Source organism: Pseudomonas sp. B329, assembly GCF_023127835.1.
GTDB lineage: Bacteria > Pseudomonadota > Gammaproteobacteria > Pseudomonadales > Pseudomonadaceae > Aquipseudomonas > Aquipseudomonas synxantha_A.
This window is the reverse complement of sequence record NZ_SPKP01000011.1, coordinates 57,672-114,327: the sequence shown is the minus strand read 5'-3', so window position 1 is coordinate 114,327 and position 56,656 is coordinate 57,672. Positions and strand designations below refer to the sequence as shown.

The following is a 56,656-nucleotide window of genomic DNA, read 5'->3' as shown; positions in this document are numbered from 1 at the left end:
CAGCGCAGCCAATTGCACCGTCAGCCCCTTGCCGGAGCGTGAGACCCGCTCGAAACTGCTGCGCACCGGCAGCCAGCCAAGACTGACCATGACCTTGATAAATTCGTCGTACCACGCCTCGGTGCCCCGATGTACTTTCAATACATCGCTCACGTAACTGCTGGCCAGCAGGTAACTCTTGCGAATGTATTCGCGGTTCAGCCCAGACAGCCCCTCGGCGAAGGAAATCACCCCGTTGTTGACCACCGCCGCATTGCAGTCGTCGTCAGTGTCCAGGGGTAACGCCGCGTGCGCTCCTGGCGCCCCCGGCAACTTGTAGGCGGCAATCAGCTTGCGCCGTTTGATAGTGTTGATCCTTCTGTGACGTCGCTCCATTTTTCAGTTCTCCACAAGCACCCGACATGGGGCTTTCCTTCACACTAGTCCAGCGGGCGGAGGGCTTTCCATGCGACAAACATGCCTTGGTGGCACCGGTCAAAACCCAGTGCCCAGCAATCACAAGGCACAGCCGGCAGGCTTGCGGTTTTCACCGTAAAAAAAAGAAAAAGCCCCGAACAACCTCAGGAGAATCCCAGGGTCATTCGGAGCTTTCCGGCGGCCAGCGGGCCGTTTTCAGGAGGCGGGTTTGTCGCCGTACCAACGCGGCGTGTACACCCACGCCCCGCCACCGGCACGCGGGAACACGCAGGTGGTGGACGAGCCGATCAGCACCATGGTGCGCATGTCCACCTGCTCGGGCGTCAATTGGCCCAGGGTGGTGACGCGTAGCGTCTGGCCCGGGCGGCCGATGTCGCGGCCCAGCACCACCGGCGTATCGGGCGTGCGGTGCAGGCCGACGATCTCCAGGGCACGCCCCAGTTGCCAGGGCCGCGAACGCGAGATCGGGTTGTAGAACGCCAGGGCCAGATCGGCCTGGGAAGCCAGGTCCAGGCGCTTTTCAATGATCGACCAGGGCTTGAGGTTATCCGACAGCGACATGACGCAGAAGTCATGCCCCAAGGGTGCACCGGCCTGGGCAGCGGTGGCCAGGGAGGCAGAAACCCCCGGCAGGATTTCCAGGTCGACCTGATGCCAGGCCGGGTCCGTGGAGTCGTGCAGCGCCTCGATCACCGCGGCGGCCATGGCGAATACACCCGGGTCGCCGGACGATACCACCACCACCGAACGCCCCTGCGCAGCCAGCTCGAAAGCATGGCGAGCGCGCTGCATTTCTTCGCGGTTGTCGGTGCAGTGTTGCACTTGATCGTCACGGAACGGCCCGGCCATGCGCACATAGGTTTCATACCCCAGCACATCGGTGCAACGCGCCAGTTCCGCCTTGACCGCCGGCACCATCAACTCGGCCGCGCCGGGACCCAGGCCGATCACTGCGAGACGGCCACGGGGGCGTCCCACCTGCGACACGTCCAAGGGCTGTTCGGCCACGGTAATGCTGATGTCCGCAACGGGCGTCACCGGGGCAAAACGCAGCGGCACACCCAACGCCAGCGCAGCTTCATGCAATGAGGCGTCGGCCATCTGCAGGTCGCTGGCCAACAGGCAGGCCACGGCTTGCACCGCGATCCCCGCCTCATGCAGCGCAGTGCGCACGCGCTCAGCCAACCGCGCACCAGGCTTGCAGGTAATGCAGACGTTTTGCGGATAAATCAGCAGCTCGTTCGCTGCCGGTGGGCGCTCGGCACTGCCCACATGAATCGCCAGGCGCGCCTGTGGGTCCTGGGCCAGATTGGCTTGATCCAGCCACGGCGCCACGCCTTCGACGCGTACCGACTCACCGGCCAAAAGGTCCGAGACAAAGCGCTTGCCCAGTTCAATGTCCGCCAGTTGATAACCCGTCGGCGGGTTGAGCAGGCAGGTGCCAAAACGCAGTTCGCCACTGGTGGTGATTGCCGCGGATACGCCCAATGCCGCGGCGATGTCCCGCGCCATCACATTCACCCCGCCCAGGCCACCCAGCAGCGGCACCACGGCGCTGCCGTCTTCTGCCACGGCCAGCACGGCGGGTTCCTCGCCCTTTTCCAGCAGCAGCGGCGCCAAGGTGCGAATCACAATGCCGGCCGCGCACAGGGCAATCAGCGGCGTGCCTTGCTGGTAGAGCTGGCGCAGCGTCGCGCCGAACTCGCTGTAGCTCTGGTCCGCCCCTTCAACCCGAGCGGCCAGGCCGTGGATCAACGCGCCAGGGTAAACCTGCTGGATCTTGCGCGCCGTGGCCAAACTGCCTTGGCCCAGAATCACAATCGCCGGAGTCATCAACCTTGCCACCTTTCACCGGGCACGATGATCAGCGAGAAATACGGCGACGACATCGGCTCCACCTGGTCCAGCGGCACGATCTTCTGGTTGGCCATGGTGGCGCGCTCCACGTACAACGCACGTTCGGCCAGGCCCAGCTCTTCCAACACCTGGCGCACCTTCGGGAAGTTGCGCCCCAGCTTCATGATCACTGCGGCATCGGCATCCGCCAGGCGGCGCTTGAGGTCATCATGGGGCAACACGCCCGAGAGCACCGACAAGCTCTGGTTGCGATACACCAACGGCGCGCCGAGCACCGAAGCGCCACCGAGCATCGAACACACGCCCGGAATTACCTGGGCTTCGTAGCGCTCGGCAAGGCGGTCATGCAGGTACATGTAGGAGCCGTAGAAGAACGGATCACCTTCGCAGATCACCGCCACATCGCGGCCCGCGTCCAGGTGCGCGGCCACGTCGAGGCTGGCGTTGTCGTAGAAGTCGCTGATCACTTGTTCATAGGACAGCGGCGCCGGCAGCGCTTCAGTGGTGACCGGGTACACCAGCGGCATCAGGGTCTGCTGTGGCACCAGGTGGCCTTCGATGATGCCGAAAGCGTTGCCCTTCTTGCCCTTGGCCACGAAATACGCCACCACCGGCGATTCACGCAGCAGGCGCAGGGCCTTGAGGGTGATCAGTTCCGGGTCACCGGGGCCTACGCCCAGCCCGATCAAACGTCCGCGCACCTGCATTATTCGACCTCCGTGGCCAGGGCGTTGACGGCGGCGGCAGCCATTGCGCTACCGCCCAGGCGGCCTTGCATGATCACGAAGGGTACGCCACGGCTGTCGGCGGCAAGCATGGCCTTGGATTCGGCGGCGCCGACGAAACCGACCGGGAACCCCAGGATCAGCGCCGGTTTCGGCGCGCCGGCGTCGAGCATTTCCAGCAGGTAGAACAAGGCGGTCGGCGCGTTGCCGATCACCACCACGCTGCCTTCCAGGTACGGGCGCCACAGCTCCAGGGCGGCAGCGGAACGGGTGTTGCCCAGCTCCCGCGCCAGCTGCGGCACGCTGTCGTCGCGCAGGGTGCAGATCACTTCGTTATTGGCCGGCAGGCGCGCACGGGTCACGCCCTCGGAGACCATCCGCGCATCACACAGGATCGGCGCGCCAGCAGCCAGCGCATCGCGCCCGGCCTTGCCGGCCCCTTCGGAAAATTGCAGACCGTCGATGGCCTCGACCATGCCGCACGCATGAATCACCCGCACCGCGAGTTTTTCCAGATCGGCCGGGATGCGGTCCAGGTTGGCTTCCGCGCGAATAATGGCAAAGGAGTTGCGATAGATCTCCTGACCGTCGCGGATGTAATCAATCATCGGTGTTGCTCCGTGGGCAAGCGCGTAACAGGGCGCCCGCCGCTTCAATGGAAAGAGTGCGCGCGTGCAGCCGACCGAAACCCGAGTGGGCTGCATCGCGAAAATAGAGGTCGTAATGGCCAGGGCTCACCGCCAGCAACGTGACCGGCGCGGTGTGCGCGGCGGCGCATGAGCGCGGGCAGCCGGACAGGTGCGCTTCGACGCCGGGTTGCAGGGCGGCCAGTTGCACCGCGTCGGCCTTGGTATCGGCCAGGCCCTTGCCGCAACCGCTGGAACCGGTGCAGGCAATCATGCGCGCCAGGGGTTGGTCGATTGAACACACAAAGCCCAGTTGCGCCAGGCGTTCGGTCACGGCGCCAACGCGTTCAATGTTGGGCAGTAGCACGCCCTGCCAGGGCGTGAAGCGCAACGTGCCATCGCCGTACTCGCTGGCCAGTTGCGCGGCGCCCTGGAGCATCAGCGAATCCAGGCGGCCCAATGGCGCGACTGCCGCGACGTAAAACTGATTCTTTTGGCCCTGTGGATAACTGCCGATGTGCAACAACGCACCACTGGCCGGGCGCTTGAAGCCCTGCGCCGACAACAGCGGCAGCCTCAGGCGGCCCAACAAGTTATCCACAAGCAGATGACGCATACGTGTTTGCTCGGGCGTCGCCAGGTCGAGAAAGGCCTCCAGCACCGCCACCACCAGCGCATGACCCTGGTCCAGCGGCACTGCCGCCACGGGCGCATCCAGCCCCGGACAACCGGCCAGGCCGAACGCCAACAGCGTCTGACCATCGCGCACAAACGCCGACAGCCACAGGTCATGGTGATGCTCCAGCATCGCCAGGGCTTCACCGCCATCGAGTTGTATCGCGAACTTGGCCGACAGCTGGTGGAACCGCGCATGGTTTTGCAAGGTGGCAAGAATCTGCGTGGCCAGCGGGCGGGTGTCGAACAGCATCTGCGGGTCGATACCAGCAGCGGGGCTGAGCATCAGGTTGCGCACGTCGTCACCGGCAGCGTTATTGGGGCCCAGGCCGGCGGCAAGCAACCTGCCGATCAAGGCGTCCTGCTCGGCGCCAATGCCGCGGATCTGCAAGTTGGCGCGGTTGGTCGCCTCGATTATCCCGCCCGCGTACGTACTGGCCGCGTCGGCCACGGCGCTGGCCTGGGCCGCGGTGATCGAACCACCGGCGAGTTTGATCCGGCAAATGCCGCCGTCCAACGCCTGGACAATACGCAGCAACCCCGGACAAGCCGAGGGGCGCGTGGTATTCACAGCGGGCGTTGGGTTCACGGGGCTACCGGTTGACGGGTAAAGGCGCGGTATTATGCCTGCTTTGTCCGGCGGCATGAAAAGCCTGCCCGTCGGATGTCGCTCAAGGAATTGATATGTCGCCCTGGCTGACGGTTGTAGGCATCGGTGAAGACGGCTTCAAGGGCCTGGGCAGGAATGCCCGGCACGCCCTGTTGCGCGCCACGCGGATTATAGGCGGCCAACGCCAGTTGGACCTTTTGCCGGTGTGTATTCGTGGCGAACGCCAGGTGTGGCCGAGCCCGTTTTCCCTGGAGCCGGTGTTGTCGCGGCGCGGGGAGCCTGTGTGCGTCTTGGCCAGTGGCGACCCGATGTTCTATGGCGTCGGCGCCAGCCTGGCCCGGCAAGTGGCAGCTGAAGAGTTGTTGATTTTGCCGGCGCCATCGTCGGTGTCCCTGGCGGCAGCGCGCCTGGGCTGGCCGTTGCAGGAGGTGGTGACGCTATCGGTGGTCGCTCGTCCGTTGGCGGCACTTAATGCGCATCTGGCCGCTGGCGTGCGCTTGTTGGTCTTGAGCAATGACGGCAGCAGCCCCGCTTTGATGGCTGCGTTGTTGGCCGAACGCGGTTTCGGCCCCAGCCGGATTACTGTGTTTGAACACCTGGGCGGCCCGGCTGAGGGGCGCATCGACGGGCACGCGCAATCGTGGGAACACGCCGAGGTTGCCGCTTTGAACCTGGTCGCCATCGACTGCCTGGCGGATGCGAACGCACCACGTCTGTCACGCCTTGCAGGTTTGCCCGACGCGGCCTTCAAGCACGATGGCCAACTGACCAAACGCGACGTGCGCGCCATGACCCTCGCCCGCCTCGCCCCCATGCCCGGCGAACTGCTGTGGGACGTGGGCGCGGGCAGCGGCTCCATCGGCATTGAATGGATGCGCACGCATCCAAGCTGCCGCGCCGTGGCAATCGAGGCCGACGCAGGCCGCCAAAGCCTGATCGAACACAACCGCGACGCCCTCGGCGTGCCCGGCCTGCAACTGATTCGCGGCAAGGCGCCGGATGCGTTAAGCGGTCTGGAAGCACCGAACGCCATCTTCATCGGCGGCGGCGTCACCCGCGAAGGCGTGCTCGACACCTGCTGGCAACACCTGCGCCCCGGCGGGCGGTTGGTGGCCAATGCCGTGACCCTGCAAAGTGAAATGACCTTGATGAACTGGCGCGCCGAGCACGGCGGCGAACTGACCCGCATCCACGTGGCCCAGGCGCAGCCATTGGGCGAGTTCGATACCTGGCGCCAGGCATTGCCGATCACGCTATTGGAAGTGATCAAGCCCCTATGAAAAGGATTCTGTTGCTGGGCGGCGTGGCGGAGGCGCTGGCCGTTGCCCGCACCCTGGGGCCGGAGCATATCTACAGCCTGGCGGGCGTAGGCCGTGTGCCGACCGACCTGAGCTGCCAGGTTCGAGTCGGGGGCTATGGAGGCGCTGAAGGGCTCGCGCAGTTTGTTCGTGACGAGCGTATCAGCCTGATTCTCGATGCCACGCATCCGTATGCGGCGCAGATCAGCCACAACGCGGCCCAGGCGGCGCGATTGAGCGATGTGCCTTGCTGGGCGTTGCGACGTCCAGCGTGGCAGCCGCAGGTGGGGGATGACTGGCGGGAAGTGCCTGACTGGGCCGCCCTGATAGCCGCGTTGAAGCCCTTCAAGCGCCCATTGTTCACCTTGGGTCGCGAACCCTTGCAGCATCTGGAGGAAATCCCCGCCGACCAGTTCTGGACGCTGCGCGCACTGGACGTTTATCCGGGGAATGCGCGGTGTGAAGTGATCGGCGCGCGCGGACCGTTTCTGATCGAGGATGAGCGGGTTTTATTCGAACGGCGCAGGATCGATGTACTGATCAGCAAGAACAGCGGCAGCACCGCCACCGAACCGAAGCTGGAAGTGGCGCGTGAGCGTGGCGTGCCGGTATTGGTGCTGAAGCGGCCGGTGCTGGCTACCGTAGATCGAGAATTCACAACCGTAGCTGCGGTGCTGCAGGCAATACACCCCTTCTGAGCAACACCGACCTAATGTGGGAGGGGGCTTGCTCCCGGTGGCGGCGGATCAGCCACAAATCAGTAACTGACACACCGCGATCGGGAGCAAGCCCCCTCCCACATTTGACCTGCGCAGCCCTGAAGATCCTCATCCACTCAATTCCCGTCTACGCTCAAATCCAGCACTGCGACACCAAACCACACCGCCCCTTTTTACTTATCCCCCCCGATCAGGCTAAATACCCTCTGATCGTTTAACCCTACGGATTATCCGCCATGGCCCGTCAACGCTTTGCAATTGCCTGGATCGCCTGCCTTGCAGTGCTGTTCAATGCGTTTGCCATGCCGTTGGCCAGTGCGATGCAGCAGACTGATGATCCGGTCAAGCGTCTGATGTGGGGTGGGTTCTGTTCGTCCAATGGTGCCAGCCTGAAGGCGATTGCCCTGGGCAAGCTGGAAATCCCGGCAGCGCCGGACGATCACTCTGCCATGCAGCATTGCTGGTGTTGCTCGGGCTCGGCGCCGTTGGTGGCGTTGCCGGGGCATGTGCCGCAGCTGTATGTGACGCGCTTCGAGGCGGTGCAGAGCCTGCCGCCACGCTTATTGCGCAATCCCACCCCGCGCCAGCAATGGCCAAGCCTTAACCCTCGCGCCTCCCCAACGGTCTGATCTTCTTCGCAAGTGAACTGCGTTTAGAACCGTTCTGGAGAACTGCCATGCTTAAATCTTCCCTGCTTCTGGCTGCGTTGCTGTTGCCGGTGTTCAGTGCTGCCAATGCCGATGACTACAAGGCCGGCGACCTGTTGGTGAGCGATCCCTGGTCCCAGGAGCTGCCACCGAATGCGCCGACCGTGGCGGCCTACTTTGTGATTCATAACACCGGGGCTGCTCCGGATCGCCTGCTCAGCGTTGAAACCAGCGTCGCGGAGAAAGCCGAGCTGCACGAGCATGTGATGCAAGGCGACTTGATGAAGATGCAGCAAGTGCCCAGCGTTGCCGTACCGGCCAAGGGTGAGCTGACCTTCGCGCCGATGGCTTATCACGTGATGCTGCTGGGCCTCAAAGACCGCAGCCTGTTGGCCGATGGCAAGCAATTCCCACTGACCCTGACCTTCGAGAAAGCAGGCAAGGTTCAGGTGCAAGTGTCGGTGCAGAAGGTCCCGCCGATGGCCACGCACGAGCATAAGCACACTCACTAGACCTACCCGATGGGCGCCCCCCGCGCCAGGTTGTCTCCGCACCGCCGTGTGATGCGCGGCAGTTGGATCAGCCTGTTCGCCATGCTGATGATCTTTATCGGTCCGCTGATTTCACAAGCGATGCCGATGGATCATCACGCCGGTATGTCCATGGACATGCCCGCGTGCCACGGCGAGCCCAAGCCGACCAAACCCCCCGACGAACATCATGTCCTCTGGGAGAAATGCGGCTATTGCAGCCTGCTGTTCAGTTGCCCGGCCCTGCCCGGCAGCGTCTCCTACGTAACGCTCGGCACCCCACCGCCAGCCAACGCACTCATCCCCGCCCCCCGCCTGGGCCATGCCCGACAGAGCATCTTCCCTGGCGCCCGCAGTCGTGCGCCGCCCATCGTGTCGTAAGCCCTTCACCGCGTTACTTCACCCCGGCCGACTTCAATTAGACAGCCGCAGGCTGCTGGCCGTGTTGTTTACGATTGATTGATGGAATTTGTCATGTCCAGGTTTTCTGCTGACACCCGTTTGGGCGCTGCCCCTGTTTTCGCCGCTCTGTGCGGCGCACTGCTTGCCCCCTACGCCCATGCGCACGAACACGAGCTGAGCCCCACGGTGATCACCGCGATCGCCCCCAGCTCGCCCCTCACCGTTGTCACCAACCCCAAGGATCCACGCCAGCCGGTGCCCGCGAGCGATGGCGGCGACTACCTCAAGACCATCCCCGGCTTCGCCCTGGTGCGCAACGGCGGCACCAACGGCGACCCGGTGCTGCGCGGCATGTTCGGCTCGCGCCTGAACATACTTACCAACGGCGGCATGATGCTCGGCGCCTGCCCAGGCCGCATGGATGCGCCGACTTCGTATATTTCGCCGGAAACCTACGACAAGCTCACCGTAATCAAAGGCCCGCAAACCGTACTCTGGGGCCCGGGCGCGTCGGCCGGTACGATCCTGTTCGAGCGTGAGCCCGAGCAGTTCGGCGAACTGGGCACGCGGGTCAATGCCAGTGTGCTGGCCGGTTCCAACGGGCGCTTCGACAAGGTCATCGATGCTGCTGCAGGAGGCCCGTTGGGCTATGTGCGGGTGATCGGCAACCAGGCCCATGCCGACGATTACAAGGACGGCAACAACGACACTGTCGCCTCGCGCTATGACAAGTGGAATGGCGATGTGGCGGTGGGTTTCACCCCCGACGCCGACACGCTGCTGGAACTCACCGCCGGCCGTGGCGACGGTGAAGCGCGCTACGCCGGACGCGGTATGGACGGCTCGCAATTCCTGCGCGAAAGCCTCGGGCTGCGCTTCGAAAAATCCAACCTCGGCGAGGTGCTGGACAAGGTCGAGGCCCAGGTCTACTACAACTACGCCGACCACGTCATGGACAACTACAGCCTGCGCGTCCCTTCGGGCAGCGGCATGATGGCCGGGCCCATGGCCTCCAACGTCGACCGTCGCACCCTGGGCGGTCGCATCAAGGCAACCTGGCGCTGGGCCGATGTGCAACTGATCGGCGGCCTGGACGCGCAGACCAACGAACACCGCGCGCGCAGCAGCATGGGCATCGACACCTACAAGGACCTGCCGCGCAACAAGGACGCCAACTTCCACAACTACGGGGTATTCGGCGAGCTGACCTGGTACGCCGCCGACAACGACCGCCTGATCACCGGCGCCCGCCTGGACCGTGCCTCAGCCAAGGATTTCCGGCAACGCACCGGCTCGGCAATGATGAGCCGCCCCAACCCCACCGCCGACGACACCCGCGCAGACACCTTGCCATCGGGCTTTGTGCGCTACGAGCACGACCTGGCGGACACGCCCACGACCGTCTATGCGGGTCTGGGTCACGCTGAACGCTTTCCGGATTACTGGGAATTGTTCTCCCCCAACACCGGCGCGGTCGGCTCGGTGAATGCCTTTGACGGCGTGAAGCCCGAGAAGACCACGCAGCTGGATTTCGGCGCGCAATACAAAACCGCCGACCTCGAAGCCTGGGCCTCGGGTTACGTCGGCCAGGTGCGCGACTTCATCCTGTTCGACTACCGGCCCGGCATGATGGGCACCACTTCCCAGGCGCGCAATGTCGACGCGCGCATCATGGGCGGCGAGTTGGGTGCGGCCTACAAGCTGAGCCGCAACTGGAAAGCCGACGCCAGCCTCGCCTACGCCTGGGGCAAGAACAGCAGCGATGGCAAAGCCCTGCCGCAGATGCCGCCGCTGGATGCACGCCTGGGCCTGACCTACAGCGAAGACGACTGGAGTGCCGGCGCCTTGTGGCGCGTGGTCGCGGCGCAAAACCGCATCGACCAGAACAAGGGCAACGTGGTCGGCAAGGACTACGACAAGAGCGGCGGTTTTGGCGTGTTCTCGCTCAACGCTGCGTACCGCATCAATAAGAACTTCAAGGTCAGTACCGGAGTCGACAATCTGTTCGGCAAGGCTTATGCCGAGCATTTGAACCTGGCGGGTAACGCAGGCTTCGGTTACCCGGCGAATGACCCGCAAGCCATCAAGGAGCCGGGGCGTACGCTCTGGACCAAGGTGGACATGAGCTTCTAACAGCATCGGGAGCAAGCCCCCTCCCACACTTGAAACGCATTTCAAATGTGGGAGGGGGCTTGCCCCCGATGGCGGTGTAACCGACACAAAAAAATCAAAAGCCTTGCGGAGCCCCTGATGAGCACACCGAAGATCTCCTTCTACAACCTGGCCTGGCGCTGGCACTTCTACGCCGGTCTCTTTGTCGCCCCTTTCATGGTGCTGCTGGCCCTGACCGGCATCATCTACCTGTTCAAACCCCAGCTCGACCCGCTGATGTACGGCCACCTGCTCACCGTACCCACAGCCGAGCACGCTCTGAGCGCGGACGAACTGCTGCAACGCGCCAAAGACGCCTACCCCCAGGCCGCGATCAGCAAATACCTGCCGCCTGCCGACGCCACCAACAGCGCGCAGTTCGTGATGCACAACCAGGGCCGCGAGATCGGCGTATTCGTCGACCCGTATCGCGGCACAGTCCTGGGTGAGCAGGACGCCAAATACAACCTGCAGGCCATTGCCCGCGCCCTGCACGGCGAGCTGATGATCGGCACCACCGGCGACCGCCTGATAGAACTCGCCGCCGGCTGGGGCGTCATGCTGGTGGTGTCCGGCCTTTACCTGTGGTGGCCGCGTGGCAAGTCATCGGCTGGCGTATTGTGGCCGCGCCTCAACAGCCGTGGCCGCTTGTTCTGGCGTGACCTGCACGCTGTCGCCGGCTTCTGGGGCGCGGCATTTCTGCTGGTCATGCTGCTCAGCGGCATGACCTGGACCGGTTTCTGGGGCAAGCAATACGCCGAGCTGTGGAACACCTTCCCGACGGCGATGTGGAACAACGTGCCGCAGTCCGACCAGCAGGCGCGCGTGCTCAACACGGCCACCCAACAGACCGTGCCCTGGGCCATGGAAAACACGCCGATGCCGATGTCCGGCGACCACGCCGAACACATGAACCACGGCGCCATGCATTCAGGTCCTGCCGCACCAAGCGTGCGCCTGCAACAAGTGGTCGACCTGGCCAATGCGCGCGGCGTGGAGCCCGGCTACAGCATCGCCTTCCCCCCCACCGCCACGGGGGTATTCACCGTCGCGGTGTTCGCCAACGACCCGCGCAATGACGCCACCCTGCATGTGGACCAGTACACCGGCAAGGTCCTGGCCGATGTGCGTTGGGAACATTACAACCTGGTCGCCCGCGCCACCGAGACCGGCGTGATGCTGCATGAAGGCAAGATGTTCGGCTGGGTCAACCAACTGATCGTGCTGGTGATCTGCCTGATGATCCTGCTCAGTGCGGTCAGCGGCGTGGTGATCTGGTGGAAGCGTCGCCCTGCCGGTGGCGTGGGTGTTCCGCCGTTGCGTCATGACCTGCCAAAGTGGAAAACCGCGATGGTGATCATGCTGGGCCTGGCACTTGTTTTCCCGCTGGTGGGGGCGTCGCTGATCGTGGTGTGGGTACTGGATCGTCTGGTGCTGTCGCGCTTTTTTGGCCAAGGTGAATCCGCTTCAGGTTCCGCATGAAACAGGCGAGATGCCCAATCCAGGGGGCTTGTGTAGCCTTGCGCAGACTTTTGCCCCGCAGCCGATAAGTGTTAACTTATAACACTTTCTGCGCTATCGTTGCTCGCCGCGCCCTGCGGCGAGTACCTCTCAAGAAGCGACTGATCGACCGATGAACAACTACCTTGCGAGCGGCCTGTGCCTGCTCGCCCTGCATGCCAACGCCCAGGCCCTGACCCTGCCCGCCAGCCCCATTACCGCACCGGCAGTGGATAGTGAGCGCGTTGACCTCAACACCCCGACCACCGCCGGTTCGCGCCTGAATCTCACAGCGCTGCAAACCCCCGGCAGCGTTGAAAGCCAGACCGGCGCCCAGATCCGCGAACGTGGCGACGCCAGCGTGCAGGACGCCATCTCCCGCGCCACCGGCATCAGCCGCACCGGCACGCCGGGCGACGGCGGCACCTCGTTGCAGGCCCGCGGCTTTACCGGCCAAAGCTCGGTTATGCAGCTGTACGACGGCAACCGCATGTACACCGGCATGGGCACCTCGACCTTCCCGGTGGACAGCTGGGCTGTGGAACGGGTGGACGTGCTGCGCGGCCCGGCCTCGGTGCTGTACGGCGAAGGCGCCACCGGCGCGGTGATCAACACGATCTCGAAAAAACCCTTTGCGGGCGAGATCGAAAACCATATCCGCCTTGGCTACGGCTCCTACGACCGCCAGCAGCAAGCCCTCGACAGCGGCGGCTCGCTGACCGACACCTTGAGCTACCGCTTGAACCTCAACCGCCTGCGCAGCAACGGCTTCATCGACCGTGGCGATTCCAGCAGCGATTTCGTCAGCGGCGCCCTGCGCTGGCAACCAGCCGACAACCTGAGTTTCACCCTGGCCAGCGACTACGGTGATCAGCGCCCACAAAACTACTTCGGCACGCCCCTGGTCAACGGCCAGTTGCACAAAGGCCTGCGCGACAAGAACTATAACGTCAGCAACGACACCCAGCACTACAACGACCAGTGGACGCGCCTGACCAGCGAGTGGCAACTCAACGACAACGTCAGCGCCACCAACGAGCTGTACTACCTGAAAAACCAGCGTCGCTGGCAGAACGCCGAGAACTACAATTTCACCAACGGCCAACTGACCCGCAGCGGCAACTTCGGTATCAAGCACGATCAGGAACAGTTGGGCGACCGCCAGACCTTCACCTTCAAGCACACCCTGTTCGGCCTCGATAGCCAGACCGTAGCGGGCGTGGAATACAACCGCATCCGTTTCCGCCTGGCGAGCAACACGCCATTTAATGATGTGTCGGGAACCGGCCAACCCATCGACCTGTATCACCCGGCGCCCGCGCCGTTTGCCAGTAAAGACCCGTTCAAACCGGTGTTTTCCACTACGACCAAAACCTTCGCAGGTTTTGCTGAAAACCGCTTGCAGTTGACCGACCAACTCACGCTGATCACCGGTATCCGCCGCGACTACGCGCACATCGACCGCGACGACCTGCGCACTGGCGGCCAATCCGACAAAACCCTCACCGGCAATAACTGGAAAGCCGGTCTGGTCTACGCGATCACCCCGGACACCTCGGTCTACGGCCAGTACGCCACCAGCACCGACGGCGTCGGCGGGCTGATCTCCCTGAGCCCGAGCCAGCAACAGTTCGACCTGTCTACCGCCAAGCAGACCGAGGTCGGCATCAAACAAGCGTTCTGGGGTGCCCGCGGAGAATGGACCCTGGCCGCCTACCACATCGTCAAAAAGAAACTGCTGACGGATGTGCCGGGTGAGCCGGACTTCAAACAGCAAGTCGGCCAACAATCCTCCAACGGCCTGGAAGCCAGCCTCGACTTGCAACTGCCCCACGCCTGGCAGTTGCAAGCCAACGCCGCCGTCGTGCGGGCGCAGTACGACGATTTCAAACAAGACGTCAACGGCGTACAGGTCTCCCGCGACGGCAACCGCCCGGTGGACGTTCCGCGCCGCACCGCAAACCTGTGGCTGAGCAAGGCCGTGACCGACAACGTGCGTGCCGCTGCCGGTGTGCGTTACGTCGACGCACGCTATGCCGATATGGCCAACCAGAGCGAGCTGCCGAGCTATACCGTGGTCGATGCCACGTTGTCGTGGAAAGCCATGCGCAACACCACGCTGGGCCTGCAACTCAATAACCTGTTCGATCGCACTTATGCGGTCAGCCAATACAACGATGGGCAGCAGTGGATTCTAGGTGTACCTCGCTCCATGTTCATTACCGCGGACTACACCTTCTAATGACCTCACTCACCCTCACCGACCTGGCTTGGACTCCACCCGGCCACAACCACTGCCATCACCAGTTCCAACTGCGTGACGCCAGCCTGCGCGTCGGTGCCGGGGAGTTTGTCGGGCTGATCGGGCCTAACGGCAGTGGCAAGACCAGCCTGTTGCGCTGCGCCTATCGGTTCACCCGGCCAGAACACGGTGATGTATCGCTTGCGCACCAGAATGTCTGGAAGCAAAGCGCAAAGTGGTGCGCGCAACGCATCGCCGTGGTGCTGCAGGAGTTTCCCGATACCTTCGGCTTACGCGTGGATGAGGTGGTCGCCATGGGGCGCACACCCCACAAGGGTTTGTTCGACAGCGACACACTGCACGACCAGCAACTGATCCTTCAAGCGCTGGAATCGGTGGGCATGCAAGGCTTCGAGGACCATGCCTTCGCGACCCTGTCCGGCGGTGAAAAACAGCGCGTCATCCTTGCCCGCGCCCTGGCCCAGCAACCGCAACTGTTGATCCTTGACGAGCCGACCAACCACCTCGACCCGCGTTATCAACTTGAGTTGCTCAGGCTGGTCAGGCGTTTGAACATCGGCACCCTGGCCAGCATCCACGACCTCAACCTGGCCGCCGCCTTCTGTGATCGCCTGTACGTGATCCACCACGGGCGCATCGTCGCCAGCGGCACGCCCCACGAAGTGCTGACCGCCGCGTTGCTGCGCGACGTGTTTGGCGTCGAGGCCTTGATCGACACTCACCCCTTGGACGGCTACCCACGAATCACTTGGATAACCCAGCCATGATCCTGCGCATCCTGCTGTCTCTGCCTCTGTTGCTCGGCGCGGCCCATGCACTCGCCGAAAGCACCCGATACCCGCTGACCATCAAAAGTTGCAACCGCGACGTAACCTTCCAGCAAGCCCCACAACACGCGGTCAGCCACGACATCAACATGACCCAGATGATGCTCGCCCTGGGCCTCAAGCCACGCATGGCCGGCTACAGCGGCGTGACCGGCTGGAAGTCAGTACCGCCGCAAATGGCCGCGCTCCTCGATGGCCTGCCGGAACTGGCGAGCAAGTACCCGTCGGTGGAAACCCTGCTCAACGCCAACGTGGATTTCTTCTTCGCCGGCTGGGGTTACGGTATGCGCGTGGGCGGCGACCTCACGCCTTACACCCTGCAACCCTTGGGCATCAATGTGTATGAGTTGACCGAGTCATGTGCGTTCGTGATGAAGCGCCCAGCCGCAAGCCTCGACGATACCTATAACGACCTGCGCAACCTGGGCAGGATCTTCGACGTGCAGGATCGCGCCAATACCCTTATCGCCCAGATGCAGGCGCAAGTGGCCGAGGTGCAAAAAGACCTGCCCGCCGACAAGCCACGGGTGTTCCTTTACGACAGCGGCGAAGACCGCGCCATGACCTCGGGCCGCCTGGGCATGCCCCAGGCGCTGATCGACGCCGCCGGCGGGCGCAACATCCTCGATGACATCGACGCCAGCTGGACTCGAGTCAACTGGGAAACCGTCGTTGAGCGCAACCCACAAGTCATCGTGATCGTTGACTACAGCGAGGTCACCGCCGAACAGAAGAAACAGTTCCTGCTTGACCACCCTGCACTGCAATCGGTGGACGCCATCAAGCACCAGCGCTTCATCGTGATCCCCTATATGCAAGCCACACCAAGCATCGACAACGTGCTAGCGGTTGAAACCCTGGCCAAGGGGTTTCACGGCGAATGATCACCCGTCACTACGTCCTGTTATTAAGCGCCCTGGGTGCCTTGTTGCTGGTCTCCTGCGTGATCTCTCTGGGGTTCGGTTCGGCGCAGGTGCCAGTGGACGTGGTGTGGCGAATTTTGCTGAACAAGGTGTTCGGCTTGGGTGTGGTGGACTGGAGTGTGGGCCAGGAACATATCGTCTGGCTGATCCGTGTGCCGCGTATGCTACTGGGGGCGCTGGTAGGCGCCGGGTTGGCGCTGATTGGCGCGGTACTGCAGGCGGTCACGCGCAACTCGCTGGCCGACCCGCACCTGCTCGGTGTGACCTCCGGCGCCACCCTCGGCGCGGTGATCGTGGTGCTGCACGTGGGTGAAATCATCGGCCTGCTGACCTTGCCCCTTGCCGCCTTTATCGGTGCGCTGCTGAGCATGTTGGTGGTACTGGCCGTCGCCAGTCGCAACGGTCGCCTGGAAAGCGATCGCCTGTTGCTGTGTGGTGTCGCGGTGTCGTTCGTGATGATGGCGGTGGCCAACCTGCTGCTGTTCATGGGTGACCACCGCGCCGCCTCGGCGGTGATGTTCTGGATGCTCGGCGGCCTGGGACTGGCCCGCTGGGAACTGCTGGCAATTCCCGCCACCACGGTGCTGCTGGGGTTGCTGTTGCTGCTAGGCATGGCCCGCCCGCTCAACGCATTGATGGCCGGTGAGCAGACCGCCGTGACCCTCGGTTTGAACGCACGCAATGTACGCTTGAAAGTCTTCCTGGTCGCCTCGCTGATGACCGGCGTGCTGGTGTCCATCAGCGGCTCTATCGGCTTTGTCGGGCTGATGGTGCCGCACATCGCCCGGCGCCTGATAGGTGCCGAACACCGGCGTTTACTGCCAGTGTGCGTGCTGCTTGGCAGTGTGTTCCTGGTGTGGGTCGATGTCGCCGCACGCACACTGATAGCGCCCGAAGACTTGCCGATTGGCGTGGCGACGGCGGCGATTGGCGGGCTGTTTTTTATCGGTTTGATGCGCAAGCGTTGAGCGCGCCCCGTTGTAGCGCACAGCCACGCACCTGGCAGACCGACCCGCCATTTCATGGTGCATTTCCCATGCGCTGACCTGGGCGAAGCGACCATTTCATGCCTTTTTCCGACTCGGCACAGCGCTTGCAATCACCTGCTCAACTTTCCCCTCATAACAGTGTTGAGTCCACGGAGATCGCACCATGCAGCGTCGTAGCTTGATCAAGGCTTTTACTTTGTCGGCATCCATTGCCGCCATGGGGTTGACCTGGACCGTCCAGGCCGCCGAGACCATCAAGGTCGGCATCCTGCACTCGTTGTCCGGGACCATGGCGATCTCCGAAACCTCGCTTAAAGACATGGCGCTGATGACCATCGACGAGATCAACGCCAAGGGCGGCGTGAACGGCAAGATGCTCGAACCAGTGGTGGTGGACCCGGCGTCCAACTGGCCGCTGTTCGCAGAAAAAGGCCGGCAACTGTTGACCCAGGACAAGGTTGCCGTGGTGTTTGGCTGCTGGACCTCGGTGTCGCGCAAATCCGTATTGCCGGTGTTCGAAGAACTCAACGGTTTGCTGTTCTACCCGGTGCAGTACGAAGGCGAAGAGATGTCACCGAACGTGTTCTACACCGGTGCGGCGCCAAACCAGCAGGCGATTCCGGCAGTGGAATACCTGATGAGCGAAGAAGGCGGCAGTGCCAAGCGCTTCTTCCTGCTGGGCACCGACTACGTGTACCCGCGCACCACCAACAAGATCCTGCGCTCGTTCCTGCATTCCAAAGGCGTGGCGGATAAAGATATCGAAGAGGTCTACACGCCGTTCGGCCATGCCGATTACCAGACCATCGTCGCCAACATCAAGAAATTCTCCGCCGGCGGCAAGACTGCGGTGGTCTCCACCGTCAACGGCGATTCCAACGTGCCGTTCTACAAAGAGCTGGCCAACCAGGGCTTGAAAGCCACCGAAGTACCGGTGGTGGCGTTCTCGGTGGGCGAAGAAGAACTGCGCGGCATCGACACCAAACCACTGGTGGGCAACCTGGCGGCGTGGAATTACTTCCAGTCGGTAGAGAACCCGGTCAACCAGAAATTCGTCGCCGACTGGAAAGCCTACGCCAAGAAGCACAACCTGCCGGGCGCAGACAAAGCCGTGACCAACGACCCGATGGAAGCCACCTATGTGGGCATCCATATGTGGGCCCAGGCGGCAGAGAAAGCCAAGTCCACCGACGTCGACAAAGTGCGCGAAGCCCTGGGCGGCCAGACCTTCGCCGCACCGTCGGGCTTTACCCTGACCATGGACAAGACCAACCACCACCTGCACAAGCCGGTGATGATCGGCGAGATCCAGGCTGATGGGCAGTTCTCGGTGGTGTGGCAGACCGAAGCACCGATTCGGGCACAGCCATGGAGCCCTTACATCCCGGGCAATGACAAGAAGCCGGATTACGCGGTGAAGAGCAACTAAAGCCCCACGACTCTAATGTAGGGCATGGTCAATGTGGGAGCTGGCTTGCCTGCGATGCAAACAACTCGGTGTGCCTGACACACCGCAGCGATGCCATCGCAGGCAAGCCAGCTCCCACAGACAACCAGCGCCCACACTGTCCCCGCATGATCAGGACATTTTTGTATGCCCACTGCCCTCCACCGCTTCATCCTCGCCGTGCTGTTGTTGCTGCCTTTGGCCGCACACGCCAGCGATGCCGAAGACTTCCTCAAAGCCAACCCGATGCAGCAAGCCAAGCTTCTCCAGGACTGGGCCGCACAGCCCGACCCGGCGCGCATCGAACTGGTGGATGCCCTGCAACAAGGCCAGCTCAAGCTCAATGGCGAAACCAGGACCGTACGCCTGAACAACCGTCTGCGCGGCCTGATCGACAACGTTCAAGCCAGCCAGCAACTGCTCGCCGCCGATCCCAAGGTTCGCCTGGCGGCAGCTCGAACCCTGCAAAAAAGCGCTGTGCCTGCGCAGTTGAAATTCCTCGACCAGCAGGTCGCCGCCGAAACCGACGAGGATGTGCACAGCGCCCTCAGCCTGGCCCTGGCCAACCTGCAACTGGTGGACAGTGACCCTGCGGTGCGTCTGGCCGCCGTGCGTCTGCTCGGCAGCACCGGCGACCCGCTGGCACGCACGCGCCTCGAAGCGCTGCTTGCGCCAGGCGTAGAAACCGATGCGGCTGTGCACACCGCCGCTGAAACCAGCCTGGCCCAGGTCAAACGCAAACTGATGGTCGGCGAGATCCTCGGGCAGGCGTTCAGCGGCATGTCGCTGGGCTCGATTCTATTGCTGGCGGCACTGGGTCTGGCGATCACCTTCGGCCTGCTCGGCGTGATCAACATGGCCCATGGCGAGATGCTGATGCTCGGCGCCTACTCCACCTATGTGGTGCAGCTGATGATGCAGCGCTATGTGCCCCAGGCCATCGAGTTCTACCCGCTGATCGCGCTGCCGGTGGCGTTCTTCGTCACCGCCGCCATCGGCATGGCCCTGGAACGCACGGTGATTCGTCACCTCTATGGCCGACCACTGGAAACCCTGCTCGCCACCTGGGGCATCAGCCTGATGCTGATCCAACTGGTGCGCCTGGTGTTCGGCGCGCAGAACGTCGAAGTGTCCAACCCCGCCTGGCTGTCCGGCGGTATTCAAGTACTGCCCAACCTGGTGCTGCCGTACAACCGCATCGTCATCATTGCCTTCGCGCTGTTCGTGGTGGTGCTCACCTGGTTGTTGCTGAACAAGACACGCCTGGGTCTTAACGTGCGCGCCGTCACCCAGAACCGCAACATGGCCGCCTGCTGCGGCGTGCCCACCGGGCGCGTGGACATGCTCGCCTTTGGTCTGGGCTCCGGCATCGCAGGCCTTGGTGGCGTGGCCCTGAGCCAGATCGGCAACGTCGGCCCGGACCTGGGCCAGAGCTACATCATCGACTCGTTCCTGGTGGTGGTACTCGGTGGCGTCGGCCAGTTGGCCGGTAGCGTAATGGCAGCCTTCGGCCTGGGTATCGCCAACAAGATTCTTGAACCGCAAATCGGTGCCGTGCTCGGCAAGATCCTGATCCTCGCGCTGATCATTCTATTTATCCAGAAACGCCCGCAAGGACTCTTCGCACTGAAAGGACGGGTGATCGACTGATGAACCAGCCATTGATGCTTACGGCCACGCAAAAAGCCGGCCCCAAGGTGACGATCGCCGTCGGCGTGGTGATCCTGTTCCTGCTTCTGGCGCTGCCACTGTGTTCGCTGCTGGCGCCGGACAATCCACTGCATGTGTCGGCCTACACCCTGACACTGGTGGGCAAGATCCTCTGCTACGCCATCGTCGCGCTCGCGCTGGACCTGGTGTGGGGCTATGCCGGGATGTTGTCCCTGGGCCACGGTCTGTTCTTCGCCCTGGGCGGTTATGCCATGGGCATGTACCTGATGCGCCAGGCGTCGGGCGACGGGTTGCCGGCGTTCATGACCTTTTTGTCCTGGACCGAATTGCCCTGGTACTGGGCGGGCACCGACAACTTTCTCTGGGCGCTGTGCCTGGTGGTGCTGGCCCCGGGAGTGCTCGCGCTGGTGTTCGGTTTCTTCGCCTTCCGCTCACGGATCAAAGGCGTGTATTTCTCGATCATGACCCAGGCCCTGACCTTTGCCGGAATGCTGTTGTTCTTTCGCAACGAGACCGGGTTCGGCGGCAATAACGGCTTTACCAATTTTCGCAGCATCCTGGGCTTTGGCATTACAGAACCTGGCACACGGGCGGTGTTGTTTGTGGCCACGGTGCTGTTGCTGGTGGCCAGCCTGTACATCGGCTGGCGCCTGGCGCAGAGCAAGTTCGGCCGCGTGCTGACCGCCTTGCGCGATGCCGAGAACCGCCTGATGTTCTGTGGTTACGACCCGCGTGGCTTCAAGTTGTTCGTGTGGGTGTTGAGCGCAGTGTTGTGCGGGTTGGCAGGGGCGTTGTATGTGCCGCAGGTGGGCATTATCAACCCCAGCGAAATGTCGCCGACCAACTCCATCGAGGCCGCCGTATGGGTCGCCCTCGGCGGGCGGGGCACACTGATCGGGCCATTGCTCGGCGCTGGGGTGGTCAACGGCATGAAGAGCTGGTTCACGGTGGCGTTTCCCGAGTACTGGCTGTTCTTCCTGGGGGCGCTGTTCATCATCGTCACCCTGTACCTGCCCAAGGGCGTTATCGGCCTGCTGAAGAAATGAGGAACGTCATGCTTGAACCTATTTTCGATGCGGGCAGCGGCCGCGATGCGATCGGTATCGGCCAGGCCGCAGGCAAAGGGCTCAATACCCGCCACGGCACCATCCTGACCCTGGAAGATATCAGCGTCAGCTTCGACGGCTTCAAAGCGTTGAATGACCTGAACCTGTATATCGGCGTCGGCGAATTACGCTGCATCATCGGCCCCAACGGCGCAGGCAAGACCACGTTGATGGACGTGATCACCGGCAAGACCCGGCCCAGCCACGGCAGGGCCTGGTTCGGCGAAACCCTGGATCTGACCAGCATGAGCGAAGTGCAAATCGCGCAGGCCGGTATCGGCCGCAAGTTCCAGAAGCCTACGGTGTTCGAAGCCCTCAGCGTGTTCGAAAACCTTGAGCTGGCGCAGAAGACCGACAAGTCGGTGTGGGCCAGCCTGCGGGCGCGCCTGAGTGGCGAGCAAAAAGACCGCATCGATGAAGTACTCGACACCATCCGCCTGACCGCCTCGGTGCATCGGCCCGCCGGCTTGCTGTCCCACGGTCAGAAGCAGTTCCTGGAAATCGGCATGTTGCTGATGCAAGACCCGCAACTGTTGCTGCTCGACGAACCGGTGGCCGGCATGACCGACGCCGAAACCGAATTCACCGCCGAACTGTTCAAGCGCCTGGCCGGCAAGCATTCTTTGATGGTGGTGGAGCACGACATGGGCTTTGTCGGCTCCATCGCTGATCACGTCACCGTGTTGCACCAGGGCAGCGTATTGGCCGAAGGGTCGCTGGAACAGGTGCAGGAAAATGAGCGGGTGATCGAGGTCTACCTCGGTCGCTAACGCTGACACGAACTGCTTTATGTGGGAGCTGGCTTGCCTGCGATGGCGTCACCTCAGTGTCACACAAACACCGAGTCGCCTGCATCGCAGGCAAGCCAGCTCCCACATTTGATCCGGTTCCCGCAGGGGGATTGAAGAGGTATTGAGAATGCTGCAAGTCGACAAACTGCACCAGTACTACGGCGGTAGCCACATCCTGCGCGGGCTGTCCTTCGACGTGAAAATCGGCGAAGTCACCTGCCTGCTCGGCCGCAACGGCGTGGGCAAGACCACCCTGCTCAAGTGCCTGATGGGCTTGCTGCCGGCCAAGGAGGGCGCGGTAAATTGGGAAGGCAAGGCCATCACCGGCTTCAAGCCGCACCAGCGTGTCCATGCCGGGATCGCTTATGTGCCTCAGGGCCGGGAGATTTTTGGCCGGCTGACGGTGGAAGAAAATCTGCTGATGGGGCTGTCGCGCTTCCCCGGTTCCGAAGCCAGGGAAGTGCCCGCGTTCATCTACGAGCTGTTTCCGGTGTTGCTGCAGATGAAGCATCGACGCGGCGGCGATTTGTCCGGGGGCCAGCAGCAACAGTTGGCGATTGGCCGCGCCCTGGCCAGCCGCCCGCGCCTGCTGATCCTCGATGAGCCCACCGAAGGTATCCAGCCGTCGGTGATCAAGGAGATCGGTGCGGTGATCAAGAAGCTTGCCGAGCGTGGCGACATGGCGATCCTGCTGGTGGAGCAGTTCTACGACTTCGCTGCCGAACTGGCCGACCACTACCTGGTGATGTCACGCGGTGAAATCGTGCAGCAGGGCCGCGGTGAAAATATGGAGAGCGAAGGTGTACGCGGCCTCGTAACCATCTAATCTGTGGCGTCACGACATTAAGCCAAAAACCATGAACCTGCCCGTTTCCCCTGCCCTGTTCACCCCCAGCTGGCACGCCGCGCTGGAACTCGGCTACGCGCGTTTCGGCGACACCACGCGCCCGGTATTGCGCCGCCACCTGGGCCCGCTGCGCGTGCAAAAGCACCTGTACGCCGAAGGCCCCCAGGTGTGCCAGCACATCATCGTGCACCCGCCCGGCGGAATTGCCGGCGGCGATCGCCTGGACATCAGCGCCCACGTCAGCGCCGGTGCATGGGCGCAGTTGACCAGCCCCGGCGCCGCCAAGTGGTACCGCGCCAGCGGCCCGGCATTTCAGCAACTTGAGTTGACCGTCGAGGCCGGCGCGACCCTGGAATGGCTGCCCCAGGAAACCATCGTGTTCAGCGCCGCCCAGGCCGAACTCACTACGCGCATCGAGCTCTCGGGCGATGCGCGGTTGTTCTACTGGGACGTGGTCGCCCTGGGGCGCCCGGCCAGCGGCGAGCGGTTCGACCTCGGCCACTTTCAATCACACCTGGATATTCGCCGCGACGGCCAGTTGCTCTGGCATGAGCGCCAGCGCATTGTGGGCGCCGATGGGTTGCTGGATTCGCCCATCGGGCTGGATGGGCAGCCGGTGTTTGCCACGTTGCTGGTGACGGGTGAGGTCGATCCTGAATTGCTTGAGCGTTGCCGCTCGCTGCCCCACGCGGTGCGCGGAGATTTGACCCAACTGCCTGGGTTGCTGGTGGCGCGTTGTCTGGCCGAGGAAGCGCTGTTGGCGCGGGGGTGGTTGATTGATTTATGGCGATTGCTGCGCCCGGCCGTATTGGGCCGAGAAGCGATATCACCGAGAATCTGGAGCACATGAAGAATGCATTTAAAGGACCTTGAACCATGGACCTGACCCCACGGGAAAAAGACAAACTGCTGATCTTCACCGCCGGCCTGGTGGCCGAGCGCCGCTTGGCGCGCGGCGTGAAGCTCAACTACCCGGAAACCATCGCCTATATCTCGGCCGCGCTGATGGAAGGCGCTCGCGATGGCCGCACCGTGGCCGAGTTGATGCACTTCGGCACCACCTTGCTCAGCCGCGAGCAAGTGATGGAAGGCATCCCGGAAATGATCCCGGATATCCAGGTGGAAGCCACCTTCCCCGATGGCACCAAGCTGGTGACTGTCCACCAGCCAATCGCGTGAGGCCCGGCCATGATTCGTGATGCTACCGAGCAAGACCTGCCGGCGATCCGCGACATCTACAACGACGCGGTGCTCAACACCACAGCGATCTGGAACGAACAACCGGTGGACCTGGCCAACCGCCAAGCCTGGTTCAGCGCACGCCAGGCGCAGCAGTACCCGATCCTGGTCGCGGTGGAAAACGACGAAGTCACCGGCTACGCCTCATTCGGCGACTGGCGACCTTTCGAAGGCTTCCGCTACAGCGTCGAACACTCGGTGTACGTGCGCAATGACCAGCGCGGCAAAGGCCTCGGTCCACTCCTGATGCAGGCCCTGATCGAGCGCGCCCGCAGCTGCGGCAAGCACGTCATGGTCGCCGCCATCGAAAGCGGCAACCTGGCCTCGATCCGCCTGCATGAGCGCCTGGGTTTCACCATTACCGGGCAGATGCCTCAAGTGGGCATCAAGTTCGGCCGCTGGCTGGACCTGACCTTTATGCAACTGACGTTGAATCCGGGCGCCGAACCGCCCAAGGAGTGAGATCGATGAGCGCTGCACAACTGCGTCGAGTCAATGCTGAAAGTTTCGCCCATTACCGCCTGGGCTTGATCGAGCTGTTGCTGGACGCGGTGCAGCATGGCGCGTCGGTGGGCTTTATGGCCGACTTCGATGAGGCCCAGGCCCGCGAGTATCTGACCGGCGTGCAAGCCGGTATCGAAGACGCCAGCCTGCTGTTGTGGGTGGTGGTACGTGAAGAACGGGTAGTCGCCAGTGTACAACTGGCGCTGTGCCAAAAGGCCAATGGCCTCAACCGCGCCGAAGTGCAAAAGTTGCTGGTGCACAGCAGCGCCCGCCGCCATGGCCTGGGCCAGCAATTGATGCACAGCCTGGAGCTCGCCGCACGCCAGCACAAGCGCGGCCTGCTGTATCTGGACACCGAGGCCGGCTCCGGCGCCGAAGCCTTCTATCAGTCGCTGCGCTACATCAAGATCGGTGAGCTGCCCGATTACTGCCAAAGCCCGGACGGGCGCTACAGCCCGACCGCCATCTACTACAAGACCCTGGGGCAACCGGCATGATTCCTGGTGAATATCAGATCCAGCCTGGCGAGATCGAACTGAATGTCGGCCGCCGCACCGTCACCTTGAGCGTGGCCAATAGCGGCGACCGGCCGATTCAAGTGGGCTCGCATTACCATTTTTTCGAGACCAATGACGCGCTGGAATTTGACCGTGCAGCGAGCCGCGGTATGCGCCTGAATATTCCGGCAGGCACGGCGGTTCGGTTTGAGCCGGGGCAGCGTCGGGAGGTGGAGTTAGTCGATTTGAGCGGCGGGCGCCGGGTGTTCGGGTTTGCCGGTCGAATTATGGGCGACCTCTAGGGCCTCATCGCAGGCAAGCCGGCTCCCACCTTTTGACAGTGTTCACAAATCAAAATGTGGGAGCGGGCTTGCCCGCGATAGCGATCTCACATTCAACACAATTAATCAGGGCAACCACATGAAAATCAGCCGCCAAGCCTACGCCGACATGTATGGCCCAACCGTCGGCGACAAAGTCCGCCTGGCCGACACCGAGCTGTTTGTCGAAGTCGAACAGGACTTCACCGTCTATGGCGAAGAAGTCAAATTCGGCGGCGGCAAGGTGATCCGTGACGGCCAGGGCCAGAGCCAGTTGCTCGCCCATGAGGTAGTGGACACCCTGATCACCAATGCGCTGATCATTGACCACTGGGGCATCGTCAAGGCTGACGTTGGCTTGAAGAACGGTCGCATCCATGCCATCGGCAAGGCCGGCAACCCGGATATCCAGCCCGGCGTGACCATGGCCATTGGCGCCAGCACCGAAGTGATCGCCGGTGAAGGCATGATCCTCACCGCCGGCGGCATCGACTCCCATGTGCACTTCATCTGCCCGCAGCAGATCGAAGAAGCACTGACCAGCGGCGTCACCACCATGATCGGTGGCGGCACCGGGCCGGCCACCGGTACCAATGCCACCACCTGCACGTCGGGGCCGTGGCACCTTGCGCGGATGCTGCAGGCCAGTGATTCGTTCCCGATGAACATCGGGTTCACCGGCAAGGGCAACGCCAGTTTGCCCGAGCCATTGATCGAGCAGGTCAAGGCCGGTGCCATTGGTTTGAAGCTGCATGAAGACTGGGGTACCACGCCTGCCAGCATTGATAACTGCCTGAGCGTCGCCGACCAGTACGATGTGCAGGTGGCGATCCACAGCGACACCCTCAACGAGTCGGGCTTCGTCGAAACCACCCTCGCCGCGCTAAAGGGCCGCACCATTCACACTTACCACACTGAAGGTGCCGGTGGCGGCCACGCACCTGACATCATCAAGGCGTGCGGTTACCCGAACGTGCTGCCCAGTTCTACCAACCCGACGCGGCCATTCACCCGCAACACCATCGACGAGCACTTGGACATGCTGATGGTGTGTCATCACCTGGACCCGAGCATCGCCGAAGACGTGGCCTTCGCCGAGAGCCGCATCCGCCGCGAGACCATCGCCGCCGAAGACATCCTGCATGACCTCGGCGCGTTCTCGATGATCAGTTCAGACAGCCAGGCCATGGGCCGTGTCGGCGAGGTGATCACGCGCACCTGGCAGACCGCCGACAAGATGAAAAAACAGCGCGGCCCACTGCCGGGTGACGGCCCCGGCAACGACAACTTCCGCGCCAAGCGCTACATCGCCAAGTACACCATCAACCCGGCGATCACCCACGGCGTGAGCCATATCGTCGGTTCCGTCGAAGTCGGCAAATGGGCGGACCTGGTGTTGTGGCGCCCGGCGTTTTTCGGTATCAAGCCGACCCTGATCCTCAAGGGCGGCGCGATTGCGTCGAGCCTGATGGGCGATGCCAACGCCTCGATTCCCACACCGCAACCGGTGCATTACCGCCCGATGTTCGCCAGCTTCGGCAGCTCACTGCACGCCACCAGTCTGACGTTTATCAGCCAGGCGGCACAGGACGCCGGCCTGCCCGAAGCCCTGGGATTGAAGAAGCAGATTGCAGTGGTCAAGGGCTGCCGCGATGTGCAGAAAAGCGACCTGATCCACAACGATTACCTGCCGGATATCGAGGTTGATCCGCAGACCTATCAGGTCAAGGCCGATGGCGTACTGCTGTGGTGTGAACCGGCTGAAGTCCTGCCGATGGCGCAGCGATATTTCCTGTTCTAGCTCAAACTCATGTGGCGAGGGAGCTTGCTCTCTCGCCACAGGACCTTAGAACTGCTCGCGTGGGTTAAAAGCGGCTTTTTGCGCCAGCTCCTGCCACAACGCTTTCACATCCTCATTGCCCGCAGGGGGCATGACCGCCTTCAACTGGATGAACAGGTAGCCACGCTGCCCGGCCTTGTTCAGCAAGCCATGGCCCTTGGCGCGCATACGCTGGCCATTCTGGCTGCCGGCAGGCACCTTGAGGTTGATCTTGCCGGTCAGGGTCGGCACTGCCACTTCCGCACCCAAGGCCAACTCCCACGGGGCCAGCGGCAGGTTGATGACCAGGTTCTCGCCATCGACCTCGAACTTGGGGTGCGGCGCAAACTTGATGATCAGGTACAGGTCGCCATTGGCGCCACCGCCAATGCCTGGCGCGCCCTGGGCCTTGAGACGGATGCGCTCGCCGTCGGCTACACCGGCGGGGATCTTCACATTCAGGCTCTTGACGCTATTGCTGACATGCCGGCCAGAGGCGTCGTATTGCGGCACCTGAAAGCTGATCTGCTTGGACTCGGCCGACAGGGTTTCCTCAAGGGAGACCGACAGCTGCATCTCCACATCCTGGCCCTTGCGCCCGGTAGGACGACGTTGACCACCACCGAAAGCATCGCCGCGCGAGCCAAAGATCGAGCTGAAAAAGTCCGAGAAATCGCCCGCGTCCTGGCCACCGCCAAAGCCGCCACGGCTCTGCCAGCCCGGCGGGCCCTGGAACGGCTGGCCATGCTGGCCGTATTTGCGCAATTCGTCGTACTCGGCTCGCTTATCGGCGCTTTTAAGCGCTTCATAGGCTTCGGACGCGTCCTTGAATTTCTCTTCGGCGTCTTTTTCCTTGCTCACATCGGGGTGATATTTGCGCGCGAGCTTGCGATAGGCAGCCTTGATTTCCTTGTCATCGGCCGTCGGCTCGACACCCAGAATCTTGTAGTAATCTTTGAAATCCATCGACGGTTCACCATCCTTTATCGAGATCGCACTGCCCGGGGCGCAACGTGCGCTGGTTTGCACCTGGTGAGGGTTGCGGCCTGGGGGGTACGTCAAAGTGTTATCGGCATCAGCCGTATGCAACAGATGTGGGGGCAAATCCCGTACTTTCAAGCACGATTTAACGGATGGTTGGCCTACGCAAGCGCTTGCGACTGGCATACACTGCGCGGCCGTTTTTCAACCGGAACCCGATAGACATGAAAAACCCATCCCCAGCCCGTGCCTGCGGCATTGACTTCGGCACGTCCAACTCCACCGTCGGCTGGATCCGCCCCGGCATGGAAACGCTGATCGCGCTGGAGGACGACAAAATCACCCTGCCGTCGGTGGTCTTCTTCAACCTTGAGGAGCGCCGCCCGGTGTACGGTCGCCTGGCGCTGCACGAATACCTGGAGAACTACGAAGGCCGCTTGATGCGCTCGCTCAAGAGCCTGCTGGGTTCCAAGCTGATCAAGCACGACACCAGCGTGCTTGGCACTGCAATGCCTTTTACCGACCTGCTGGCGCTGTTTATCGGCCAACTCAAGAGCCGCGCCGAAGCCAACGCGGGGCGTGAGTTCGAAGAAGTGGTATTGGGCCGCCCGGTATTCTTCGTCGATGACGACCCGATGGCCGACCAGGAAGCCGAGAACACCCTGGTGGACGTGGCGCGCAAGATCGGCTTCAAGGACATCTCGTTCCAGTACGAACCGATTGCGGCGGCGTTCGACTACGAGTCCACCATTGAAAAAGAGGAGCTGGTGCTGATCGTCGACATCGGCGGTGGTACCTCCGACTTCTCCCTGGTGCGCCTGTCGCCGGACCGCCGTCACAACGACAACCGCCAGAGCGACATCCTCGCCACCGGTGGCGTGCACATCGGCGGAACCGATTTCGATAAGCAACTCTCGCTGGCCGGCATGATGCCGCTGTTCGGCTACGGCAGCCGCATGAAGAGCGGCGCCTACATGCCTACCAGCCACCACATGAACCTGGCGACCTGGCACACCATCAACTCGGTGTACTCGCAAAAGTCCCAGCTGGCCCTGGGCAGCATGCGCTACGACATCGAAGACACCGGCGGCATCGACCGCCTGTTCAAGCTGATCGAACAGCGCGCCGGGCACTGGCTGGCGATGGAAGTGGAAGAAACCAAGATCCAGCTGACGCAGGCAGACAGCCGCCATGTGCCACTGGATCGTATCGAAGCCGGCCTGAGCGTGGACCTGAGCCGGGCGCTGTTCGAGTCCTCCATCGACAACCTGCTTGAACGCGTGCGCGGCAGTGTCACGCAATTGCTCAATGACGCCTCGGTGAGCGTGGCCCAGGTGGACACGGTGTTCTTCACCGGTGGTTCCAGCGGCATCCCCGCGTTGCGCCACAGTATCTCGGCGATGCTGCCGAATGCGCGGCATGTGGAAGGCAATATCTTCGGCAGTATCGGCAGCGGTTTGGCGATTGAGGCCAGCAAGCGTTATGGGTCTTAAGCGGTAAGTTTTCAGCTGCAACCGGCAAGTAAAAGCCAATCTGCTTCCACTTGCCGCTTGCAGCTTGTAACTCGCATCTGCGCCTAAACCATCCCACCCAACTTCAGCTCACTCTTCAGATACGCATAATAAATCGGCCCTGCCACCACCCCCGGCAAACCGAACGCGGCTTCAAACACCAGCATCGCCAGCAGTAACTCCCACGACTTGGCACTGATCTGCCCGCCGACGATGCGCGCGTTGAGGAAGTACTCGACCTTGTGGATCACGATCAAATACCCCAGCGCCGCTACCGCCACCCAGATCGACAGCGACAGCGCGACGATGGTGATCAGGGTGTTGGACATCAGATTGCCGATCACCGGCAGCAAGCCAAGCAGGAAGGTCAGCACGATCAGGGTTTTGGTCAGCGGTAGGTGAATGCCGCACAGCGGCAGCACCACGGCGAGAAACACGGCGGTGAAAGCCGTGTTGAGCGCGGCGATTTTGATCTGGGCGAAGACGATGTTGCGAAACGCCTGAACCAGCAGGTGCAAACGGTCGAACAGCGCGGCGGCCAGGGGTTTGCGTTTGGTCAGGTCGGGCACCCGTTGCAGGGCGATGATGGCGCCGAGCACCATGCCGATCAGCAAGGTGACGAACATATGGGCGGCGTCTTTGCCGACCAGTTGCAGTTCGCTCAAGTGCTTGCTCATCCAGTCGCCGATGGCCACGCGAAACTCGGCGGCGCTGGCGGGCAGGTAGGCGTCGATGAACGGCGGTAACTGGCCGCGTGCGCGGTCGACCACGCCCATGAATTTATCCAGGGAAGCCCCGGGGTTTTCAGCTTCGTGGAGCAGGAAGCTGATGGCGCCGGCGAAGATCAAGGTGAGTACGCTGACGATCAGGGTGCCGAGCAAGGCCACCGCCAGCCAACGGGCGCGCCGGCCTTCGATCAGCCGTTGCAGTTGGGGAGTGAGCATGTTGACCAGTTCATAGACCAACAGGCCGGCCAGCAGGCTGGGCAGCAATTTGAGCGGCAGCACCAGCAGCAACCCGCCGAAAATGATGATGTAGCTGGCCAGCAACAACACATGACGCTGAGAAAACGTTGGCATACAGCCTCAAAACGAACGGCGTTAAAGGATGGGCAGTCTGCCAGCGTTGCAGGCATCAAGCGAGGGGGGACGACTGTGAATGCGATCAAGTGCGGGAGGGGGCTTGCTCCCGATTACGGAGGATCAGCCAATGAATCGATTGACTGACACGGCGCTATCGGGAGCAAGCCCCCTCCCACATTTGATCTGCAGCGCCTGCGAAATCGTGATTAACCTTTGAGGCAGGTGCTCATGAATGTTTTACGCGCATCGCCGGTCAACGCTTTGGTTTTAGCCGACGCATTGCAGTCCTTCATCTTCTGCTGCTGCGGCGTCAGGGTCTTGGCATCGTTGGCGGCAGGCGCCGACAGGCAGGTCTTCATGAAGGCCTTGCGGTCATCGCCCTTGAGGGTCTTGGTGGTGGCTTCGGCATTGCAGGTGGTCATTTTGTTCTGCTGGGCAGTGGCGGCAAAACCTTGTGAACACAACAGCAGGCCCATCATCAACAACGGAATACGCAGCATCTTCATGGAGTTTTCTCCCTGTTACCGTGCCGACGGGCACGGCCTACAGCGCAGTGTAGTCAAAAGCTGTTACAACTTCACCGGCCACGAATATTCGTCCGTCGGTAGTGCTCCGGGGTGCAGCCAGCATGGCGTTGGAACATGGCGATAAATGCCGAGGCGGTGCTGTAGCCCAAATCAAACGCCACGTGCTGCACGCTGCGATCACTGTCCAGGGCTTCGATGGCCGCCAGGTAGCGCAGGCGCTGGCGCCATTCACCAAAACTCATACCCAGCTCGCGCACAAACTGACGCGCCAGGGTGCGTTCGCTCACATGTACCTGCTCAGCCCATTGCCCGAGCGGGCGATTGTCGGCGGGCTGCGCCTGCATACCTTCCAGCACCCCCAGCAGCCCGGGGTGGCGGGCGTAGGGCAGGAAGCCATCATGGATCGGCGCCTGCTTGAGTTGGTCCACCAGCACCTGGGCCAGGCGGATATCCGCGTCCGATTGCGGGATATTCACGTCGCGCTGGGCGAAATCGCTGAGGATGGCCTTGAGAATATCGCTGATCGTCAGCGTGCACGGCGCTTGCGGCAGCTGCTCGCAGAGCGTCGGCGCCAAGCCCACCGAACGATAGACAATCGCCTGGGCGTTGTAGGAGCTGTGTTCGGTATTGGGCGGAATCCACACCGCGTACTGCGGCGGCGACATAAAACGGCTGCCAGCCACCTCCATGCGCATCACGCCGTTGGCTGAATAGTCCAATGCCCCCCAGCTGTGCCGGTGCGGGGTGCACTCGGTATCGGGTGCGAAATCGGAATAGCGAAAGTACACAGGGCTCGGCAGGCGGGGGAAATCCGCCAGGCGTACGGTATGTCGGGGCATGTTGTCTGGATTCAGAGGTCGGTTGTCTGGATCGCAGTATAGGCTTCGATCCAGACAGGGGATAATCGCGCCTCGTCAATACACTGGGTTTCTTTCGATGCAATACGCGTATCCGCTGCTGGCCATCTTTATCTGGGCCGGCAACACCGTGGTCAACAAATTGGCCGTGGGCTCGATTTTCCCGGCTGAAATCGGCTTTTACCGCTGGCTGTTCGCAGCACTGCTGTTCACCCCGTTCATGCTCAAGCCGGTCGTTGCCAACTGGCCGCTTATCCGTCCCAACCTGGGCAAGATCTTCATCCTCGGCGTGCTGGGCATGGCGGTGTATCAAAGCCTGGCCTATTACGCCGCCACGCTGACCAGCGCCACCAACATGGGCATCATCCTCTCGCTGATGCCGCTGATGGCGTTGACCGCCGCGATTATCAGCCTGGGGCAACGCCTGACCTTAGGCGCGCTGACCGGCGCGGTGCTGTCGTTCGCCGGTGTTGTGGTGGTGGTATCGTCCGGCAGCCTGGGCGCGCTGTTGCAACACGGGGTCAACCTGGGTGACGGCATGATGCTGGTGGCGACGCTGGCTTATGCGGTCTACAGCACCCTGCTGAAAAAATGGCAACTGCGCCTGCCGCCGTTGGTGCTGCTGTATTTGCAGGTGCTGGTGGCGGTGGTGGTGCTGCTGCCGCTGTACCTGTTCTCGGCCAAGGCCGGTTTGGGCTGGACGAATATTCCGCTGGTGCTGTACGCCTGCCTGCTGGCTTCAATGCTGGCGCCGCTGGCGTGGATGCACTCGGTGAAGACCCTGGGGCCAAGCCGTACCACGCTGTTTTTCAACCTGCTGCCGTTGATTACCGCACTGATCGCAGCAGTGGTGTTGAAGGAAGAGTTGGCGCTGTATCACCTGGTGGGTGGCTTGCTGACCCTGGGTGGAGTGATCCTGTCGGAGCGCTGGACCACACCGGTCAGACGTGCTCATGACACATCCTGTTAAATCCGATAAAACTTTTCGCCTGGCCCGGGACTCACAACCTATAGCGATCACGCCGGCAGAGCGTGGCGTACAACCGGATTAGCCCCAGGAGATTGAAATGACTGAAGCACACTTGACTGACATTGCGACCCTGCGCAGCCGCGCCCGCCAGAATGTCGAAAACGGTGCCGTGACCGAAGGCTACGACGCCGACCGTCAGGAAATCATCCGCCTGCTCAACGAGTCGCTGGCCACTGAGCTGGTTTGCGTGTTGCGCTACAAGCGTCACTACTTCATGGCCAACGGCCTGAAAGCCAGCGTGGCTGCCGATGAGTTCCTTGAACACGCCACCCAGGAAGCCGAGCACGCCGACAAACTGGCCGAGCGTATCGTGCAACTGGGCGGCGAGCCGGAGTTCAACCCCGACCTGCTGTCGAAGAACTCCCACGCTCAATATGTGGCAGGCAACTCGCTCAAAGAGATGGTCTACGAAGACCTGGTAGCCGAGCGCATCGCGGTGGACAGCTACCGTGAAATCATCCAGTACATCGGCGATAAAGACCCGACTACCCGTCGCATCTTCGAAGACATCCTGGCCCAGGAAGAAGAGCACGCCGATGATATGGCGGATATTCTGCAAGACCTGTAACCCGCAACACGGCAATACCCATGTGGGAGGGGGCTTGCTCCCGATAGCGGTGGTTCAGTACCCGATGTACTGACTGACACACTGCAATCGGGAGCAAGCCCCCTCCCACATTTGCTTTGCGGTTCCTACAGTTACTTCACGGTTTTCGGTGCCTTGCCTTCCTTCATCTGCTGTAGCAACGGTGCGCACTCATTGGGCTCTCCGCCACTTGGAGCGACCAAGGCGAGCAAGCCGGCGGCTGGCCCGGCGATAACGCCCAGGGCGACCATGCCTGCACCACGTAGCGCCAGCGGAATGGCTTTCACGCCAGCATTGGGCTTGATAAACGGCCCATTGACGTACAGCGGCGAGCGCAGCGAAAACAAGCGAAAGCCCTTGGACTCCGGCGTGATGGTCAGGTCCAACTGCTCCGTGGCCATGTTCGCGGTGCCGTCGATGTAGATGATGGCGTTCTCGGTATCGAACACAAACAACCGCGTGGTCGCCAGGCCCGTCTTGATACCGAAGTCCGCCGCTGCGCAGTTGATCTTCACTTCCTCGTCGCCGAACAGGCGCCCCACGACGTAGTTGCCCACGTTGAGCCCGGCGATTTCCATCAGGCTGCGGCTGATGGCGCCATCGTTGATCAGCATCTTCAGGTCGCCGTTGGAGGTTCCCAGCAGTGCCGCCACCGAGTTACCACGCCCGGTAATATCGGCATCGCCGTTGAGCTCACCGAAGCTGGTTTTCATCGGTTCAAAGGTCGGGAACAGCTGCTTGAGCTTGAAATTGCGCGCCGTCAGCTTGGCGCGGCCTTCCATCGGCGTGGTGCGGCCATTCAAGCGAATCTGCGCATCGAGCTTGCCGCCGGCCACGCCGAAACGCAGGGGTTCGAGGCTCAGTTGGCCGTCGTTGAGCACCAGGTGCGTATACAGATCGGTGAAGGGCAAGTCGGCACTGTGCACGATGCGCTTGCCGGTGAATTCCACGTCGGCATCCATCTCGCGCCAGCGTTCGGTGCGGAACTCTTCAACCGGCAGCACTTTGGTCGCCGGTTGTTTGCTTTTACCGCCACGGGCTTTTTGCTCGGCGTTGGAATCTGCGCCAATCAGCGGCGCCAGATCATCCATCAGCAATTGGTTGGACACCAGCGCGCCGCTGAGCTTGGGCCGTGGCTGGCTGGCGACATAGGCCAGGTCGCCATGGATGTCGCTGTTGCCGATCTTGCCGTTGAAGTTCTCGTAGCGGAATGAGGCGCCGCTGGCTTCATGCAGCTTGGCGATCAAATGGCCGTCGGTGGAATAGGCCGGCGAATCCGGCAATGTCACACCGGTCAACGGGTAGAGGTTGCCCAGGCTGCTGCCTGAGAGCTTGAGGCGCAGGTCAAGGGCACCGAGGTTAAGCGGGTCGGTCAGGGTGCCGGCCAGGGCGATGCTGGTGTCGGCGACTTTCACCTGGGCCTGCAGCGGGAACGGCTTGGTCGCGTCCTGCAAGGCCAGCAGACCGCCGATCTTGCCGGTGCCGGCGAGCTTCTGGCCGTGATATTGGCCTTTTACCTTGAGGCCGAACGCGTAGTCCTGAGGCGCCGAGCCTTTTTCCAGCGCCTTCTTGGCATCGACGTCCCCGACGATTTCACCAAACGGGATGGGTTTGCCCAAGGGGTCGATGATCACATCCAACTGAGTCTTGAGGGTTTGATCGTCGAGGGTCACATGGCCCTTGTCAAAGCCGATGGCGCCGATATCCACCACCCAGTTGGAGGGCTCGGCGTCGGGGTCCTTGGGATCGAACTTGAACGCCCAGTTGGCGCGGCCGTCGGCCAGGCGCTGCAACTGGGCACTGGGTTCGGTGAGGTCAATGCGCGGGATAACCACGCGCTGCACCAGCAAGGCCAGGGGTGAAATGCGCAGCTCGACCTTCTTGAGCGTGACCATCTGCGGTTGTTTCGACCAATCCGGGTTGCCCAGGGTCAGGTCTTCGGCGATCACATGGGGCCACGGCACCCAGGCACGCCAGCCGCCCTCATCGGGCTCGCGCTGCCACACCACCGCGAGGTTGCCGTTGATGGCGAACGGGCGATGCAGTTCTTCGGATACCTTGGCGTTGAGCGGCGGCTTGATGCGGTTCCAGTCGAAGAACACCAACACCAGTACCACGATGGCCATTAACAGAACGAAGCTGGCGCAGCTCCAAGCGAGAATTTTACGAGTGCGCGTCATTGCACAGGACTCCTGAATACGACTGGCTGGGCAACAGCCTTTTAAACAGCTTATAGGACTACGACTGGCAAAGTGCCTGGGGGTTTAACGCAACGGCGGATTTAGCCGAAAAAAGCAATTTTCCTGATCAACCAGACAATTCCCCCCATCGAAGACGCACCATTGTTACCCAGGTTCGTGTCGAAAATACCCACATCGGTGCAAAACCGCGTGCTTGAGAGGCTCGATCTAGAGCCTTTGCAGGGAACAATCAATTCTGTTGATTATTACCATTGTGTTTATGAACTTTTATATCGACTTATCAAGAGTAGCATTAGCCCTGTACCCACTTTATCGCCCTCCCAAGGAGCAACCATCATGAAACGCCAATTACTCGCTACCGTCCTGTTATCTGTCCTGGCTTCCAGCGCTTTCGCCCTGCCAGCCGCCGAACAGGCCACTCCACAGAACAAAGCTCAAGCCATGCAGACTAGCCAAACCGTGGCGCGTAGCGGTTCGCAAGAAGACGAAAACCGTGACTACGCCAAAGGTGCTGTCGCTGAAAATGGCTACAATCGCCTGCAAGAGAAAGGTCTGGTAGAAGGCGGTGCTGAACAAGCCAACAAACGCGCCTACACCGAAGGCGTTGCTGAAGGTGGTGCCGACCGTTTGCAAGAACTGCATCAAGCACAGAGCTAAGCCCGTGGTGGCCCAGAAAAAAGCCCGATCAGCCGATCGGGCTTTTGCTTTTATATAGACCGCGTCACGCCTCGCCCCCGCCAAGTTCGACGCCGGCAAAGCGCTTTTGCTAGAGTGCGTCGCTGTACTTGCCGACAAAAGCCCATCCGCTCATGCTGCCCCGCGCCGAACAGAAGCAACAGACACGCCTTGCCTTGATGGACGCAGCCCGCCATCTGATGGAGTGTGGCCGTGGGTTTGGCAGCCTGAGCCTGCGCGAAGTGGCCAAGACAGCGGGTATAGTGCCAACTGGTTTCTATCGCCATTTTGCCGACATGGACCAGCTTGGGCTGGTATTGGTCAGCGAAGTCGGCCAGACCTTCCGTGCCACGATCCGCCTGGTGCGCCACAACGAATTCGTGATGGGCGGCATTATCGATGCCTCTGTGCGGATCTTTCTCGACGTAGTTTCGGCCAACCGTTCGCAATTCCTGTTTTTGGCCCGCGAACAGTACGGCGGCTGCCTGGCCGTGCGCCAAGCCATCGGCGCCCTGCGCGAGGACATCACCCGCGACCTGGCCGCCGACCTGACGCTGATGCCCAAATTGCAGCATCTGGATGCAGAAGGTTTACATGTGATGGCCGACCTGATCGTCAAAAGCGTGTTTGCCACCCTGCCCGATATCATCGACCCACCGGCCCATGCCCTGCCGGCTCACCTCACGCCCCAGGCGAAAATCACCCAGCAACTGCGCTTTATCTTTATCGGCCTCAAGCACTGGCAAGGGCTGGGCAGTACCGAGTAATCCCTCAGCCAGCCTTGTGAAAACGCTTGGCCGTTGTGTAGTTCTTGCTCCAGTACTTATTGCTCAACGAATCGATACGCACATGCTTGCCGGTACGCGGTGAATGGATGAACTTGCCTTCGCCGATATACAGCCCGACGTGACTCACCTGCCCTCGCCCGTTGCCTTTGAAAAATACGGCATCGCCCGGTCTTAACGCTGTGCGCTTGATGGTTGCAGCGGTTGAACGGTGCATCGCCGCAGTGGTACGCGGCAACTGAATGTTGGCTTCGGTCTTGAACAGATAGACCAGGAAACTGCTGCAATCAAACCCCTGCTCGGCAGACGTACCGCCCCACTTGTAGGGAGTGCCGAGCAGTTGATGGGCGCGGTCGATCACATCGTCGACCGAAGACGCCGCATGGCTTGAAGCGAAAGTCGGCGGCTGTTGAAGATTGGCCGAGGCTGACGAGATAACACACGACAGGCCGACAATGAATGAACAAATAAATGACTTGAACATGATGAACATCGCGGTGAATTAAACACGGCGCGAATGTTAAAGAACCATCACGTAAGCCCACGAAGGCCGATTCTCGGGTCTTTGTAGGATAAATCCTTAAAAACGCAACGGATAATTGGATGAAAGAAATTTCATGCAGCACCAGGCTTCTTTCAGGGAAAACGCCCTTTTCCAGTGCTATAACCGCTCATGTGCACCAAATTTGAACGATCTATACAACCCGTGGATGCCCTATCCATGCGCAACCACCTGCACTGACAGGAAACTCCTACGCCAGTAGCAGGTTGGCAAGCCCCTTGCTCTAGCACTGCTATCGCTCATAGCTGGAAGCCTACCGATGCTGGTGATCCACCGCCGAATCGCCCCCCAAGCCCTCTGGGCCGCTGAGTTGCTGCTGAACTTCGAAGCCCGCAGCAAAAGCCGCCTGCGCTGTTTCAGTGCCGACGGTGAAGACGTCGGCCTGTTTTTGGAGCGTGGACAGCCGCCCTTGCACGATGGCGAGTTCCTACAGGCTGAAGACGGACGTGTCGTACGCGTGTGCGCCCGCCCTGAACAACTGCTGCACGTCACTTGCCGCAACGCCTTTGAACTGACCCGCGCTGCCTATCACCTGGGTAACCGCCATGTGGCCCTGCAAGTCGGCGACAGCTGGCTGCGCCTGCTCGACGACTACGTGCTCAAGGCGATGCTGGAACAGTTGGGCGCCGACGCGCAAACCATCGAGGCGCCGTTCCAGCCGGAACATGGCGCCTACGGCGGCGGCCATCATCATTCGCGCCATGGCGACGAAGACTTCAACTACCCGCCCAAGCTGCACCAGTTCGGCGTACGTCTATGAACCCAGCCTGGGCGCTGTTGCGCCTGGCCAGTCCGCAGTTGCCGATTGGCGGCTACAGCTATTCCCAGGGCCTGGAAATGGCTGTGGACAACGGCCGCGTACAGGATGCCGCGAGCGCAGGGCGCTGGATCAGCGATCAGTTGCTGCTCAACCTTGCGCGCTTCGAAGCGCCGCTGTTGCTCAGCCATTGCCGCGCTGCCGCTGAACAGGACTGGCCTGGGCTGGCGCAATTGTGCGAAGAACACCGCGCCAGCCGTGAGACCCGCGAGCTGTATCAGGAGAGCCGGCAAATGGGTTACTCCCTGCAGCAACTGCTCAATGGCTTACCGGAACTGGACAGCACCGCCCGTGAGTTCCTTGCACAACGCGGCGAACCGCACCTGGCTCTTGGCTGGGCCCTGGCCGCCCGCGCCTGGCACATCAGCCCCGACGATGCCCTCGCCGCGTGGCTGTGGAGCTGGCTGGAGAACCAATTGGCCGTGCTGATGAAAACCCTGCCACTGGGCCAGCAAGCCGCGCAACGCCTGACCAGCGAACTGCTGCCCTTGCTACAGCAAGCCCAGCAGGACGCCGAGCGCATTGACCCTGCGCGGTTGGGCAGCGCCGCCTTTGGCCTGTCCCTGGCGTGCATGGCCCACGAACGCCAGTACAGCCGCCTGTTTCGTTCCTGAACGTTTTTTATTGTGGAGAAGCACATGAACACACAACCCCTGCGCGTCGGAATCGGCGGCCCGGTGGGCTCCGGCAAGACCGCCCTGACCCTGGCCCTGTGCCTGGCGCTGCGTGATCGCTATAACCTGGCGGTGGTCACCAACGACATCTATACCCGCGAAGACGCCGACTTTCTGGTACGTAACAAGGCACTGGCGCCGGAGCGCATCATCGGCGTGGAGACCGGCGGCTGCCCGCACACGGCGATTCGCGAAGATGCTTCGATCAACCTTGAGGCCGGGGACCAGCTAAACCGCCGCTTTCCCGGCCTGGACCTGATCCTGGTGGAGTCCGGCGGCGACAACCTGTCGGCCACCTTCAGCCCGGAACTCTCAGACCTGACCATTTATGTGATCGATGTGTCCGCTGGTGACAAGCTGCCACGCAAAGGCGGGCCCGGTATTTGCAAATCCGACTTGCTGGTGATCAACAAGATCGACCTGGCCCCGCTGGTGGGCGCCTCGCTGGAGTTGATGAACAGCGACACCCAGCGGATGCGCAACGGCAAACCCTTTGTGTTCAGCAACCAGAAAACCGGAGTCGGCCTGGACGACATCGTCGCCTTCATCGAACGCCAGGGCTTGCTGACCGCCGCCTGATCAACCCATAAGGAACCTGTCCATGAGCCTCAACAAACTCTTCGCCGCTGCCGCGCTGCTGCTGGCCCCTGCCCTGGCCTTCGCGCACCCTGGCCACGGCGACAATGGCCTGGTGGCCGGCATCAGCCATCCCTTGGGCGGCCTCGATCACTTGCTGGCCATGGTTGCGGTCGGCCTGTGGGCGGCCCAACAGAAAGGCGTCGCGCGCTGGGCACTGCCATGCACCTTCGTGGGCACCATGCTGATCGGCGGGGTGTTGGGTTTTGAAGGGCTGCAATTGCCGGCGCTGGAAAGCGGGATTGCCGCTTCGGTGCTCGCCCTGGGCCTGGCCGTGGCACTGGCGGTGCGGCCGCCGCTGTTCATGGCGGTGGGTGCCACGGCATTGTTTGCGTTGTTTCACGGCGTGGCCCATGGCCTTGAACTGCCGGACATGACCAGCCCTTGGGCGTATGCCATTGGGTTTGTGGGTGCGACCGCGGCGTTGCATGCCGCCGGTTATGCAGTGGTGCGCTTTTTGCCAGCGGCTGCAGCACCCTTGGTGCGGGTGGCCGGGGCGGCTTCGGCAGCGACCGGGGTGTGGTTGTTGGCGGGCTGATCGTCAGCGACTGCAAGGACCTCATCGCAGGCAAGCCAGCTCCCACATTTGAGAGGGTTCACACTTCAAAAATGTGGGAGCTGGCTTGCCCGCGATAGTGCCAGTACAAACACCACCGATCCCAAGCCTGCTACCATGCGCGGCAAACACCCCTGCCGTGACGACGCCAGCCAATGCCCATCGCTTCCCCCTCTTCCCTGACGCCTGTGCTCACGCACTTCCATGACCTGATCGTGCCCCTCTGGCAAGGTCCGGGTTGGAATGCCGACCTCGCACTGCCCTTTGAGGCACTGGATGCCGATCATCAACCATTGCCCCCACAACGCTATCGCGCCATGGCGTGCGCCCGGCAGCTGTACCTGTTCGCCAGCCTGATCGGCGAGCCAGGTGCGGCCTTTGCCGATGAACGGGCGGCGGCGCTGTTCCGCTCCCTGCAGCGGCACTTCCATGATGCCGAGCACGGCGGCTGGTTCTACAGCATCGACCCGGCCGGCCAACCGCTGGACAAGCGCAAGGACCTCTACACCCACGCGTTCATCATCTTTGCCTGTGCCCATTACTGGGCCAAGGTGCGTGAACCCTTGGTGGAGTCAGTGCTCAACGCCGCACTGGAAGTTGTGGCTCAACGCTTTGCCACAGGCGATGGCTTGTATGAGGCCGTACTTGAGCGCAACTGGGCCTCGCTGAAATCCGGCCCGTTGCAAAACCCGCTGATGCACTTGGCCGAGGGCTTCCTCGCCACCCTCGCGGTACGCGAGGACGCGCAGGTACAAGCGGCACTGCTGGCACTGGCGACGGCCATGCAGCAACGCTTCATCGACCGCGAGCACGGCGTGATGCTGGAGAAACCGCTGGGCGCTGTGGATAACTGGTTTGAGCCAGGGCACCAGTTCGAATGGTTCTTTTTGCTGGAATCCTCAGAGGTGCTGCGCGGCACGCCGCTGCATGCATCACTGACACGGGCGTTTGCCTATGCCGAGCAAAAGGGTGTGGATAAGTTAAGCGGTGCGGTCAGTGGCATGTTGGCACTCGATGGCACGGTGCGCGACGGCACTCAGCGCATCTGGGCCCAGGCGGAATACCTGCGAGCACTGACCTTGCGTCCCGGCAGCGAGACGGTGCTGCAACGTCAATTGCTGGCGCTGCAACAGCGTTTTCTGCATGCAAAGGGCTGGCATGAATGCCTGGATGCCGACGGTAAGGTGAGCCGGCGGGATATGCCTTCTACCACCCCTTATCATTTGGCGACTTGCTATCAGGGTCTGGTCCAGCATCTGGGCTGACCTGCAAGGCCCCATCGCAGGCAAGCCAGCTCCCACACCTTAATGTGCGAACCCAATCAATGTGGGAGCTGGCTTGCCTGCGATAGCCTCACCTCGGTCTAACAGCCCATCACGCAATCCACTTGCGATCCCCGGTAAAACTGATCGTCAACCAACGCGCCGCATCCGGCGTGCCCAGCCCTGTGGATATCTCTTCGCGCAACCTGTCGAGGGTCGCGACCTTATCCACTGGGTAATCGGCCGGCAGCACTACATGAATCTCGATAAACCGCGCCCGCCCGTGCTTCTGCACATAGGACACGTAGTCATCGAAACCATGCCTGGCCTGCGCCGCATCCATCACTTCGCGTACTTTATCGTCCAGGTGATCCGGCGCGATCCCCAGCACTTCACGCAACGCCGGGCGCAGGATCTTGAACGCTGGCGCCAGCATACTCAGGGCCAACAGGATCAAAATCAGCGGGTCGACGTACACCGCCCATTCGCCATAGCCCTGGGACTTGAGCAGCAGTGCGGCAAGGAAGCTGATCAGCAAGCCCACCGACAGCATTGCGTCCACCAGCCAACTGATGTTGTCGAACTGGATCAGCGACGATTTAAGCGTGCGGTTGCGGTAGCGCACATAAAAGAAGTAGGCGAACTCCACGACGGTAAACACCGCCGCATAAATGATCACCAGCCCCAACTCGATCTCGCGCCCGCCGTTGATGATGCCGAACACACCATTGAGGAACGCGTAGATGGCGATCAGCAGCAGGAAACTGCCTTCGATCAACAGCACCATCGGTTCCAGGTGCCAATAACCGAACTGGAAGCGCTCGTTGCTTTTCTTGGCGATCAGCTTGGCCGTGATCAGCATCAGCACCTTGATGGCGGTGGCGATCAGCGAGAAAAAGCCGTCGAATAAAATGGATTGGGCGCCGGATATGACACCCGTGACAATCCCGGCGATCGCCACGGCGAACATCAGGATGGTCGATTGTTTGAGCAGTGCCTGCTCACCTCGGTTACTCACATTTCCTCCCGTCAAAACCTTTAAACCGCACAGTGCGGTGGGGTTTTCAGGAGTGGAGTGTACCTTATGGCCTATTTTTGGCCGATTTACCGCTATCGGGGCAAGCCCCCTCCCACACTTGATCTGCGAACCCGATCAATGTGGGAGGGGGCTTGCCCCCGATGCGGCGACGCGGTCTAAGGCCCTATTTGGCCCCCCGCTCAATCGCAAACCCAGCCCAGGTCTGGCTCACAGGCATCAGCTCCAACCGGTTGATATTCACGTGCGCCGGCGTATTCATCACCCAGAAAATCGTGTCGGCAATATCCTGCGGCTGAATCGGCTCGGCACCTGCGTAGGTGGCGTCATAACGCGCCTGGTCACCGCCAAAGCGCACCAGCGAGAACTCGCTCTCGCAAAGGCCTGGCTCGATGTTGGTCACACGCACGCCAGTGCCTTGCAGGTCGCAACGCAGGTTCAACGAGAACTGCTTTACGAACGCCTTGGAGCCGCCATACACATGGCTGCCGGGGTACGGGTAGTTACCGGCGATGGAACCCAGGTTGATGATCCCCGCACCCCGGCCATGAGCAATCAGGCGCGGCAGCAGCAGGTTAGTAGTGGTCAGCAGGCCCTTGATATTGGTGTCGACCATGGTTTCCCAATCGCCGAGGTCGCACTTGGGGGCCGGATCAGTGCCCACGGCCAGGCCAGCGTTGTTGATCAGGCCACGCAGTTTGGCGAACGACGGCGGCAAGTTGGCGATGGCCTCCTCCATGCCTTTGCGATCGCGCACATCCACCACCAGGCCATGCACTTCGGTCTGCCTGGAAAGTTCTTCGACCAAGGCATTCAAGCGCTCGGCACGACGACCGGTGAGCACCAGTTTCCAGCCGGCTTCGGCAAAACGACGGGCACAGGCCTCGCCGAAACCTGAAGTAGCGCCAGTAATGAATAGCGTGTCGGACATGGTGTTCTCCTTGAGTGCATCGGGGAAAAAAGTTGCCAGCAGAATGCCCTTCCGCCGCGGCTGCGGCAACCGCTACGCACGTAACTTCACACGCAACTGTGCGTTTTTTAACCACCCCAAGCAAAGCCTTATAAAACGTGGCCTGCAGCCATATGCGCGCAGGTTATCCACAACTGCGCCCACAGTCTTTGGGGGCAAGTGCAAATCGCTCGAAGCCACTGTGTACAAGGCTTGCAGGCGTTTTTAGAAAGTTTTTTGCTTGACCTTGGCTGGGGCGTATGTAGCCCCTGAAAAATTCGGAAAAACGCAACGATGGCTTCAGGCCAGTCATTCCGGCCCCTGCGGGCGTCTTTCCAGAGTTTAGTCACAGACTTATCCACAGGCTGGATGGACATATTCCGGTCATATACCTGTGTCTTTAAACAGGTTGACAAAGCCGGTAGAGGGTCGAGAAAAAGCCGCCGATCAAAAAACAACCACAACGCTACAGGCCCCGTATTCAAAGGCTTTCAGCCAAGTACACCCACGTTACCCACAGCCGGTTCCACAGTGGATGGGGACAAGTCAAAACTGTGACAAAACAGGGATTTGCGGCGGCTATATGTCGCGCTTTGGAGGTGGGCTGGATTTGTTTTCCACAATTTGGTGGAGGGCTTGTTGACACCGCAAAAACAAATGTGGGAACCGGGCCTTGGGTGGGAGCTGGCTTGCCTGCGATGCAGCCACCTCGGTATGCCAGCTAAACCGAGGTGATGCTATCGCGGGCAAGCCCGGCTCCCACATAAGGCCAGGTTCCCACAGGGGTGATGTGTCTGGACTTGAGGTCAGTGACCGCCCAGGTAGGCGTTGCGCACTTCCTCGTTCACCAGCAGCTCTTTACCGGTGCCCGTCAGGCGAATCTCGCCATTGACCATCACATACGCCCGATCCGACAAGCGCAGCGCATGGTTGGCGTTCTGCTCCACCAGGAAGATGGTCATCCCGGTAGACGCCAGCTCGCGCAGGGTAGAAAAGATCTGCTTCACCACAATCGGCGCCAGTCCCAGGCTTGGCTCGTCGAGCAGCAACAGTTTGGGCCGGCTCATCAGCGCACGAGCGATGGCGAGCATTTGCTGCTCGCCGCCGGACATGGTCATGGCGCGCTGGTTACGCCGCTCCTTGAGCCTGGGGAACAGCTCGAACATGCGTTGCATATCCTCGCTGGCAAACTTGTCGCCAATGGGGATGGTGCCCATCAGCAGGTTTTCCTCGACGGTCATGTCGGGGAACACCCGCCGCCCTTCCGGCGACTGCGCAATGCCGTTGGAGGCGATGTAGTGGGAGGACTTGTGGGTAATGTCGACGCCGTTGTACAGAATCTGCCCCGACTCGGCCCGAGGCTGGCCGAAGATCGACATCAGCAGCGTGGACTTTCCCGCGCCGTTGGAGCCGATCAGGCTGACGGTTTCGCCTTCGTTGATGTGCAGCGAGACTTTCTTCAACGCCTGGATCGGGCCGTAGAACACGTCCAGGTCCTTCATTTCGAGGATAGGTGCGCTCATACCAACTCCTCTTCGTCCGCGCCCAGGTAGGCGGCGATCACTTTCGGGTCGTTGCGGATCGCGTCGGGGCCGCCTTCGGCGATCACGTTGCCGTGGTCCAGCACCACAATGTGGTCGGAAATACTCATCACCATGCCCATGTCGTGTTCGATCAGCACCACCGTGAGGTCGTGTTCGTCGCGCAGCAGGCGAATCATCGCGCTGAGGGCTTCGGTTTCCTGAGGGTTGAGACCCGCTGCCGGTTCGTCCAGGCAGATGATCTGCGGCCGCGTGCACATGGCGCGGGCGATCTCCAGGCGGCGCTGCTGGCCGTAGGAGAGCTCGCCAGCCAGGCGGTTGGCGCAGTCCACCAGGTCCACAACCTCCAGCCAGTAGAACGCACAGTCCAGGGCATCACTTTCAGCCTTGCGGTAGCCCTTGGTATTGAGGATGCCCGCGAGCATGTTGCGGTTGACCCACATGTGCTGGGCCACCAGCAGGTTTTCCAGCACCGACATTTCCTTGAACAGGCGAATGTTCTGGAACGTCCGCGCCAGGCCGGCGCGGTTCACCAGGTGGGTGCCGCCGAACATCTTGTAGTACACGCGGCTGAGGAAGCTTTTGGGCGATACGAAGTCGGTGGCCTCAAAGCGCTCACCCAACAACTGGATGACGTTGGTTTGCTTGCCGCGCACGTTGAGTTCGATCTTGCCGCCGCTGGCTTTGTAAAAGCCGGTGAGGCAGTTGAACACCGTAGTTTTGCCGGCGCCATTGGGGCCGATCAGGGCAAATATCGAGTTGCGTTCGACCTTGAGGCTGACATCGCTCAGGGCCTTGATGCCACCGAAGTGCATCATCAGGTGTTCGACAGATAGCACGACTTCCTTGCTCATGGCGCTACCCCCTTGCGTGGCGTCACACCGGTGCGGCTGATCCGAATCAAGCCACGCGGTCTCCAGATCATCATCACCACCATCAACACGCCAAACAGCAGCACACGGTATTCGGAGAAGCTGCGCAGCAATTCAGGCGCCACGGTCAGCACGAATGCCGCAATCACCACGCCCACCGTCGAGCCCATGCCGCCCAACACCACGATGGCCAGGATCAACGCCGACTCGAAGAAGGTAAACGACGACGGATTGACGAAGCCCTGGTAACTGGCAAAAAACACACCCGCCAATCCGGCAGTGGAAGCCCCAATGGTGAACGCCGAGAGCTTGACCAATACGTGATTCAGGCCCATGGAACGACAGGCGATTTCATCTTCACGCAAGGCTTCCCAGGCGCGACCGACCGGCATACGCGTGAGGCGATGCTTGATGTACAGCACGGCCAGCACCACCAGAAACAGCACGATGTAGATGAACATGAACTTGATGTTGGGGTTGTAATCGATGCCGAAGAACTCGTGAAACGGGATGCCGCCATCCTTTGCACGCTTGCCGAACTCCAGGCCCAGGAAGGTTGGCGAAGGCACCGGCATACCGTTGGGGCCGCCGGTGAATGACAGCCAGTTGTTGAGTACCAGGCGAATGATTTCACCAAAGCCCAGGGTCACGATGGCCAGGTAGTCACCGTGCATTCGCAGCACCGGGAAGCCGAGTATGCACCCCGCCAGCGCCGCCGCGATTGCCGCCAGCGGCAGCACCGTCCAGAACCCCAGGCCGAGGTATTGATAACCCAGCGCCAGGCCGTAGGCACCGATGGCATAGAACGCCACGTAACCCAGGTCGAGCAGGCCGGCCAGGCCCACCACGATGTTCAGGCCCAGGCCGAGCAACACGTAGATCAGCCCGAGAATCACCACGGTCAGCAGGTATTTGTTGGCGAAGATCGGGAACACGATGGCGATCACGATCAACGCCGGGATGATCCAGCGCAACCGCGATTTGTAGTCCGGTGGCAGCACGTGCACACCCGAGCCGCTGCTTTCAAAACCCTGCAGAATCTTCACGCCCTTGGGGGTTTGCAGGAACAGGCTGAGGGCAAAGCGTCCGGCCATCACAATGGCGACCAACGTGGCAACGCGCAGCGGCTCCAGGTTGAAGCTGTAGCCGTCGAGCACTACGCCGACGATGGGCCCGAACACGATCAGCGAAATCAGCCCGGCGAGGACCGTATCGACCACACTCTTCTTGATATCAATGGATTTGGCAGCAGACATGTTTACACCTTCGCCACGAGTGGGCGACCAAGCAGGCCCTGGGGACGGAAAATCAGAATCACCACCAGCAGGGAGAAACTGAACACGTCTTTGTAGTCAGAGTTGATCAACCCCGAGAACAGCGACTCGGAGATACCGAGGATGATCCCGCCTAGCATCGCCCCAGGCAGGGAGCCGATGCCGCCGAGTACCGCCGCGGTAAACGCCTTGATGCCGATGATGAAGCCGGCATAGAAGTCGAAGGTGCCGTAGTTGAGGGTGATAAGCACGCCGGCCAGGGCAGCCATGGCCGCGCCGATGACGAACACGTAGGAGATCACCCGGTCGGTGTTGATGCCCAGGATCGAGGCCATCTTGCGGTCTTGCTGGGTGGCGCGGCACATGCGACCCAGCTTGGTGTACTTGATGATGTAGGTGAGCAACGCCATGCCGGCGAATGCCGCCACGAGGATGAACACTTTGGTGTAGGTCAGTTGCACGAAGCCAGTGCCGATATCGACGCGCCAGGCGCCGGCCAGCAGGGTCGGGATACCTTGTTGCTTGGCGCCCTGGGCGATCTGTGCGTAGTTCTGCAGGATCAGCGAGATGCCGATGGCGCTGATCAGCGGAGCCAGTCGGGTGGAGTTGCGCAACGGTTTATAGGCGACCCGTTCAATGACCCAACCGTACACGCCGGTGACGACCACGGTGAAGATCAAGGTGCCGAGAATGAGCAGCGGGAAGGATTCGATGCCGAAGTAAGCCAGCAGTGCCAGACTGATCGCCGCGAGGTAAGCGGAAATCATATAAACCTCGCCGTGGGCGAAGTTGATCATGCCAATGATGCCATAGACCATTGTGTAGCCGATGGCGATCAGGCCATAGACCGACCCGAGGGTCAGGCCGTTGACCAGTTGCTGCAGGAAAATACCATCCATAACGCAATCTCACGCGGTGAGCACCTGCACACCGGTGGGTGTGCGGCGCTTCTGGAGGAAAAAACAGATCTCAATAACAACACCGTTCCCCTGTGGGAGGGGGCTTGCTCCCGATTTCGGTGGGTCAGTCATGCATGTGTTGGCTGACACTGCGCTATCGGGAGCAAGCCCCCTCCCACATTGGAACTGTGGTGTTCAGCCTTACTTCTGTTTTTCCAGCTGATGGTACTTACCGTCCTTGTCCCACTGGTAAACCACATAGTCAGAGACTTTCAGGTCACCTTTGCCGTCCCATTCCTTCTTGCCCATTACCGTCTGCACGGGGTTGGCCTTGAGCCACTTGGCCGCGTCTTCGCCCTTGTTGGACTTGGCACCGTTGAAGCCGGCGGCCAGGGCCTGGATCGAGGCGTAGGCATACAGGGTGTAGCCTTCAGGCTCGGTGCCGTTTTTGCGGAACTCTTCAACCACGGTCTTGCTGTCCGGCAACAGGCGCGGATCGGCGCCGAAGGTCATGTAGACGCCATCGACGTACTGCGCACCACCGGCGGTCGCCACCAGTTCGTCGGTCACTACGCCGTCATCGGACATGAACTTGACGTCTTTGAGGCCCGCTTCACGGATCTGGCGCACCAATGGGCCGGCCTCTGGATGCAAGCCGCCGAAGTACACGACGTCGGCGCCCAGGGAGCGGATCTTGGTGACCAGGGCGCTGAAGTCTTTCTCGCCACGGGTCAGGCCCTCTTCCAGCACCGGCTTGACGCCACGCTTGGTCAACTGCGCAGCGGTGGCGTCGGCCAGGCCTTTGCCGTAGGTGTCCTTGTCGTTGATCACCGCGACTTTCTTGCCCTTGAGCACATCGACGATGTAGTCGCCGGCGACGATGCCTTGCTGGTCGTCACGCCCGCACATACGGAACATCGCGGCCAGGCCGCGCTCGGTGACCTGTGGATTGGTGGAGCCTGGGGTGATGGCGATGATGCCGGCTTCGTCGTAGACCTCAGACGCCGGGATGGTGTTGGACGAGCAGAAGTGCCCGACCACACCGATCACCTTGTCCTGGTCCGCCAGGCGGTTGGCCACGGCCACGGCTTGCTTGGGTTCGCAGGCGTCATCGCCGGCAATCAGCTTGATCTGCTCGCCGTTGATGCCGCCGGCCTTGTTGATAACGTCGGCTGCCGCCTGGGCACCCTTCATGTACTGCTCACCGAAAGCGGCGTTGGCACCCGTCATCGGGCCCGCCACACCAATTTTCACATCAGCTTGAACAAACGTAGAAACACCCAGCGCCGCTGCAACGGCGAGGGCCAGAAAACCTTTCTTGTAAAACGTCTGGGACATGAGTGGTGCTCCGATATTTTTGATTTTTGGCACGACAACTTGCATTCAAACTTTTCACTGAAAGCTCAGAGCAAGCCGCGTGCCATTACTTTTTTATTCTTCAAAAAGACACGGTGTCATTGTTATTACAGGCGTTTCGACGCCTTTTGCCAGGACGTGCAACCGTCTAGCCCCGATAGGTGCAACCAACGAACCAAAAAAGTACAACCCCGCCAGGTCGCAGCTGCAACCAGAGGGATAAACGACAGTTCCTACACCTGTAACAACGTGCGTAACGGAACTGCACATTTACAGTGCGTGATTGCTACGCCTTGCACCAATACAGATGGGTAGCCTGCTAAGAAAAAGCAGGCTTTTGAGCGGTATTTCGCTGATCAGATCACGATCCTCAGACATTGCCCGGCGTGATACAGCGAGAATCCTGCTTCATACAGGCAACTGCGCAGACCTGCACCCGCCAGTGGCTGCATCGGTGCAAAGGGGATCGGCAAGGCCTGGGGATTCTGGTGACACAGATAGTCGGCAAACGCCTTGCCGACCACACTGCCGGTGGTCACACCGCGCCCGTTATAGCCGGTGACTGCGACCAGGCCAGGGGCGGGTTCGAACAGGCGCATCAGATGGTCTGGGGTAAACGCGATGCAGCCGGTCCAGGTGTATTCCCACTGCACCGATTTGAGATACGGGAAGTAGTGCTGCTGCACCCGATCGGCCCACGCCTTGAGGAACCAGGCAGGTTTCTGGTTGCCATTGCCCAGGCTGCCAAGCAACAGACGGCCATCGGCATCGCGACGGATGCTGCTCAGTACCTGGCGCGTATCCCACGAGCCCTGGCCACCGGGGAGGATTTGCCGGGCGGCATCATCGGTCAGCGGCGCTGACGCCACCTGATAGTAATAGCCGGGGAAAAAATTGCGCCGCAACTCGGTCCATTCGCCTTCGGTGTAGGCGTTAGAGGCGATCACCACCTGAGCGGCCTGCACCGCGCCCTCGGCGGTCTGCACCGACCAATCGGCACCTTGGCGCTCAAGCTGGGTGACCGGGGAATGGTCAAACAACTGCCCGCCCAGCGCTGCGGCGGCATTCGCCAAGCCCGTGGTGTAGGCCATGGGGTTCAGGGTGCCGGCCCGTCGATCGAGCAAGGCGGCGGAGATTTTTTGGGTGCCGGTGGCTTGCTCACACGCCTGCCCGGTGAGCAATTCGACCGGCGCACCACGGCGCTTCCATTGCTCTTCACGACTGCGCAAATCCGCCTCGCCACGGGCGTTGTGGGCCATGTGCAAGGTGCCCTCGCGGCGCAATTGGCAATCGATCTTGTATTTGTCGATCAGGCTGAATACCAGGGCCGGCGCTGCGCCCAACATGCGGTTTAGCTGGCTGCCAACCGCCGTGCCAAACCCGGCTTCGATCTCATCTGGCGGGATCCACATGCCGGCATTGACCAACCCGACGTTACGCCCCGAACCGCCATGGCCGGTGCGATGGGCCTCCAGCACGGCAACGCTTTTACCCTGCTCCAGCAAATGAATGGCCGCCGACAAACCGGTGATACCGGCGCCGATCACGCAGACATCCACCTTGAGCGCGCCCCTGAGCGCGGCACGATCCGGCCGGCCGGGGGTGAGGTGTTCCCATAAACATGTTTCGCGTAGTGCCATTGCCAGACTCCGATGAGACCTAACAAACAACTTTTCAGAATTGAAAATCTGATCAAATGTGGGAGGGGGCTTGCTCCCGATAGCGGTGGGTCAGCTACAGATTTGCTGACTGAAACACTGCTATCGGGAGCAAGCCCCCCCACATTTTGATCTCACTTCGACGCGTGGGCTCAGTCGAAGGTAATGCCTTGGGCCAGAGGCAATTCCAGCGAGTAGTTCACGGTATTGGTCTGACGCCGCATATACCCGCGCCACGCATCAGAACCCGACTCTCGCCCGCCGCCTGTCTCTTTTTCACCGCCAAAGGCCCCCCCGATCTCCGCGCCGCTCGGGCCGATATTGACGTTGGCAATCCCGCAATCACTGCCCACCGCCGACATGAATTGCTCGGCTTCACGCACATCCGTGGTGAAGATGCATGACGACAGCCCCTGTGGCACCGCGTTGTTCAAGCACAGGGCTTCGGCGAAGTCGGTGTAGCCGACCACGTAGAGAATCGGCGCGAAGGTTTCCGTACACACCACGTCGCTTTGCTCGGGCATTTCCACAATTGCCGGCGAGACGTAGTAAGCGTTGGGGAATGTGTCTTGCAGTTGGCGCTTGCCGCCGAACACCTTGCCGCCTTCGCTCAAGGCTTGCTCCAGGGCGTCCTGCATGTTGTCAAAACCCTGCTTGTCGATCAGCGGGCCGATCAGGTTGCCTTCCAGCGGGTGGCCAATGCGCACCTTGGAATAAGCAGCCTTGAGGCGGGTGACGATGTCCTCCTTGACCGACTCATGGGCGATCAGCCGGCGCAAGGTGGTGCAGCGTTGGCCGGCAGTGCCGACGGCGCTGAACAGGATGGCGCGCACGGCCATGTCCAGGTCGGCGCTTGGGCCGAGGATCATCGCGTTGTTGCCACCCAGCTCAAGAATGCTACGGGCGAAGCGCGCCGCGACTTTCGGCGCCACTTCGCGGCCCATGCGCGTACTGCCGGTGGCACTGATCAGGGCCACACGCGGGTCGTCCACCAGCGCGGCGCCGGCGTCGCGGCCGCCGATGATCACCTGGCTCAGGTACTCGGGAGCATCATCAAACTTGCTCAATACGCGCTCGAACAGCGCCTGGCACGCCAGGGCGGTGAGCGGGGTCTTTTCAGAGGGTTTCCAGATCACCGCGTTGCCGCACACCAATGCCAGCGCGGTGTTCCAGGCCCATACGGCAACCGGGAAGTTGAAGGCGCTGATCACCCCGACCACGCCCAGCGGGTGCCAGGTTTCACGCATATGGTGGCCTGGGCGCTCGGAGGCAATGGTCAAGCCGTACAACTGTCGGGACAGGCCCACAGCGAAGTCGCAGATGTCGATCATTTCCTGGACTTCACCCAAGCCTTCCTGGGTGATCTTGCCGGCTTCCCAGGAGACCAGTTCGCCCAGGTCGGCCTTGTATTGGCGCAGTACGTCGCCAAACTGGCGCACCAGCTCGCCACGCCGCGGCGCCGGCACTTTGCGCCAAGCCTCAAATGCATGCTCGGCACGACTGACCTGTTGCTCCACCTCGGCGGCGCCTTCCCAGTGCACACTGCCGATACGGCTGCCATCAATCGGCGAATGCACGGGCTGTTTGCCCGCCTGGTACAGCGCCGGGTTTACCCCGAGACGATCAAGCAATGCGGCAACCATGGGTCACTCCTTCAATCTGCATACAAAAATTCGCGCCGCAATACGCACGGCGATCCTGGCCCTATTTGTAGCTGGCCCAAGACTTGCCAACAAACGACGATTAGGCGAGATATCATTCCGTTTATTCATGCAAAGAATAAAAAGAGGCAAGCCGTGCTGAACAAAAGACATTTGCCGTCGATCACCGCTCTGCAGTGCTTCGAAGCCGCCACCCGCCACCTGAGCTTCACCCGCGCCGCCGAAGAGCTGAACCTCACACAAAGCGCCGTGAGCAAACAGGTGGCGCAGTTGGAAGAGTTGTTGCAGCACCTGCTGTTTCGCCGGGTACGCCGCCGCTTGCAGATGACCCCGGCGGGCGATCTGTACCTGGTGGAAGTGCGCAAGATCCTCACCCAGGTGGAGATGTCTACCCATTACCTGCGCTCCTACGGCGGCGAGACCGAGGTGCTGCGCGTGTCCATGCCCTATACCTTCGGCGCGCGCTGGCTGGTGCCGCGCCTCAAGGGTTGGCGCCTGCGTCACCCGCAGATCCACCTGGACCTGTGCAACGAACAGCAGCCGGACGAGCTGCTGCAAGGCAAGGCTGACATGGCGTTCTATTTCGGCCAGGGCGCACGCCCTGGTACCGAGAGCCTGAAGCTGTTCAGTGAAGAGCTGGTGCCGGTATGCGCGCCGGAGAGCCTGCCGGCGCAGCCTTTCACCGACCCCACGCAACTGAGCGACCTGGTGTTGCTGCAAAACGCCTCGCGGCCCCAGGGCTGGCATGACTGGTTCGCCAGCCAGGGCTTCCACACCGAGCACAGCTACCACGGGCCGCGGTTCGACACCTTCTATATGTGTATTCGGGCCGCGCAGGTGGGTTGTGGCGTGGCGCTGTTGCCGCGCTTTCTGGTGGAAGAGGAATTGGCCGAGGGCAAGCTGGTGATTCCCTGGCAACATGCGATGCCGAGCCAGGATGCGTATTACCTGGCTTATCCGGAGCATTCGGCGGAGGTGCCGAAGGTCAGGGAATTTGTGAAGTGGATGCTTGAGCAGGTTATTTAGTGCCTGGAATACCGCTATCGGGAGCAAGCCCCCTCCCACATTTGGAACGCATTTCAACCTGTGGGAGGGGGCTTGCTCCCGATAGCGCCAGTGGCCGTGGCAAAAAAATCACTGGCAAACCGACCCACGTGTATGCGCCACTAGCCCCCTTCCTTAATTGTGCGTAAAGGCCGGCGCCCATCGCCGAGCCGTCTGGAGATTCCCGTTATGAGCGAGAGTGTGTTTGCCGATCGCATCGTGCAGAACCTGCTCGACACCGACTTCTACAAGCTGACCATGATGCAGGCGGTGCTGCACAACTACCCCAATGTGGAAGTTGAATGGGAGTTCCGTTGCCGCAACAGCGAAGACCTGCGCCCGTACCTGGCGGAGATCCGTTACCAGATCGAACGCCTCGCCGAGTTGAGCCTGAGCCCCGATCAATTGGGTTTTCTGGAACGCATCAGCTTTATGAAGCCGGATTTTTTGCGCTTCCTCGGGCTGTTCCGTTTCAATCTGCGGTATGTGCAGACCGGTATCGAGAACGGCGAGTTGTTTATCCGCCTGCGCGGACCGTGGCTGCATGTGATCCTGTTTGAAGTGCCGATGCTGGCCATCGTCAGCGAAGTGCGTAACCGCTATCGCTACCAGACCGTGATCCTCGAACAGGCCCGCGAACAGCTGTACCGCAAGTTCGATTGGCTGACGGCCAATGCCGCCAGCGATGAACTCTCGGAACTGCAAGTGGCCGACTTCGGCACGCGCCGCCGCTTCTCGTACCGCGTGCAGGAAGAAGTGGTAAGCGTGCTCAAACACGACTTCCCAGGGCGCTTTGTCGGCACCAGCAACGTGCACCTGGCTCGCGAATTCGATATGAAGCCGCTGGGTACCATGGCCCACGAATGGATCATGGCCCACCAGCAACTCGGCCCACGCCTGATCGACAGCCAGATCGCCGCCCTGGATTGCTGGGTGCGTGAGTACCGTGGCCTGCTGGGCATCGCCTTGACCGACTGCATCACCACGGACGCCTTCCTCGGCGACTTCGACTTGTACTTTGCCAAGCTGTTTGACGGCCTGCGCCACGACTCCGGTGATCCGATCCAATGGGCGGAAAAAGCCATCGCTCACTATCACAAGCTGGGCATCGAGCCGATGAGCAAGACCCTGGTGTTCTCCGACAGTCTGACGCTGCCCAAGGCGTTGGAAATATTCCGCGCGTTGCGGGGTCGGATCAATGTGAGCTTTGGTATCGGCACCAACCTCACCTGCGACATTCCGGGGGTGGAACCGATGAGCATCGTGCTTAAAATGACCGCCTGCAATGGCCAGCCCGTCGCCAAGATTTCCGATGAAGCGGGCAAGACCCATTGCACCGACCCGAATTTTGTCGCCTATTTGCGTCACGTTTTCAAAGTACCTGCCCTATCCAGCAAGGAGTGAAGCATGCAAGCCGTACAGCGTGAGATTGCGCAGCAGCTCAAGGTGCAAGCACCGTTCAAAGACCAGGCCGCACTGGAGGCAGAAGTCGCCAGGCGCGTAGCCTTTATCCAGGACTGCCTGCGCAATTCCGGGCTCAAGGCCCTGGTGCTGGGCATCAGCGGCGGCGTCGACTCCCTGACCGCAGGCCTGTTGGCCCAACGTGCCGTGCAGGAACTGCGCGCCAGCACTGGCGATGAGGCTTATCGTTTTATCGCCGTGCGCCTGCCCTATGAAACCCAGTTCGACGAACACGAAGCCCAGGCTTCGGTGGACTTCATCGAGCCGGACGAGCGCCACACCGTCAACATCGGCCCGGCGGTCAAAGCCCTGGCCAATGAAGTAGCAGCGTTTGAAGGCAAGGCGGCGGTGTCCCGCGACTTCGTACTGGGCAACACCAAGGCGCGTATGCGCATGGTGGCGCAGTACACCATCGCCGGCGCGGCCAGTGGCCTGGTGATTGGTACCGACCATGCGGCGGAAGCGGTGATGGGCTTTTTCACCAAGTTCGGTGATGGTGCCTGCGATCTGGCGCCATTGAGCGGGCTGGTGAAAAACCAGGTGCGAGCGATTGCCCGGCATTTTGGTGCGCCCGAGTCACTGGTAGAGAAGATCCCGACGGCGGACCTGGAAGACTTGTCGCCGGGCAAGCCTGACGAGGCGTCACATGGCGTGACCTATGCAGAGATTGATGCGTTCCTGCACGGTAATCCGGTGCGTGAGGAAGCGTTCAGGATTATCTGCGAGACGTATCGCAAGACTGAGCACAAGCGGGTGATGCCGT

The 56,656-nt window shown here is 61.4% G+C and carries 55 protein-coding genes (2 of these 55 only partly in view); 35 read left to right on the top strand and 20 right to left on the bottom strand.

Annotated elements, in window-relative coordinates:
• The 5 genes from E4P00_RS06920 to cobG all read right to left on the bottom strand — a co-directional run.
• Positions 1 to 375, bottom strand: the 5' portion of a protein-coding gene (locus tag E4P00_RS06920) for a hypothetical protein (protein WP_078820177.1). Its footprint begins 405 nt before the window's first position; only the first 375 of its 780 coding nucleotides appear in the window; it begins with the start codon at positions 373 to 375; its stop codon lies beyond the left edge, outside the window.
• Positions 376 to 612: 237 nt separating this feature from the next.
• Positions 613 to 2,250 (bottom strand): precorrin-3B C(17)-methyltransferase, encoded by a 1,638-nt coding sequence (gene cobJ, locus E4P00_RS06915; RefSeq protein WP_078820176.1) that lies wholly within the window; start codon positions 2,248 to 2,250, stop codon positions 613 to 615.
• A complete protein-coding gene (locus E4P00_RS06910) occupies positions 2,250 to 2,981 on the bottom strand; it encodes a precorrin-2 C(20)-methyltransferase (RefSeq protein ID WP_005784378.1) in 732 nt (243 codons plus the stop codon). Before E4P00_RS06910 ends, cobJ begins: the two co-directional genes overlap by 1 nt.
• Positions 2,981 to 3,607: a precorrin-8X methylmutase gene (locus E4P00_RS06905; protein ID WP_032878122.1), complete on the bottom strand. Its 627-nt coding sequence runs from the start codon at positions 3,605 to 3,607 to the stop codon at positions 2,981 to 2,983. Before E4P00_RS06905 ends, E4P00_RS06910 begins: the two co-directional genes overlap by 1 nt.
• Entirely contained in the window at positions 3,600 to 4,946 is a 1,347-nt protein-coding gene (gene cobG, locus E4P00_RS06900; RefSeq protein ID WP_248131018.1) for a precorrin-3B synthase, read from the bottom strand. The genes E4P00_RS06905 and cobG overlap by 8 nt, the downstream gene beginning before the upstream one ends.
• A gap of 38 nt (positions 4,947 to 4,984) precedes the next feature.
• On the opposite strand from cobG, the gene cbiE reads away from it, so the two are divergent.
• The 22 genes from cbiE (at position 4,985) to ureC (ending at position 27,382) form a co-directional block, all read left to right on the top strand.
• Positions 4,985 to 6,190: a precorrin-6y C5,15-methyltransferase (decarboxylating) subunit CbiE gene (cbiE, locus tag E4P00_RS06895; RefSeq protein WP_148852868.1), complete on the top strand. Its 1,206-nt coding sequence runs from the start codon at positions 4,985 to 4,987 to the stop codon at positions 6,188 to 6,190.
• Positions 6,187 to 6,906, top strand: a complete 720-nt coding sequence (locus E4P00_RS06890; RefSeq protein WP_248131016.1) for a cobalt-precorrin-6A reductase — start codon at positions 6,187 to 6,189, stop codon at positions 6,904 to 6,906. Before cbiE ends, E4P00_RS06890 begins: the two co-directional genes overlap by 4 nt.
• Positions 6,907 to 7,163: 257 nt before the next feature.
• A complete protein-coding gene (locus tag E4P00_RS06885) occupies positions 7,164 to 7,556 on the top strand; it encodes a DUF2946 domain-containing protein (RefSeq protein ID WP_005784364.1) in 393 nt (130 codons plus the stop codon).
• Between the two features lie 47 nt (positions 7,557 to 7,603).
• On the top strand, positions 7,604 to 8,086 hold the full coding sequence (locus E4P00_RS06880) for a copper chaperone PCu(A)C (RefSeq protein WP_032878127.1): 483 nt from the start codon (positions 7,604 to 7,606) through the stop codon (positions 8,084 to 8,086).
• Between the two features lie 9 nt (positions 8,087 to 8,095).
• Entirely contained in the window at positions 8,096 to 8,485 is a 390-nt protein-coding gene (locus tag E4P00_RS06875) for a DUF2946 domain-containing protein (RefSeq protein WP_248131014.1), read from the top strand.
• Between the two features lie 93 nt (positions 8,486 to 8,578).
• The gene (locus E4P00_RS06870) at positions 8,579 to 10,639 is read left to right on the top strand and encodes a TonB-dependent copper receptor (RefSeq protein WP_248089401.1); all 2,061 of its coding nucleotides are present in this window, start codon (positions 8,579 to 8,581) and stop codon (positions 10,637 to 10,639) included.
• 117 nt (positions 10,640 to 10,756) lie between these two features.
• Positions 10,757 to 12,139, top strand: coding sequence for a PepSY domain-containing protein (locus E4P00_RS06865; RefSeq protein ID WP_248131012.1), 1,383 nt, complete (start codon positions 10,757 to 10,759; stop codon positions 12,137 to 12,139).
• Positions 12,140 to 12,290: 151 nt separating this feature from the next.
• Positions 12,291 to 14,399: a TonB-dependent receptor gene (locus E4P00_RS06860; RefSeq protein WP_248131010.1), complete on the top strand. Its 2,109-nt coding sequence runs from the start codon at positions 12,291 to 12,293 to the stop codon at positions 14,397 to 14,399.
• Positions 14,399 to 15,187: an ABC transporter ATP-binding protein gene (locus E4P00_RS06855; RefSeq protein ID WP_078820168.1), complete on the top strand. Its 789-nt coding sequence runs from the start codon at positions 14,399 to 14,401 to the stop codon at positions 15,185 to 15,187. Before E4P00_RS06860 ends, E4P00_RS06855 begins: the two co-directional genes overlap by 1 nt.
• Complete coding sequence (locus E4P00_RS06850) at positions 15,184 to 16,131, top strand: ABC transporter substrate-binding protein (protein ID WP_248131008.1); 948 nt, start codon at positions 15,184 to 15,186, stop codon at positions 16,129 to 16,131. The genes E4P00_RS06855 and E4P00_RS06850 overlap by 4 nt, the downstream gene beginning before the upstream one ends.
• The gene (locus E4P00_RS06845; RefSeq protein ID WP_032878137.1) at positions 16,128 to 17,138 is read left to right on the top strand and encodes an iron ABC transporter permease; all 1,011 of its coding nucleotides are present in this window, start codon (positions 16,128 to 16,130) and stop codon (positions 17,136 to 17,138) included. Before E4P00_RS06850 ends, E4P00_RS06845 begins: the two co-directional genes overlap by 4 nt.
• Positions 17,139 to 17,322: 184 nt before the next feature.
• On the top strand, positions 17,323 to 18,588 hold the full coding sequence (urtA, locus tag E4P00_RS06840) for an urea ABC transporter substrate-binding protein (protein WP_005784337.1): 1,266 nt from the start codon (positions 17,323 to 17,325) through the stop codon (positions 18,586 to 18,588).
• A gap of 165 nt (positions 18,589 to 18,753) precedes the next feature.
• Positions 18,754 to 20,256: an urea ABC transporter permease subunit UrtB gene (gene urtB, locus E4P00_RS06835; RefSeq protein WP_078820166.1), complete on the top strand. Its 1,503-nt coding sequence runs from the start codon at positions 18,754 to 18,756 to the stop codon at positions 20,254 to 20,256.
• Positions 20,256 to 21,323 carry an urea ABC transporter permease subunit UrtC gene (urtC, locus tag E4P00_RS06830; protein WP_032878142.1) on the top strand — a complete coding sequence of 356 codons (1,068 nt, stop codon included), beginning with the start codon at positions 20,256 to 20,258 and terminating at the stop codon, positions 21,321 to 21,323. Before urtB ends, urtC begins: the two co-directional genes overlap by 1 nt.
• Positions 21,320 to 22,153: an urea ABC transporter ATP-binding protein UrtD gene (urtD, locus tag E4P00_RS06825; protein WP_087149500.1), complete on the top strand. Its 834-nt coding sequence runs from the start codon at positions 21,320 to 21,322 to the stop codon at positions 22,151 to 22,153. The genes urtC and urtD overlap by 4 nt, the downstream gene beginning before the upstream one ends.
• Positions 22,154 to 22,301: 148 nt before the next feature.
• Complete coding sequence (gene urtE / locus E4P00_RS06820) at positions 22,302 to 23,000, top strand: urea ABC transporter ATP-binding subunit UrtE (RefSeq protein ID WP_078820165.1); 699 nt, start codon at positions 22,302 to 22,304, stop codon at positions 22,998 to 23,000.
• A gap of 31 nt (positions 23,001 to 23,031) precedes the next feature.
• A complete protein-coding gene (locus tag E4P00_RS06815) occupies positions 23,032 to 23,871 on the top strand; it encodes an urease accessory protein UreD (protein ID WP_078820164.1) in 840 nt (279 codons plus the stop codon).
• A 26-nt stretch (positions 23,872 to 23,897) separates the two neighbouring features.
• On the top strand, positions 23,898 to 24,200 hold the full coding sequence (gene ureA / locus E4P00_RS06810) for an urease subunit gamma (protein ID WP_032878149.1): 303 nt from the start codon (positions 23,898 to 23,900) through the stop codon (positions 24,198 to 24,200).
• A gap of 9 nt (positions 24,201 to 24,209) precedes the next feature.
• Positions 24,210 to 24,722: a GNAT family N-acetyltransferase gene (locus E4P00_RS06805; protein ID WP_248131006.1), complete on the top strand. Its 513-nt coding sequence runs from the start codon at positions 24,210 to 24,212 to the stop codon at positions 24,720 to 24,722.
• 5 nt (positions 24,723 to 24,727) lie between these two features.
• Positions 24,728 to 25,261, top strand: coding sequence for a GNAT family N-acetyltransferase (locus E4P00_RS06800; RefSeq protein WP_078820162.1), 534 nt, complete (start codon positions 24,728 to 24,730; stop codon positions 25,259 to 25,261).
• Complete coding sequence (locus E4P00_RS06795; RefSeq protein ID WP_122732365.1) at positions 25,258 to 25,563, top strand: urease subunit beta; 306 nt, start codon at positions 25,258 to 25,260, stop codon at positions 25,561 to 25,563. The genes E4P00_RS06800 and E4P00_RS06795 overlap by 4 nt, the downstream gene beginning before the upstream one ends.
• A gap of 118 nt (positions 25,564 to 25,681) precedes the next feature.
• Complete coding sequence (gene ureC, locus E4P00_RS06790) at positions 25,682 to 27,382, top strand: urease subunit alpha (RefSeq protein WP_078820161.1); 1,701 nt, start codon at positions 25,682 to 25,684, stop codon at positions 27,380 to 27,382.
• A gap of 45 nt (positions 27,383 to 27,427) precedes the next feature.
• Here ureC and E4P00_RS06785 read toward each other — a convergent pair whose 3' ends face one another.
• On the bottom strand, positions 27,428 to 28,366 hold the full coding sequence (locus E4P00_RS06785; RefSeq protein WP_032878155.1) for a DnaJ C-terminal domain-containing protein: 939 nt from the start codon (positions 28,364 to 28,366) through the stop codon (positions 27,428 to 27,430).
• A gap of 239 nt (positions 28,367 to 28,605) precedes the next feature.
• On the opposite strand from E4P00_RS06785, the gene E4P00_RS06780 reads away from it, so the two are divergent.
• The gene (locus E4P00_RS06780) at positions 28,606 to 29,874 is read left to right on the top strand and encodes an Hsp70 family protein (RefSeq protein ID WP_248131004.1); all 1,269 of its coding nucleotides are present in this window, start codon (positions 28,606 to 28,608) and stop codon (positions 29,872 to 29,874) included.
• Positions 29,875 to 29,957: 83 nt separating this feature from the next.
• On the opposite strand, the gene E4P00_RS06775 is transcribed toward E4P00_RS06780, so the two are convergent.
• The 3 genes from E4P00_RS06775 to E4P00_RS06765 form a co-directional block, all read right to left on the bottom strand.
• Complete coding sequence (locus E4P00_RS06775; RefSeq protein WP_032878157.1) at positions 29,958 to 30,971, bottom strand: AI-2E family transporter; 1,014 nt, start codon at positions 30,969 to 30,971, stop codon at positions 29,958 to 29,960.
• A gap of 209 nt (positions 30,972 to 31,180) precedes the next feature.
• Positions 31,181 to 31,480 (bottom strand): PsiF family protein, encoded by a 300-nt coding sequence (locus E4P00_RS06770; protein WP_005784310.1) that lies wholly within the window; start codon positions 31,478 to 31,480, stop codon positions 31,181 to 31,183.
• Positions 31,481 to 31,551: 71 nt separating this feature from the next.
• The gene (locus E4P00_RS06765) at positions 31,552 to 32,340 is read right to left on the bottom strand and encodes a helix-turn-helix transcriptional regulator (RefSeq protein WP_248131002.1); all 789 of its coding nucleotides are present in this window, start codon (positions 32,338 to 32,340) and stop codon (positions 31,552 to 31,554) included.
• A gap of 97 nt (positions 32,341 to 32,437) precedes the next feature.
• Between E4P00_RS06765 and E4P00_RS06760 the strand changes: the two genes are divergently transcribed.
• Both E4P00_RS06760 and E4P00_RS06755 read left to right on the top strand, forming a co-directional pair.
• Positions 32,438 to 33,328 carry a DMT family transporter gene (locus E4P00_RS06760; RefSeq protein ID WP_248131000.1) on the top strand — a complete coding sequence of 297 codons (891 nt, stop codon included), beginning with the start codon at positions 32,438 to 32,440 and terminating at the stop codon, positions 33,326 to 33,328.
• A 97-nt stretch (positions 33,329 to 33,425) separates the two neighbouring features.
• Positions 33,426 to 33,956 (top strand): ferritin-like domain-containing protein, encoded by a 531-nt coding sequence (locus tag E4P00_RS06755; RefSeq protein ID WP_005784304.1) that lies wholly within the window; start codon positions 33,426 to 33,428, stop codon positions 33,954 to 33,956.
• A 131-nt stretch (positions 33,957 to 34,087) separates the two neighbouring features.
• On the opposite strand, the gene E4P00_RS06750 is transcribed toward E4P00_RS06755, so the two are convergent.
• Positions 34,088 to 36,154, bottom strand: coding sequence for an AsmA family protein (locus tag E4P00_RS06750; RefSeq protein ID WP_248130998.1), 2,067 nt, complete (start codon positions 36,152 to 36,154; stop codon positions 34,088 to 34,090).
• 357 nt (positions 36,155 to 36,511) lie between these two features.
• On the opposite strand from E4P00_RS06750, the gene E4P00_RS06745 reads away from it, so the two are divergent.
• Positions 36,512 to 36,832, top strand: a complete 321-nt coding sequence (locus tag E4P00_RS06745) for a hypothetical protein (protein WP_005784302.1) — start codon at positions 36,512 to 36,514, stop codon at positions 36,830 to 36,832.
• A 152-nt stretch (positions 36,833 to 36,984) separates the two neighbouring features.
• Positions 36,985 to 37,617 carry a TetR family transcriptional regulator gene (locus tag E4P00_RS06740; protein WP_005784300.1) on the top strand — a complete coding sequence of 211 codons (633 nt, stop codon included), beginning with the start codon at positions 36,985 to 36,987 and terminating at the stop codon, positions 37,615 to 37,617.
• 4 nt (positions 37,618 to 37,621) lie between these two features.
• Here E4P00_RS06740 and E4P00_RS06735 read toward each other — a convergent pair whose 3' ends face one another.
• A complete protein-coding gene (locus E4P00_RS06735; protein WP_248130996.1) occupies positions 37,622 to 38,119 on the bottom strand; it encodes a C40 family peptidase in 498 nt (165 codons plus the stop codon).
• Between the two features lie 337 nt (positions 38,120 to 38,456).
• Between E4P00_RS06735 and ureE the strand changes: the two genes are divergently transcribed.
• The 5 genes from ureE to E4P00_RS06710 all read left to right on the top strand — a co-directional run bounded on the left by ureE (position 38,457) and on the right by E4P00_RS06710 (position 42,145).
• Complete coding sequence (ureE, locus tag E4P00_RS06730; RefSeq protein ID WP_248130994.1) at positions 38,457 to 38,957, top strand: urease accessory protein UreE; 501 nt, start codon at positions 38,457 to 38,459, stop codon at positions 38,955 to 38,957.
• Positions 38,954 to 39,628 (top strand): urease accessory protein UreF, encoded by a 675-nt coding sequence (locus tag E4P00_RS06725; protein ID WP_248130992.1) that lies wholly within the window; start codon positions 38,954 to 38,956, stop codon positions 39,626 to 39,628. Before ureE ends, E4P00_RS06725 begins: the two co-directional genes overlap by 4 nt.
• A 24-nt stretch (positions 39,629 to 39,652) precedes the next feature.
• Entirely contained in the window at positions 39,653 to 40,267 is a 615-nt protein-coding gene (ureG, locus tag E4P00_RS06720; RefSeq protein WP_248130990.1) for an urease accessory protein UreG, read from the top strand.
• A 22-nt stretch (positions 40,268 to 40,289) separates the two neighbouring features.
• Positions 40,290 to 40,862, top strand: coding sequence for a HupE/UreJ family protein (locus tag E4P00_RS06715; RefSeq protein ID WP_032878162.1), 573 nt, complete (start codon positions 40,290 to 40,292; stop codon positions 40,860 to 40,862).
• Between the two features lie 173 nt (positions 40,863 to 41,035).
• Positions 41,036 to 42,145, top strand: coding sequence for an AGE family epimerase/isomerase (locus E4P00_RS06710; protein WP_032878163.1), 1,110 nt, complete (start codon positions 41,036 to 41,038; stop codon positions 42,143 to 42,145).
• A 109-nt stretch (positions 42,146 to 42,254) separates the two neighbouring features.
• On the opposite strand, the gene E4P00_RS06705 is transcribed toward E4P00_RS06710, so the two are convergent.
• The 9 genes from E4P00_RS06705 to E4P00_RS06665 form a co-directional block, all read right to left on the bottom strand.
• Positions 42,255 to 43,160: a cation diffusion facilitator family transporter gene (locus E4P00_RS06705; protein ID WP_005784289.1), complete on the bottom strand. Its 906-nt coding sequence runs from the start codon at positions 43,158 to 43,160 to the stop codon at positions 42,255 to 42,257.
• A gap of 184 nt (positions 43,161 to 43,344) precedes the next feature.
• On the bottom strand, positions 43,345 to 44,109 hold the full coding sequence (locus E4P00_RS06700) for an SDR family oxidoreductase (RefSeq protein WP_248130988.1): 765 nt from the start codon (positions 44,107 to 44,109) through the stop codon (positions 43,345 to 43,347).
• An 824-nt stretch (positions 44,110 to 44,933) separates the two neighbouring features.
• Positions 44,934 to 45,650 carry an ABC transporter ATP-binding protein gene (locus tag E4P00_RS06695; protein WP_005784287.1) on the bottom strand — a complete coding sequence of 239 codons (717 nt, stop codon included), beginning with the start codon at positions 45,648 to 45,650 and terminating at the stop codon, positions 44,934 to 44,936.
• A complete protein-coding gene (locus tag E4P00_RS06690; protein ID WP_005784285.1) occupies positions 45,647 to 46,522 on the bottom strand; it encodes an ATP-binding cassette domain-containing protein in 876 nt (291 codons plus the stop codon). Before E4P00_RS06690 ends, E4P00_RS06695 begins: the two co-directional genes overlap by 4 nt.
• The gene (livM, locus tag E4P00_RS06685) at positions 46,519 to 47,796 is read right to left on the bottom strand and encodes a high-affinity branched-chain amino acid ABC transporter permease LivM (RefSeq protein WP_005784284.1); all 1,278 of its coding nucleotides are present in this window, start codon (positions 47,794 to 47,796) and stop codon (positions 46,519 to 46,521) included. The genes E4P00_RS06690 and livM overlap by 4 nt, the downstream gene beginning before the upstream one ends.
• A gap of 2 nt (positions 47,797 to 47,798) precedes the next feature.
• Complete coding sequence (locus tag E4P00_RS06680) at positions 47,799 to 48,713, bottom strand: branched-chain amino acid ABC transporter permease (protein WP_003188099.1); 915 nt, start codon at positions 48,711 to 48,713, stop codon at positions 47,799 to 47,801.
• A gap of 201 nt (positions 48,714 to 48,914) precedes the next feature.
• Positions 48,915 to 50,051 (bottom strand): branched-chain amino acid ABC transporter substrate-binding protein, encoded by a 1,137-nt coding sequence (locus tag E4P00_RS06675; RefSeq protein ID WP_032878167.1) that lies wholly within the window; start codon positions 50,049 to 50,051, stop codon positions 48,915 to 48,917.
• A 374-nt stretch (positions 50,052 to 50,425) separates the two neighbouring features.
• Positions 50,426 to 51,709, bottom strand: coding sequence for an FAD-binding oxidoreductase (locus tag E4P00_RS06670; protein ID WP_032878169.1), 1,284 nt, complete (start codon positions 51,707 to 51,709; stop codon positions 50,426 to 50,428).
• Positions 51,710 to 51,879: 170 nt separating this feature from the next.
• A complete protein-coding gene (locus E4P00_RS06665; RefSeq protein WP_248130986.1) occupies positions 51,880 to 53,370 on the bottom strand; it encodes an aldehyde dehydrogenase family protein in 1,491 nt (496 codons plus the stop codon).
• 153 nt (positions 53,371 to 53,523) lie between these two features.
• On the opposite strand from E4P00_RS06665, the gene E4P00_RS06660 reads away from it, so the two are divergent.
• The 3 genes from E4P00_RS06660 to nadE form a co-directional block, all read left to right on the top strand.
• Positions 53,524 to 54,414, top strand: coding sequence for a LysR family transcriptional regulator (locus E4P00_RS06660; RefSeq protein WP_248130984.1), 891 nt, complete (start codon positions 53,524 to 53,526; stop codon positions 54,412 to 54,414).
• A gap of 207 nt (positions 54,415 to 54,621) precedes the next feature.
• Positions 54,622 to 55,836: a nicotinate phosphoribosyltransferase gene (gene pncB / locus E4P00_RS06655; protein WP_005784275.1), complete on the top strand. Its 1,215-nt coding sequence runs from the start codon at positions 54,622 to 54,624 to the stop codon at positions 55,834 to 55,836.
• A 3-nt stretch (positions 55,837 to 55,839) separates the two neighbouring features.
• Positions 55,840 to 56,656, top strand: the 5' portion of a protein-coding gene (gene nadE, locus E4P00_RS06650) for an ammonia-dependent NAD(+) synthetase (RefSeq protein WP_248130982.1). The gene runs 11 nt beyond the window's last position; only the first 817 of its 828 coding nucleotides appear in the window; it begins with the start codon at positions 55,840 to 55,842; its stop codon lies off the right edge, out of view.

Coding starts and splice junctions, on each gene's coding strand:
- E4P00_RS06750 (WP_248130998.1), bottom strand. CDS start 36,154: ATGACGCGCACTCGTAAAATTCTCGCTTGGAGCTGCGCCAGCTTCGTT.
- E4P00_RS06865 (WP_248131012.1), top strand. CDS start 10,757: ATGAGCACACCGAAGATCTCCTTCTACAACCTGGCCTGGCGCTGGCAC.
- E4P00_RS06850 (WP_248131008.1), top strand. CDS start 15,184: ATGATCCTGCGCATCCTGCTGTCTCTGCCTCTGTTGCTCGGCGCGGCC.
- E4P00_RS06755 (WP_005784304.1), top strand. CDS start 33,426: ATGACTGAAGCACACTTGACTGACATTGCGACCCTGCGCAGCCGCGCC.
- E4P00_RS06770 (WP_005784310.1), bottom strand. CDS start 31,480: ATGAAGATGCTGCGTATTCCGTTGTTGATGATGGGCCTGCTGTTGTGT.
- E4P00_RS06775 (WP_032878157.1), bottom strand. CDS start 30,971: ATGCCAACGTTTTCTCAGCGTCATGTGTTGTTGCTGGCCAGCTACATC.
- E4P00_RS06715 (WP_032878162.1), top strand. CDS start 40,290: ATGAGCCTCAACAAACTCTTCGCCGCTGCCGCGCTGCTGCTGGCCCCT.
- cbiE (WP_148852868.1), top strand. CDS start 4,985: ATGTCGCCCTGGCTGACGGTTGTAGGCATCGGTGAAGACGGCTTCAAG.
- livM (WP_005784284.1), bottom strand. CDS start 47,796: ATGTCTGCTGCCAAATCCATTGATATCAAGAAGAGTGTGGTCGATACG.
- E4P00_RS06805 (WP_248131006.1), top strand. CDS start 24,210: ATGATTCGTGATGCTACCGAGCAAGACCTGCCGGCGATCCGCGACATC.
- E4P00_RS06885 (WP_005784364.1), top strand. CDS start 7,164: ATGGCCCGTCAACGCTTTGCAATTGCCTGGATCGCCTGCCTTGCAGTG.
- E4P00_RS06695 (WP_005784287.1), bottom strand. CDS start 45,650: ATGAGCGCACCTATCCTCGAAATGAAGGACCTGGACGTGTTCTACGGC.
- E4P00_RS06855 (WP_078820168.1), top strand. CDS start 14,399: ATGACCTCACTCACCCTCACCGACCTGGCTTGGACTCCACCCGGCCAC.
- E4P00_RS06780 (WP_248131004.1), top strand. CDS start 28,606: ATGAAAAACCCATCCCCAGCCCGTGCCTGCGGCATTGACTTCGGCACG.
- E4P00_RS06710 (WP_032878163.1), top strand. CDS start 41,036: ATGCCCATCGCTTCCCCCTCTTCCCTGACGCCTGTGCTCACGCACTTC.
- E4P00_RS06675 (WP_032878167.1), bottom strand. CDS start 50,051: ATGTCCCAGACGTTTTACAAGAAAGGTTTTCTGGCCCTCGCCGTTGCA.
- E4P00_RS06700 (WP_248130988.1), bottom strand. CDS start 44,109: ATGTCCGACACGCTATTCATTACTGGCGCTACTTCAGGTTTCGGCGAG.
- urtD (WP_087149500.1), top strand. CDS start 21,320: ATGAGGAACGTCATGCTTGAACCTATTTTCGATGCGGGCAGCGGCCGC.
- ureG (WP_248130990.1), top strand. CDS start 39,653: ATGAACACACAACCCCTGCGCGTCGGAATCGGCGGCCCGGTGGGCTCC.
- E4P00_RS06905 (WP_032878122.1), bottom strand. CDS start 3,607: ATGATTGATTACATCCGCGACGGTCAGGAGATCTATCGCAACTCCTTT.
- E4P00_RS06875 (WP_248131014.1), top strand. CDS start 8,096: ATGGGCGCCCCCCGCGCCAGGTTGTCTCCGCACCGCCGTGTGATGCGC.
- E4P00_RS06910 (WP_005784378.1), bottom strand. CDS start 2,981: ATGCAGGTGCGCGGACGTTTGATCGGGCTGGGCGTAGGCCCCGGTGAC.
- E4P00_RS06870 (WP_248089401.1), top strand. CDS start 8,579: ATGTCCAGGTTTTCTGCTGACACCCGTTTGGGCGCTGCCCCTGTTTTC.
- urtC (WP_032878142.1), top strand. CDS start 20,256: ATGAACCAGCCATTGATGCTTACGGCCACGCAAAAAGCCGGCCCCAAG.
- pncB (WP_005784275.1), top strand. CDS start 54,622: ATGAGCGAGAGTGTGTTTGCCGATCGCATCGTGCAGAACCTGCTCGAC.
- cobG (WP_248131018.1), bottom strand. CDS start 4,946: ATGCCGCCGGACAAAGCAGGCATAATACCGCGCCTTTACCCGTCAACC.
- cobJ (WP_078820176.1), bottom strand. CDS start 2,250: ATGACTCCGGCGATTGTGATTCTGGGCCAAGGCAGTTTGGCCACGGCG.
- E4P00_RS06665 (WP_248130986.1), bottom strand. CDS start 53,370: ATGGTTGCCGCATTGCTTGATCGTCTCGGGGTAAACCCGGCGCTGTAC.
- E4P00_RS06690 (WP_005784285.1), bottom strand. CDS start 46,522: ATGAGCAAGGAAGTCGTGCTATCTGTCGAACACCTGATGATGCACTTC.
- E4P00_RS06760 (WP_248131000.1), top strand. CDS start 32,438: ATGCAATACGCGTATCCGCTGCTGGCCATCTTTATCTGGGCCGGCAAC.
- E4P00_RS06795 (WP_122732365.1), top strand. CDS start 25,258: ATGATTCCTGGTGAATATCAGATCCAGCCTGGCGAGATCGAACTGAAT.
- ureC (WP_078820161.1), top strand. CDS start 25,682: ATGAAAATCAGCCGCCAAGCCTACGCCGACATGTATGGCCCAACCGTC.
- E4P00_RS06680 (WP_003188099.1), bottom strand. CDS start 48,713: ATGGATGGTATTTTCCTGCAGCAACTGGTCAACGGCCTGACCCTCGGG.
- E4P00_RS06735 (WP_248130996.1), bottom strand. CDS start 38,119: ATGTTCAAGTCATTTATTTGTTCATTCATTGTCGGCCTGTCGTGTGTT.
- ureA (WP_032878149.1), top strand. CDS start 23,898: ATGGACCTGACCCCACGGGAAAAAGACAAACTGCTGATCTTCACCGCC.
- E4P00_RS06815 (WP_078820164.1), top strand. CDS start 23,032: ATGAACCTGCCCGTTTCCCCTGCCCTGTTCACCCCCAGCTGGCACGCC.
- E4P00_RS06860 (WP_248131010.1), top strand. CDS start 12,291: ATGAACAACTACCTTGCGAGCGGCCTGTGCCTGCTCGCCCTGCATGCC.
- E4P00_RS06725 (WP_248130992.1), top strand. CDS start 38,954: ATGAACCCAGCCTGGGCGCTGTTGCGCCTGGCCAGTCCGCAGTTGCCG.
- ureE (WP_248130994.1), top strand. CDS start 38,457: ATGCTGGTGATCCACCGCCGAATCGCCCCCCAAGCCCTCTGGGCCGCT.
- urtB (WP_078820166.1), top strand. CDS start 18,754: ATGCCCACTGCCCTCCACCGCTTCATCCTCGCCGTGCTGTTGTTGCTG.
- E4P00_RS06745 (WP_005784302.1), top strand. CDS start 36,512: ATGAAACGCCAATTACTCGCTACCGTCCTGTTATCTGTCCTGGCTTCC.
- E4P00_RS06845 (WP_032878137.1), top strand. CDS start 16,128: ATGATCACCCGTCACTACGTCCTGTTATTAAGCGCCCTGGGTGCCTTG.
- E4P00_RS06800 (WP_078820162.1), top strand. CDS start 24,728: ATGAGCGCTGCACAACTGCGTCGAGTCAATGCTGAAAGTTTCGCCCAT.
- E4P00_RS06880 (WP_032878127.1), top strand. CDS start 7,604: ATGCTTAAATCTTCCCTGCTTCTGGCTGCGTTGCTGTTGCCGGTGTTC.
- E4P00_RS06765 (WP_248131002.1), bottom strand. CDS start 32,340: ATGCCCCGACATACCGTACGCCTGGCGGATTTCCCCCGCCTGCCGAGC.
- E4P00_RS06740 (WP_005784300.1), top strand. CDS start 36,985: ATGCTGCCCCGCGCCGAACAGAAGCAACAGACACGCCTTGCCTTGATG.
- E4P00_RS06890 (WP_248131016.1), top strand. CDS start 6,187: ATGAAAAGGATTCTGTTGCTGGGCGGCGTGGCGGAGGCGCTGGCCGTT.
- E4P00_RS06785 (WP_032878155.1), bottom strand. CDS start 28,366: ATGGATTTCAAAGATTACTACAAGATTCTGGGTGTCGAGCCGACGGCC.
- E4P00_RS06670 (WP_032878169.1), bottom strand. CDS start 51,709: ATGGCACTACGCGAAACATGTTTATGGGAACACCTCACCCCCGGCCGG.
- urtE (WP_078820165.1), top strand. CDS start 22,302: ATGCTGCAAGTCGACAAACTGCACCAGTACTACGGCGGTAGCCACATC.
- urtA (WP_005784337.1), top strand. CDS start 17,323: ATGCAGCGTCGTAGCTTGATCAAGGCTTTTACTTTGTCGGCATCCATT.